At 59.1% G+C, this 57671-nt stretch carries 54 protein-coding genes and 2 tRNA genes (2 of these 56 only partly in view); 33 read left to right on the top strand and 23 right to left on the bottom strand.

Annotation, left to right across the window (positions count from 1 at the left end):
- The 4 genes from QEH54_RS11920 to QEH54_RS11905 form a co-directional block, all read right to left on the bottom strand.
- Window positions 1–215 carry the 5' portion of an Hpt domain-containing protein gene (locus QEH54_RS11920; RefSeq protein ID WP_309018903.1) on the bottom strand. The gene continues 166 nt to the left of window position 1, outside the view, so 215 of the gene's 381 nt are visible here — the first part of the coding sequence; it begins with the start codon at window positions 213–215; its stop codon lies off the left edge, out of view.
- A gap of 32 nt (window positions 216–247) precedes the next feature.
- Window positions 248–841, bottom strand: coding sequence for a recombination mediator RecR (gene recR / locus QEH54_RS11915; RefSeq protein WP_309018902.1), 594 nt, complete (start codon window positions 839–841; stop codon window positions 248–250).
- 19 nt (window positions 842–860) lie between these two features.
- A complete protein-coding gene (locus tag QEH54_RS11910) occupies window positions 861–1169 on the bottom strand; it encodes a YbaB/EbfC family nucleoid-associated protein (RefSeq protein ID WP_309018901.1) in 309 nt (102 codons plus the stop codon).
- A 78-nt stretch (window positions 1170–1247) separates the two neighbouring features.
- Window positions 1248–2252, bottom strand: a complete 1005-nt coding sequence (locus tag QEH54_RS11905; protein WP_309018900.1) for an NAD-dependent epimerase/dehydratase family protein — start codon at window positions 2250–2252, stop codon at window positions 1248–1250.
- An 82-nt stretch (window positions 2253–2334) separates the two neighbouring features.
- Here QEH54_RS11905 and QEH54_RS11900 point away from each other — a divergent pair, with 82 nt between their 5' ends.
- From QEH54_RS11900 to QEH54_RS11885, 4 genes are all read left to right on the top strand, one after another.
- Window positions 2335–2889, top strand: a complete 555-nt coding sequence (locus tag QEH54_RS11900; protein WP_309018899.1) for a DJ-1 family glyoxalase III — start codon at window positions 2335–2337, stop codon at window positions 2887–2889.
- A gap of 34 nt (window positions 2890–2923) precedes the next feature.
- A complete protein-coding gene (locus QEH54_RS11895; RefSeq protein WP_309018898.1) occupies window positions 2924–4303 on the top strand; it encodes a dihydrolipoyl dehydrogenase in 1380 nt (459 codons plus the stop codon).
- A 66-nt stretch (window positions 4304–4369) separates the two neighbouring features.
- A complete protein-coding gene (locus QEH54_RS11890) occupies window positions 4370–5107 on the top strand; it encodes an SDR family NAD(P)-dependent oxidoreductase (protein WP_309018897.1) in 738 nt (245 codons plus the stop codon).
- Between the two features lie 21 nt (window positions 5108–5128).
- The gene (locus tag QEH54_RS11885; protein ID WP_309018896.1) at window positions 5129–6214 is read left to right on the top strand and encodes a M20/M25/M40 family metallo-hydrolase; all 1086 of its coding nucleotides are present in this window, start codon (window positions 5129–5131) and stop codon (window positions 6212–6214) included.
- A 42-nt stretch (window positions 6215–6256) separates the two neighbouring features.
- Here QEH54_RS11885 and QEH54_RS11880 read toward each other — a convergent pair whose 3' ends face one another.
- The 3 genes from QEH54_RS11880 to acs all read right to left on the bottom strand — a co-directional run bounded on the left by QEH54_RS11880 (window position 6257) and on the right by acs (window position 10006).
- Window positions 6257–6661: a DUF1801 domain-containing protein gene (locus QEH54_RS11880; protein ID WP_309018895.1), complete on the bottom strand. Its 405-nt coding sequence runs from the start codon at window positions 6659–6661 to the stop codon at window positions 6257–6259.
- 26 nt (window positions 6662–6687) lie between these two features.
- On the bottom strand, window positions 6688–7899 hold the full coding sequence (locus QEH54_RS11875) for a ribose-phosphate pyrophosphokinase-like domain-containing protein (RefSeq protein ID WP_309018894.1): 1212 nt from the start codon (window positions 7897–7899) through the stop codon (window positions 6688–6690).
- A 160-nt stretch (window positions 7900–8059) separates the two neighbouring features.
- Entirely contained in the window at window positions 8060–10006 is a 1947-nt protein-coding gene (gene acs, locus QEH54_RS11870; RefSeq protein ID WP_309018893.1) for an acetate--CoA ligase, read from the bottom strand.
- A 206-nt stretch (window positions 10007–10212) separates the two neighbouring features.
- On the opposite strand from acs, the gene rho reads away from it, so the two are divergent.
- The 14 genes from rho (at window position 10213) to QEH54_RS11800 (ending at window position 25895) form a co-directional block, all read left to right on the top strand.
- On the top strand, window positions 10213–11343 hold the full coding sequence (gene rho, locus QEH54_RS11865) for a transcription termination factor Rho (RefSeq protein ID WP_309018892.1): 1131 nt from the start codon (window positions 10213–10215) through the stop codon (window positions 11341–11343).
- Between the two features lie 142 nt (window positions 11344–11485).
- The gene (locus QEH54_RS11860) at window positions 11486–13252 is read left to right on the top strand and encodes a hypothetical protein (protein WP_309018891.1); all 1767 of its coding nucleotides are present in this window, start codon (window positions 11486–11488) and stop codon (window positions 13250–13252) included.
- Window positions 13253–13396: 144 nt separating this feature from the next.
- Window positions 13397–17194 carry an ATP-binding protein gene (locus QEH54_RS11855; protein ID WP_309018890.1) on the top strand — a complete coding sequence of 1266 codons (3798 nt, stop codon included), beginning with the start codon at window positions 13397–13399 and terminating at the stop codon, window positions 17192–17194.
- Window positions 17195–17291: 97 nt separating this feature from the next.
- Window positions 17292–18047, top strand: a complete 756-nt coding sequence (hisF, locus tag QEH54_RS11850) for an imidazole glycerol phosphate synthase subunit HisF (RefSeq protein WP_309018889.1) — start codon at window positions 17292–17294, stop codon at window positions 18045–18047.
- Between the two features lie 30 nt (window positions 18048–18077).
- Entirely contained in the window at window positions 18078–18533 is a 456-nt protein-coding gene (locus QEH54_RS11845; protein WP_309018888.1) for an Rrf2 family transcriptional regulator, read from the top strand.
- Window positions 18534–18849: 316 nt separating this feature from the next.
- Entirely contained in the window at window positions 18850–19446 is a 597-nt protein-coding gene (locus tag QEH54_RS11840; RefSeq protein ID WP_309018887.1) for a DUF3365 domain-containing protein, read from the top strand.
- A gap of 25 nt (window positions 19447–19471) precedes the next feature.
- Window positions 19472–19855, top strand: coding sequence for a group 1 truncated hemoglobin (locus tag QEH54_RS11835; RefSeq protein ID WP_309018886.1), 384 nt, complete (start codon window positions 19472–19474; stop codon window positions 19853–19855).
- Between the two features lie 22 nt (window positions 19856–19877).
- The gene (locus QEH54_RS11830; RefSeq protein ID WP_309018885.1) at window positions 19878–20288 is read left to right on the top strand and encodes a c-type cytochrome; all 411 of its coding nucleotides are present in this window, start codon (window positions 19878–19880) and stop codon (window positions 20286–20288) included.
- Window positions 20289–20307: 19 nt separating this feature from the next.
- Window positions 20308–20730, top strand: coding sequence for a hypothetical protein (locus QEH54_RS11825; RefSeq protein WP_309018884.1), 423 nt, complete (start codon window positions 20308–20310; stop codon window positions 20728–20730).
- A gap of 76 nt (window positions 20731–20806) precedes the next feature.
- Window positions 20807–22729: an FAD-dependent oxidoreductase gene (locus tag QEH54_RS11820; protein ID WP_309018883.1), complete on the top strand. Its 1923-nt coding sequence runs from the start codon at window positions 20807–20809 to the stop codon at window positions 22727–22729.
- Window positions 22730–22738: 9 nt separating this feature from the next.
- The gene (locus QEH54_RS11815; RefSeq protein ID WP_309018882.1) at window positions 22739–24076 is read left to right on the top strand and encodes a cytochrome c3 family protein; all 1338 of its coding nucleotides are present in this window, start codon (window positions 22739–22741) and stop codon (window positions 24074–24076) included.
- Window positions 24077–24192: 116 nt separating this feature from the next.
- Window positions 24193–24687, top strand: a complete 495-nt coding sequence (locus QEH54_RS11810; RefSeq protein ID WP_309018881.1) for a hypothetical protein — start codon at window positions 24193–24195, stop codon at window positions 24685–24687.
- A gap of 143 nt (window positions 24688–24830) precedes the next feature.
- Window positions 24831–25208, top strand: a complete 378-nt coding sequence (locus QEH54_RS11805; protein ID WP_309018880.1) for a VOC family protein — start codon at window positions 24831–24833, stop codon at window positions 25206–25208.
- Window positions 25209–25586: 378 nt separating this feature from the next.
- Entirely contained in the window at window positions 25587–25895 is a 309-nt protein-coding gene (locus tag QEH54_RS11800) for a hypothetical protein (RefSeq protein WP_309018879.1), read from the top strand.
- Between the two features lie 818 nt (window positions 25896–26713).
- Here the strand turns inward: QEH54_RS11800 and mtaB are convergent.
- Entirely contained in the window at window positions 26714–28090 is a 1377-nt protein-coding gene (gene mtaB, locus QEH54_RS11795; protein ID WP_309018878.1) for a tRNA (N(6)-L-threonylcarbamoyladenosine(37)-C(2))-methylthiotransferase MtaB, read from the bottom strand.
- 83 nt (window positions 28091–28173) lie between these two features.
- Here mtaB and QEH54_RS11790 point away from each other — a divergent pair, with 83 nt between their 5' ends.
- The 3 genes from QEH54_RS11790 to tsaE are packed head-to-tail and all read left to right on the top strand — an operon-like array spanning window position 28174 to window position 30369.
- Window positions 28174–28971, top strand: a complete 798-nt coding sequence (locus tag QEH54_RS11790; protein ID WP_309018877.1) for a type II CAAX endopeptidase family protein — start codon at window positions 28174–28176, stop codon at window positions 28969–28971.
- Window positions 28968–29951, top strand: coding sequence for a thiamine-phosphate kinase (locus QEH54_RS11785; RefSeq protein ID WP_309018876.1), 984 nt, complete (start codon window positions 28968–28970; stop codon window positions 29949–29951). Before QEH54_RS11790 ends, QEH54_RS11785 begins: the two co-directional genes overlap by 4 nt.
- Window positions 29935–30369 carry a tRNA (adenosine(37)-N6)-threonylcarbamoyltransferase complex ATPase subunit type 1 TsaE gene (tsaE, locus tag QEH54_RS11780; protein WP_309018875.1) on the top strand — a complete coding sequence of 145 codons (435 nt, stop codon included), beginning with the start codon at window positions 29935–29937 and terminating at the stop codon, window positions 30367–30369. The genes QEH54_RS11785 and tsaE overlap by 17 nt, the downstream gene beginning before the upstream one ends.
- An 86-nt stretch (window positions 30370–30455) precedes the next feature.
- Here tsaE and QEH54_RS11775 read toward each other — a convergent pair whose 3' ends face one another.
- Together QEH54_RS11775 and QEH54_RS11770 are read right to left on the bottom strand one after the other, a co-directional pair.
- A complete protein-coding gene (locus QEH54_RS11775) occupies window positions 30456–31469 on the bottom strand; it encodes an aldose epimerase family protein (protein WP_309018874.1) in 1014 nt (337 codons plus the stop codon).
- A gap of 191 nt (window positions 31470–31660) precedes the next feature.
- Window positions 31661–32653 (bottom strand): twitching motility protein PilT, encoded by a 993-nt coding sequence (locus QEH54_RS11770; RefSeq protein ID WP_309018873.1) that lies wholly within the window; start codon window positions 32651–32653, stop codon window positions 31661–31663.
- 348 nt (window positions 32654–33001) lie between these two features.
- Between QEH54_RS11770 and QEH54_RS11765 the strand changes: the two genes are divergently transcribed.
- The 8 genes from QEH54_RS11765 (at window position 33002) to QEH54_RS11730 (ending at window position 39329) form a co-directional block, all read left to right on the top strand.
- On the top strand, window positions 33002–33844 hold the full coding sequence (locus QEH54_RS11765; RefSeq protein WP_309018872.1) for a prephenate dehydrogenase/arogenate dehydrogenase family protein: 843 nt from the start codon (window positions 33002–33004) through the stop codon (window positions 33842–33844).
- Window positions 33845–33867: 23 nt separating this feature from the next.
- Window positions 33868–35196, top strand: a complete 1329-nt coding sequence (gene aroA, locus QEH54_RS11760; RefSeq protein WP_309018871.1) for a 3-phosphoshikimate 1-carboxyvinyltransferase — start codon at window positions 33868–33870, stop codon at window positions 35194–35196.
- Between the two features lie 61 nt (window positions 35197–35257).
- Window positions 35258–35926, top strand: coding sequence for a (d)CMP kinase (gene cmk / locus QEH54_RS11755; protein ID WP_309018870.1), 669 nt, complete (start codon window positions 35258–35260; stop codon window positions 35924–35926).
- A complete protein-coding gene (locus tag QEH54_RS11750) occupies window positions 35926–36585 on the top strand; it encodes a lysophospholipid acyltransferase family protein (protein WP_309018869.1) in 660 nt (219 codons plus the stop codon). Before cmk ends, QEH54_RS11750 begins: the two co-directional genes overlap by 1 nt.
- Window positions 36586–36725: 140 nt before the next feature.
- Window positions 36726–37478 carry a hypothetical protein gene (locus tag QEH54_RS11745; RefSeq protein ID WP_309018868.1) on the top strand — a complete coding sequence of 251 codons (753 nt, stop codon included), beginning with the start codon at window positions 36726–36728 and terminating at the stop codon, window positions 37476–37478.
- A gap of 10 nt (window positions 37479–37488) precedes the next feature.
- Window positions 37489–37638: a hypothetical protein gene (locus QEH54_RS11740; RefSeq protein ID WP_309018867.1), complete on the top strand. Its 150-nt coding sequence runs from the start codon at window positions 37489–37491 to the stop codon at window positions 37636–37638.
- A gap of 43 nt (window positions 37639–37681) precedes the next feature.
- Window positions 37682–38398 carry a 16S rRNA (cytidine(1402)-2'-O)-methyltransferase gene (gene rsmI / locus QEH54_RS11735; RefSeq protein WP_309018866.1) on the top strand — a complete coding sequence of 239 codons (717 nt, stop codon included), beginning with the start codon at window positions 37682–37684 and terminating at the stop codon, window positions 38396–38398.
- On the top strand, window positions 38388–39329 hold the full coding sequence (locus QEH54_RS11730; protein WP_309018865.1) for a hypothetical protein: 942 nt from the start codon (window positions 38388–38390) through the stop codon (window positions 39327–39329). Before rsmI ends, QEH54_RS11730 begins: the two co-directional genes overlap by 11 nt.
- A 14-nt stretch (window positions 39330–39343) precedes the next feature.
- Here QEH54_RS11730 and menD read toward each other — a convergent pair whose 3' ends face one another.
- From menD to metG, 3 genes are read right to left on the bottom strand one after another with little or no spacing between them, the layout of a single operon-like run.
- The gene (menD, locus tag QEH54_RS11725) at window positions 39344–41068 is read right to left on the bottom strand and encodes a 2-succinyl-5-enolpyruvyl-6-hydroxy-3-cyclohexene-1-carboxylic-acid synthase (RefSeq protein ID WP_309018864.1); all 1725 of its coding nucleotides are present in this window, start codon (window positions 41066–41068) and stop codon (window positions 39344–39346) included.
- A 1-nt stretch (window position 41069) separates the two neighbouring features.
- Window positions 41070–42494, bottom strand: a complete 1425-nt coding sequence (locus QEH54_RS11720) for an isochorismate synthase (RefSeq protein WP_309018863.1) — start codon at window positions 42492–42494, stop codon at window positions 41070–41072.
- An 18-nt stretch (window positions 42495–42512) separates the two neighbouring features.
- Window positions 42513–44048, bottom strand: coding sequence for a methionine--tRNA ligase (metG, locus tag QEH54_RS11715; protein WP_309018862.1), 1536 nt, complete (start codon window positions 44046–44048; stop codon window positions 42513–42515).
- A 264-nt stretch (window positions 44049–44312) separates the two neighbouring features.
- Between metG and QEH54_RS11710 the strand changes: the two genes are divergently transcribed.
- The 4 genes from QEH54_RS11710 to QEH54_RS11695 all read left to right on the top strand — a co-directional run bounded on the left by QEH54_RS11710 (window position 44313) and on the right by QEH54_RS11695 (window position 48066).
- Complete coding sequence (locus QEH54_RS11710) at window positions 44313–44882, top strand: prepilin-type N-terminal cleavage/methylation domain-containing protein (RefSeq protein WP_309018861.1); 570 nt, start codon at window positions 44313–44315, stop codon at window positions 44880–44882.
- 7 nt (window positions 44883–44889) lie between these two features.
- Window positions 44890–45507 (top strand): prepilin-type N-terminal cleavage/methylation domain-containing protein, encoded by a 618-nt coding sequence (locus QEH54_RS11705; protein ID WP_309018860.1) that lies wholly within the window; start codon window positions 44890–44892, stop codon window positions 45505–45507.
- A 4-nt stretch (window positions 45508–45511) separates the two neighbouring features.
- The gene (locus QEH54_RS11700) at window positions 45512–47572 is read left to right on the top strand and encodes a hypothetical protein (protein ID WP_309018859.1); all 2061 of its coding nucleotides are present in this window, start codon (window positions 45512–45514) and stop codon (window positions 47570–47572) included.
- Between the two features lie 248 nt (window positions 47573–47820).
- Window positions 47821–48066: a hypothetical protein gene (locus tag QEH54_RS11695; protein WP_309018858.1), complete on the top strand. Its 246-nt coding sequence runs from the start codon at window positions 47821–47823 to the stop codon at window positions 48064–48066.
- A gap of 141 nt (window positions 48067–48207) precedes the next feature.
- Here QEH54_RS11695 and gatB read toward each other — a convergent pair whose 3' ends face one another.
- The 10 genes from gatB to QEH54_RS11645 form a co-directional block, all read right to left on the bottom strand.
- A complete protein-coding gene (gene gatB, locus QEH54_RS11690) occupies window positions 48208–49656 on the bottom strand; it encodes an Asp-tRNA(Asn)/Glu-tRNA(Gln) amidotransferase subunit GatB (RefSeq protein ID WP_309018857.1) in 1449 nt (482 codons plus the stop codon).
- Window positions 49657–49774: 118 nt separating this feature from the next.
- Entirely contained in the window at window positions 49775–51244 is a 1470-nt protein-coding gene (gene gatA, locus QEH54_RS11685; protein WP_309018856.1) for an Asp-tRNA(Asn)/Glu-tRNA(Gln) amidotransferase subunit GatA, read from the bottom strand.
- Between the two features lie 110 nt (window positions 51245–51354).
- The gene (gene gatC, locus QEH54_RS11680; protein ID WP_309018855.1) at window positions 51355–51645 is read right to left on the bottom strand and encodes an Asp-tRNA(Asn)/Glu-tRNA(Gln) amidotransferase subunit GatC; all 291 of its coding nucleotides are present in this window, start codon (window positions 51643–51645) and stop codon (window positions 51355–51357) included.
- Between the two features lie 30 nt (window positions 51646–51675).
- Window positions 51676–54114, bottom strand: a complete 2439-nt coding sequence (gene pheT, locus QEH54_RS11675; RefSeq protein WP_309018854.1) for a phenylalanine--tRNA ligase subunit beta — start codon at window positions 54112–54114, stop codon at window positions 51676–51678.
- Between the two features lie 37 nt (window positions 54115–54151).
- Entirely contained in the window at window positions 54152–55192 is a 1041-nt protein-coding gene (gene pheS / locus QEH54_RS11670; protein ID WP_309018853.1) for a phenylalanine--tRNA ligase subunit alpha, read from the bottom strand.
- Between the two features lie 205 nt (window positions 55193–55397).
- A complete protein-coding gene (rplT, locus tag QEH54_RS11665; RefSeq protein ID WP_309018852.1) occupies window positions 55398–55769 on the bottom strand; it encodes a 50S ribosomal protein L20 in 372 nt (123 codons plus the stop codon).
- 86 nt (window positions 55770–55855) lie between these two features.
- Entirely contained in the window at window positions 55856–56050 is a 195-nt protein-coding gene (rpmI, locus tag QEH54_RS11660) for a 50S ribosomal protein L35 (RefSeq protein ID WP_309018851.1), read from the bottom strand.
- A 195-nt stretch (window positions 56051–56245) separates the two neighbouring features.
- Window positions 56246–56321, bottom strand: a tRNA-Thr gene (locus QEH54_RS11655).
- Window positions 56322–56367: 46 nt separating this feature from the next.
- Window positions 56368–56443: transfer RNA gene (locus QEH54_RS11650), tRNA-Lys, on the bottom strand.
- Between the two features lie 148 nt (window positions 56444–56591).
- Window positions 56592–57671 carry the 3' portion of a folylpolyglutamate synthase/dihydrofolate synthase family protein gene (locus QEH54_RS11645; protein WP_309018850.1) on the bottom strand. 225 nt of this gene lie beyond the right edge of the window, so only the last 1080 of its 1305 coding nucleotides appear in the window; its start codon lies off the right edge, out of view; it ends in the stop codon at window positions 56592–56594.

The following is a 57671-nucleotide window of genomic DNA, read 5'->3' as shown; positions in this document are numbered from 1 at the left end:
GCAGCCGAACCCTTCATCTGATGAATGACATCGTAGCACGCCTCGGAGTCTCTCGCCATCAGCGACGCTTCCAGCTCCTCCAGCAAACGCGGCGTCTCCTGCAGGTAGATTTCGAACAGGCGACGCAGCAGCGGCCGACCGTCCTTTTCTCTTAGCAACAGTTCGTCTATCGTCCTCTGCCGATAAACGTCTTCGTTTGATACATCTGGAAGCATGGGAAACGGGGTCTAGATCGAAGAAAGGATTCTTAAAAAGCCTTACGCGCTTCGAGGGCGCTTTTCAAGGTAACGGTGTCGGCGTACAGAACGGACGCCCCGCTCGGAAGTCCAAATCCGATGCGCGACACCTTGACCGAGCCTTCTCCTACCAGATCGGTCAGGTAATGGCTCGTAGCCTCCCCTTCCACATCGTTCGGCAGGGCCAGGATGAGCTCCTCGATCGATTCCCTCTTCAACCGGTCGGTAAACCCCGACAAATTCAGCCGCTCCGGACCAATTCCGTTTATGGGCGAAAGCTTGCCATGCAGCACGTGGTACCGTCCGCGATAGGCTCCCGATTTCTCTAAGGCCATCAGGTCGCTGACATGCTCCACCACACAGAGCAGACCGCTGTCGGAACGACGCTCGTCCTGACAGATGGAACACGCTTCCTCCTCGCAGACGTTGCCACACACCGAGCAGCTACGCACGCGCTCGGAGGCGCTACGGATGGCGTCGGCTAGTGAAGCCGCCGCTTCAGGGCGCTCCAGCAGGAGGTAGATCGCCATGCGCTCAGCGGAGCGAAAGCCCACGCCAGGCAATCGCTTCAGCTCTTTCTGCAAGGCTTCGAAGGCGGGTGTCATCGTCGGGCTACGCTCGAAGCTACATCAGACCGGGCATGTTGAAGCCCTGCGTGGCCTTGGACATCTCTTCCTCGTTGTACGCCTTGGATTTGGCCGCGGCTTCCTTGACCGCCTCGAGCAAGGTCTCCTCCACCAAGCTCGCCTCCTCCTTGAGCAGTTCCGGATCGATCTTCAGCGACAGAAACTCGCCCTGGCCATTGATCTTGATCGCGACCGCGCCGCCGCCGCTGGTGACATCAAGCTCCGCCTTGGCCAGCTCCTCCTGCATGCTCTCGATCTTCTTCTGCATTTTCTGAGCCTGCTTGAGCAATTTTCCTACACCTGCCATGGTTTCGTTCCTCGAATAGATTGGGTTGAAATGAGACGAAAAAAACGGCCGTCACGCTGCCGCCAGCCCGGGGGTGCGTCAAACACTATCTAGTGGCCTGTCTATCAGTTCGCCAAAGCCTTTCCGGTAGTCCGAATAGCGAGGCCGCCAACCGGAGCTGGCCTTCAGGGACGCGTTGGAAATGCGACGATCCGCCGGCCTGCCTCCCTCGCCCAATCGCCGCGAACTGGCCCGTCCGCCCCCTGGCTTGCCCGTGAAACGCGGTTTGGCGATCTTCAATCGGTCCGCGATCCACGCCACCATCTCCTCCTTGAGGCTCGGCCTGTCGTCGATCACGTTGTAGACGCCCGGCTTAAGTTCGCTCTCATTCAGGACGCTCCACACCGCAGATTCCACGTCCTCGATCCTCACCAAGTTCAAATGGTAGTCCCCCCATCCAGGGATTTCCTCCGGGCCCTCTCGCAACGTATTCAGCATCAGATGACGCCCCGGACCATAGAGTCCCGCCAAACGCAGAACATAGCCGCTGCCTCTCGCCACTCCATCGAGAAAAACCTGCTCCGACTCGCGCACGATCTTTCCTCTTTCGTTGCTCGGCTCACTGGAGCAGCGTTCGTCCACCCACCCGCCTCCAGCATCTGGATACACGCTGACACTGCTGGTATAGATCGCCTTTCCGCCAAACCCAGCAGAGCGGGCCCACGCCGCCAGGGAGCGATTGCCCTCGACGTAGGAGCGGCGATATCCCTCCAAACCACCTCCAGCCGAGCTGACGCAGTTGACCACCCAATCGACTCCTTCGCCCGCGAAAGCATGCCAAGTCGCTCCGTCCACCCAAGCCTGGCAGGTCTCGGCCCCCAGTCGCGCGACCTCCTCCAAACTCGCTTCGTTCTTGGAAACGGCCTTCACGCGCAGCCCCTGCTCCAATGCAGTCGCCACGATTCGCCTTCCGAGATAGCCGCAACCCAATACCAACAAGGTCCTGCTCGATTCATTCGACATTTCCCCAGCATCGCAGGCGCGCTCGCCCTTTCGCAAGCCTGCAGCTCTCAGCTCGCCAGCCGAGCGAGCATCGGAATCCATCGTCAGCCTATCCGCCCTAAGCAGTGGCGCCGCGCCAATATATGTTTGCCTGCAGCGCCCCCTTTTTCAGACAACGTTCGTCATGAGCCAGCCAACTCCCACCGCCCTCGTCATCGTGTTCGATGGCATCGAGGAAATCGAAGCCCTCACTCCCGTAGACATCCTTCGACGGGCCGAGATCGACGTGACAGTGGCGTCGGTCGACGGCAACAGCCAGGTCAAGGGCCGCAACGACATCACCTTCGCCGCCGACACCTCCCTCTCCCTAGTGGCAGAGAACGAATTCGACCTAGTGCTGCTTCCCGGCGGTCCTGGAGTCCTGAAGCAACTGGATAATTCCGAACTCGCCGCGGCGCTCAAGGCGCAGGACAAGCGCGGCGGTCTGCTGGCCGCTATCTGCGCCGCCCCGAAGCTGCTGGCGAACTGCGGACTGCTCAACAACCGCAGCGCCACCTCGCACGCCTCCGTCCGCGACGATCTTCCCATCGCCTCGGAAGAACCCGTTGTGCAAGACGGTCACATAATCACCTCCCAAGGCGTCGGAACCGCAGTCGAATTTTCACTCGCGCTCGTTGGTAGGATGAAATCGAAGGAGCTCGCCGACAAAATCGCCGCCTCCATCCACTACCAATCTTGACCTCCCCCACTAGCGCTCGCTTCAGCCTAACCTAATGAAAGAATACGACTTCATCGCCATCGGCGGCGGCAGCGGCGGCTTCAACGCCGCTCGCGTCGCCCGCGGATTCTCCGACAACGTCGCCGTCATCGACGGCGCCCGCCAGCTCGGCGGCCTATGCATCCTGCGCGGCTGCATGCCCTCGAAAACGCTGATCTACTCGGCGGAAGTCCTGCACCTCGCCCAGAACGCTCGAGCGTTCGGCCTGAACATTCCAAGCGCCAAGGTCGACATGCCCGCGCTGCATCAGCGAAAACTGGAAATCATCAAGGAATTCACCGACTACCGCGTGGAGTCCATGACCAGCGGAAAGTACGACCTCTACCGCAACCAGGCCCGCTTCATCGGCCCGAACACCATCGAGCTCGACGACGGCGTCCAGCTGCGCGGCAAAAAGTTCATACTGGCCACCGGCTCCAAGATTGCGAAGCCGCCCATCCCAGGACTCGACGACGACGGCATCTGGACCAGCGACGACGTGCTGGAGCTGGATTTTCTGCCCGAGTCCGTCATCGTGCTCGGCGGCGGCGTAGTGGCCTGCGAGCTCGCCCAGTTCCTGAATCGCGTGGGAAGCCAGGTCACCCAAATCCAGCGTAGCCCGCACATTCTCAAGGACCAAGCCCCAGACGTCTCTGAAGTCGTGGAAACCGCGTTCCGCGACGAAGGCGTTTCCCTCTTCACCGATACGCAACTCGAGCGTATCGAAAAAACGGACACCGGCTACTCCGTCACCTTCAAGCTCCAAGGGGAATCAAAAACCGTTTTCGCTCAGCATCTCGTCAACGCGCTGGGGCGCTATCCGGCCACTCGAGGGCTGGGCTTGGATGCGGCAGGAGTCGATTTGAAGCCAAACGGCCAGATCGCCACCAACGAGCACCAGCAGACCAGCAATCCCGACATCTATGCCGCAGGCGATTGCGCCGGGCCGTACGAGATCGTGCACACCGCCGTACTGCAGGGCGAATACGCCGCTCGACACGCGTTTGGCAAGCCCGGCCCCGGACCGCTCAACTACGACCACATGCTGGATGTGGTCTTCACCGACCCTCAAGTGGCGCGCGTCGGGCTGACCGAAAAAGCGCTCAAGGAACGCGACATCGACTTCATCGCTGCCGACTACCCTTTCGACGACCATGGAAAATCCATCCTCATGGAAGCGAAATACGGCTTCGTGCGGGTGTTCGCCGAGAAACCCTCCGGCCGCATTCTGGGAGCCGAGATCGTCTCCAAGGACGGAGGCGAACTTATCCACGCCCTTGCGGTCGCTGTATCCAACAATTTAACCGCCGCTGATCTATTGAAAACTCATTGGTATCATCCTACCTTAGCGGAAATCATCAGCTACCCGCTTGAAGACATCGTCGACGAGCTCTAGAGGCAGGATGGCCTCTGGACTCGGAACCGTCTCAGTGATCAACCTGCCATAGGACTTCAAATCATCATGCGAACCATATTCATAACCGGCGTATCCAGAGGACTTGGACAAGCGCTCTCGAAAGCGTTGAACGATTCCGATACGCGACTCATCGGCTTCGGTCGCACCCAGGGAGACTTCAAGGGCGAGTTTCACTCATGCGACTTTTCCAAGGCTCAGCTTGCCTCGAGCATCTTCGCGTCCGCTTTGAAGGAAGCCGACCTTTCGCGAGCGAGCTCCATCGTCTTCATCAGCAACGCCGGCACGCTCGGCCCGATCGGCAAGGCCCAGCAACTCGACACCTTCGACATCGAGCAGACCATCACCGCGAACCTTTGCGGATCCACCATCGCCGCCACCCAGTTCCTTCGCGCCACGGAGTTTCTAGACGTACCCAAGCTTTTCATACAGATATCGTCCGGAGCCGCCCTGCCAGACCGAGCCAAGGGCAGCTGGTCGCTCTACTGCGCCTGCAAGGCGGGCCAGGAACAGCTGGTGCGAGCCATCGCTATCGAACAGGATGCCGCGGACTATCCCAGCCGTTTTATCAATATCAATCCCGGCGTGATGGAAACCGCCATGCAAGTGGCCATCCGCAAACTATCGCCTGACGATTTTCCCGAAGTGCAGGAGTTCATCAAGATGAAGGAAGAAGGACGCGTGCCCTCGCCCGATACGATCGCCGAACGCATAAAAGACCTCATATCCGACATATCCTCCCTGGAAAACGGCAAGACCTATACCCTCGCGAACTACAAGAAATAGCGCCACCAGAGTTTAGTAAAATTGAAAGCATCACCTATGTCCTCCGACTATCAAGCGCCTGAATTCCTCCTCGAACTGCTCGAAGCCAAGAGCCCATCCGGAGCCGAAACCCAAGCGCAGGCTGTATTCGATAAGTACGTACAACCGTCGGCGGACGTCTACCTGAAGGACACCATCGGCAACCGCATCGCCATCCTCAATCCGGAATCGGAAACTTCCGCCCTATTCGCTGGCCACCTCGACGAGCTCGGACTGCAGATCAACTACATCGACGAAAACGGATTCCTCTACTTCAAGACGCTGGGCGGACATGATCGCGTCGTCATCTCCGGCCGTCGCGTGCTCATCCAAACCAGAAACGGCATCATAAAAGGCGTCACCGGCAAACGCGCCGTGCATCTAATGGATAGCAAGGAACGCGAGAAGGTGCCGCAAATCCACGAGATGTGGATCGATATCGCGGCCAAGGACCGGGCCGACGCCCAGTCCCGCGTGCAAGTGGGAGACGTCGCCACCTACGATCACGAGTTCGCGTTTCTAAACGGCAGCGTGGCCACAGCGCGCGCCTTCGACAACAAGGGCGGTTCCTACATCGTAGGCGAAACCCTGCGACGCCTGTCCAAGGAGAAGGATCAGCTTCAGGCGAAGATCATCTCCGTAGGCAACGCTCAGGAGGAAGTCGGCGTTCGCGGAGCGACCATCTCCAGCTACAACGCCAAGCCGACCTTCGCTGTGGCCGTCGACGTCGGCCACGCCACGGATCACCCCGACTGCGACAAGCGCAAGTTTGGCGAGTTCAAGCTGGGCAAGGGCCCTATCATAACCCGCGGTCCCAATATCAATCCGATCGTATTCAAAAAACTGATCGAGGCCGCGGAAGCGAACGGCATTCCCTACCAGCTCGAAGGCGATCCTCGCCCCACCGGCACCGACGCTCGGGCCATCCAAGTCGCCGGAGCGGGCGTGGCGACCGGACTGATCAGTCTTCCGCTGCGCTACATGCACACGCCAAGCGAGGTGGTCGACCTCCAGGACGTCGAGCACTGCATCCAACTTCTGGTCGCGTTTTCGAAGAGCCTGAAAGCCGGCGAAAACGGAAACTGGTAGCGGACCTCTGATCACGGGCGCCGCCAGAAGACTCCGCGAAGCTCATACTTCGGATTGGATGGCGCCCCGGGCTGACTTGTAGACGAGCTCCTTCAAAACGGACTCGTCCAAATCCGACAAGCGACGGAAGGTCATGCAGCATTTTCCCATCTTGCGCTTTCCGATGCGTTGCATCAGCTGCTCTTCGCCTTCGAAGTCCGACATCAGGTAAAGGCTCAATCCGCGAGCCCGCGGGGCGAAACCGATGCGAAACCACTCGCCTTCACGACCGCTGGCGTAGCGATACCGATAGCTTCCGTAGCCAATCATGCTGTCGCTCCATACCGACGGCTTTAGGCCAGTGAGCTCCTTCATCAAGGCATGCAGAGCCTTGGCGTCGCGACGCAGCTCCGGATCCTCGACCTCGGCCAGCAGCGCCGCTACGGTTTTTCCCTTCGGATTCGCCACCGTTTCCCTTCCTTGCTGTGGCGTCGCTATCCTTCGGACTTGAGCGACTGCAGTTGCTCGCTCAGCCAGATCTTTCGTTTCCAGCGCAGATTCTTCGAGGACATGTCGATCTGATAGAAGCTCTTGCCTTGATCGGGCGACTGGACGCCGAGGATCTTGCATAGCTCCTGGGCGATCCACTTCTCGATCTTGAGAACCACCAGCTTCTTGCGCAGGCGACCCTGCACGTCGCGATTGAGAATGGTTGGAATGGTGTTGAGGGTAAGAATCTCGTTGATGGCGGTGTTCGCCATCTTCACGCGGCCCTCGCCGCTGGCGTAGAAGTGCGTCAGAGCGAAAACCGTGCGGCCCGGATTGCCTTGGCGAAGGAACTGACAGGCTTTGACCACGGTTGAGCCCGTGCGCACCATGTCGTCGAACAGCACCACGTCATGGCCGGAAATGCTTTCAAAGGTGTCTTCGCTCTCCGCGTGCAGCTTGATCTCCACCTCCCGCTCTCCCGTGCGCTCCTTGTCGAGCAGTATGGATTTGGCCTTGGGCAGCCCCAAGCGGCGGTGGATCTCCCTCACGAAATCGCGGGCGCCCTTGTCCGGAGCGCAGAGGGCCAGGCCCTCGCCTTCCGGACCGTAGCTCACGATGTTCGAGTTCAGCAGGTAGTCGACGTAGATGTCGTAGGGGATGAGGTTGTAGAACTGCCCTTCGAACACCCGCGTGAACATGGTTTGCACCGAGGTGGAGTGGTTGTGCACCGTGACCACCCGGTCGACGCCGGCCAGCTTCAGCATCTCCGCGTAGAGCTTCGCGGTGAAAGGCTGGCCATCGAACTTCTTCAGGTCGTCGGTGTCGCGCTCGAAGCCGGTTTCCCCCAAATCGGGGCGGGCTCCGCGGTCCTGGGCGCTGTAGTAGAGATCCGGCTCCACCAGCGTGACCTTCGACGCCCCGTTTTCCTTGGCCGCTCGAGCGATCATGAGCGTGCGCATGGCGAGGCTTTGCCTGCTCATGTTCGGATTGCTGGTGCTGACGATGATGATGCTCTTGCCCTGCAGCTTGTTGCCGATATTCGAGCGGTCGTTTTCGTCGGAAATGAAGCGGGGGCAGAATTCCGAGTTGGCGAACAGCTTCATGCTGATCATGTCGGACACGTCCTCCAGTTGCCCCATGGCGAACGCCACGTCGATGGCGAAAGGGTCATCCGAAGAGTTACCAACGACGATGTGTTTCGGTTCGTTCTCTTTCACAGCTCTCAAATCTAAACAATAGACGCGTTCCTAGAAAAGTCACCCCGCGCCGCATATTTCGGACTGCATCGTCGGGGCTGAATTTGTCGATACGAAAAAGCGGGCCCGCGGGCCCGCTCGGAAAAAATCCGTCGCCTTGGCGAAAAACGCGTGGCGGCGGCTAGTCCTGGGCCTGCAATTGCTTGACCACGCTCAGGTCCTCCAAGGTGGTGGTGTCCTGCTTGATCTCCTTGCCGACCGCGATGTCCTTGAGCAGGCGCCGCATGATCTTGCCGCTGCGCGTTTTCGGCAAGGCCGCGGCGAAGCGAATCTCATCCGGCTTGGAATGCGCTCCGATTTCGTGCCCCACGTGGTCGCGCAGCTCGCGACGCAATTCGTCGGTGCCTTCGAGTCCTTGCTTAAGGGTCACGAAACACACGATGGCGTTGCCCTTGATGTCGTGCGGACGGCCGACGACGGCAGCCTCCGCGACCGAGGGATGACTCACCAAAGCGCTTTCCACTTCGGCGGTGCCGATGCGGTGTCCTGAAACGTTCAATACGTCGTCGATGCGACCGATGATCCAGAAGTAGCCGTCCTTGTCCTGCTTGCAGCCGTCGCCACAGAAATAGACGCCCTTGTATTCGCTCCAGTAGACTTTCTTGTAGCGCTTGTTGTCGCCGTAAAGCGTGCGCAGCATGGAAGGCCACGGCGTGGTGAGCACCAGCTTGCCGTTTTCCCCCTTCTTCACCTCGTTTCCCGCGTCATCGAAAACCTTGGGCACCACGCCAAAGAAAGGAAGTCCTGCCGAGCCGGGCTTCGAAGGGGCCGCTCCTGGGAGCGTAGTGATCATGATACCGCCCGTTTCGGTCTGCCACCATGTATCCACAATTGGACAACGCTCGCCGCCAATGGTTTTATAGTACCAGCGCCAAGCCTCCGGGTTGATGGGCTCGCCCACGGTGCCGAGAAGGCGCAGGGAGCTGAGATCATGTTTCTTGATCGGCTCGTCGCCCCACTTCATGAAAGCGCGAATCGCAGTCGGGGCGGTGTAGAAGATGGTCACGCGGTGGCGTTCCACGATATCCCAAAATCGGTCGACCTCCGGGTAGTTGGGAGCTCCTTCGTAGATCACGTTGGTCGCTCCGTTGCTGAGGATGCCGTAGGTCACGTAGCTGTGGCCGGTGATCCAGCCGATATCCGCAGTGCACCAGTAGGTATCGGTTTCCTTAAGATCGAAAACGTACTTCGACGTCATGGTGGTTCCCAGCAGGTAGCCGCCGCTGGTGTGCAGCACGCCCTTCGGCTTCCCCGTGCTCCCGCTGGTATAAAGGACGAACAACGGCGTCTCCGAATCGAACGCCTTGGCGGCGTGCTTGTGGCTGGCGTCGTTCATCAGGGTGTGATACCAAACATCGCGTCCTACTTTCATGGATACGCGGTGTCCGATATGCTTGACCACGACTACGTTGGTGATGCTCGGGCAACCCTTGACCGCGTCGTCGACGTTCTTCTTGAGCTCCACCACGGAGCCGCGGCGCCAGCCGCCATCCGCGGTCACGATGACCTTCGCTTGGCAATCGTTGACGCGATCCTTGATGGACTCGGAGCTGAATCCGCCGAAAATCACCGTGTGCACAGCGCCGATGCGAGCGCTGGCCAGCATGGCCACCACCGCTTCGCAATTCATCGGCATGTAGATGGCGATACGGTCGCCTTTCTTCACTCCGAGGCCCGTCAACACGTTGGCGAACTTGCAAACCTCCACATGGAGCTGCTTGTAGGTCAAGGTCTTCTGGTCGCCGGTCTCGCCTTCGAAAATCAGGGCGGCCTTGTTCTCCCGAGGGGTGCCGAGATGTCGGTCTACGCAGTTCTCGCAAACATTTAGCTTGCCTCCTACGAACCATTTGGCATGGGGTTCTTTCCACTCGAGCGTTTTACGCCATGGCTTGCGCCATTTCAGCAATTCTTTCGCTTGGGTATTCCAGAACTTTTCCGGAGCGTTTACAGACTCCGAGTAAAGCCGTTTATATTCGGCCAAACTCGAAATGGTAGCCTGCTTCTTAAATTCGGACGAAGGTGCAATTCTTTCACCATCCTTCGACGTAGAAGTGATCTTTTCTGCCACTAGGTCAATCCTCGCTGGTTAGGGTTATTGGGGTTAAGCACAAGCCCCTACATTGCCGCCCTTTCCCCCTCCCGGTCAAGCCTCGGAAAGCACTGACGCACTATACTTTATACACGGATTGGATACGAACCACGACTCTCAACCCTCATCGGTCGCGTATTCGGTTTTCGATACACTCCTAATCAGCCTCCCAACAACGCTTCTCAATGGATAGCGAAAACGAGCAAACAGACAATACCATCACCGTCGAGGGCGTCCTCGAAGTCACTAAGAAGAAGACCGGCCAGCTGCTCGACATGAGCAAAAACGGCCGCCAGCGCCCCACCGATCCATTCGTACCCAAGGAGTTGATCCGCCGCTTCAAGCTCCGTTCCGGAAACTACATCGTCGCTCAAGCCACCGCGGATCCCCGCTTCCAGAACCCTAAGGTTCGCTACGTGGAAAGCGTGGACGGCATGCCGGTGGACGAGCGCCGAAAGGTGATGCCCTTCACCCAGCTCACCACCATCACGCCGGAGGAGCAGATTCGTCTGGAAACCGATGGCAAGCGCATGACCACTCGCGCCATGGACCTCTTCTGCCCCATCGGCAAAGGCACCCGCGGTCTTATCGTGGCCCCGCCACGAACAGGCAAGACCACCTTGCTCACTCACATCGCCCAAGGCATCAACGCCAACCACCCGGAGATCCACCTGATGATCCTGCTGGTCGACGAGCGCCCGGAGGAAGTGACCGATTTCCGCAGAAACATCGAGGCGGAAGTCTGGGCCTCCTCCAATGACGAGGATCTGCAAAGCCACCTGCGCGTAGCCGACCTCTGCATCGAGCGGGCCAAGTGCCTGGTGGAATGCGGCAAGGACGTGGTCATCCTGATGGACTCCATCACTCGACTGGCTCGCGCTCACAATTCCGCCAAGAAGTCCGGACGCACCATGTCAGGCGGTCTGGACATCCGGGCCTTGGAAAAGCCGCGTCAGATCTTCGCGGCGGCTCGCAACACCGAAGAAGCCGGCAGCCTGACCATCGTAGCTTCCGCCCTGATCGAAACCGGCAGCCGCATGGACGAACTCATCTTCCAGGAATTCAAGGGCACCGGCAACATGGAGATGGTGCTCAACCGCAAGATCGCCGACATGCGCATCTACCCAGCCATGGACATCGCCACCTCCGGCACCCGCCGCGAGGAGCTGCTCATCCCGGAAGAAAAGCTCGAAGGCATCCACTTCTTCCGCCGCGCCCTGGTTCAGCAAAAGCCCGAAGAGGCCGCCGAAACCATGCTCACTCGACTCTCCAAGACTGAATCCAATCAAGACCTCCTCGATCTGATCAGTCGTTAAAACGGCGCCAAGAGCGCCATCTCTACATAATAAACCCCTTGCGAAGCGCTTAACGCTTGATCTGCCACAAGGACTCGCAAGAAAAAGAACGTTTCCTCTGTCGTCCGCCCCTAAGCGGACACCATCACAGTTCTCTCTCTCTATGGATAGTTTCTCCGAACAGTGCCTCGACATGGCTCGCTCCATGCTCAGCCACAATTTGGATTCCATCAATCCCGATGGAACCATCACACCTGTCGAAGGTGAAGATTCGCGTCTGGATGAATCAGGTCACGCTGCTCTAGCCATCGGAGAGTTCTATCGGGCAACCGGAGAAACCGAGCTGGACGGCAAGGACCTGATCGATCTCGCGGCTCGTTGCATCACCGCCCAGGCCTTCCGCGATCCCCCGCAGGAAAACGGCTTGGCCTACGCCGCCCTCGGCCTGCTCTCCTTCGGTCCATCCAAGGAGCGCAACCCGGTCTGGGAGCGCCTGGTGGACGAGACCCGCGAGCACCTCGATCGTCTGCTGCTCAACCGCAGCGACTACAACAACCACTGGCAGGCCTTCAACATCGCCAAGGCCGTATGCCGCTTCTCCCTCGGTCTTTCCAAGAAGGACGAGACCGGCCGCCTCATCGAGCGCTTCCTTTCCCGCATCCAAGAGACCAGCTCCAACGGCTACTTCGACGACGTGGACGAAGAAGGCATCGGCGGCTCCTTCTCCCTCTACGGCGTGATGTCCTTCGTTTTCATCCGCCAGGCCCTGCAGCTGCATAGCAACCCCGGCCTGCGCGACCGCAAGCTCCCTTCGCTGCGCACCTTCGCCGAAAAGTACATCAAGCTGCTTCCCGATCTGGTGCGCGAAGACGGTCTGGGCTGGTCCTTCTCCAACAACGGCGGCGCCTACGGCCAGATGCACCTCATCAGCCTGCTCATGCAAGGCTTCCGCGACGGCTGGGTTCCCGAAGACAAGAAGAGCAAGTACTTCGACCTGCTGCGTCGCCTGTTCTATAACTTCTACGTGACCTTCCTCGACCAGGAGCACGGCTACCTGGTGGTTCGCGACGAGGAGCGCACCGCCTACCCGAAGCACACCACCCGTTTGGCCAACTTCGACGGAGCTCGCTACCTCAGCCAATGGTCGCGTCTCTCCAAGCAGATCGACGCTCCGCCCGCCGCGGCCCCAGAGCCGTTCAAGTCCGGCTGCCGCTTCGTCATCTTCGACAAGTCCAACAAGAAGGAACAAGGCCTCCTGCTCTACCGCAACGTGGACTCCGGGCTGCAGCTGCAGATGCCGCTGATCTCTTCCAATGGGACTCCCACCGCGGACTGCCTTCCCTTCCCGCACTCGCCGGGCGTCTTCGACTGGCCGAACAACAGCTACCTGCCTATCATGGTGCCGGAGCTGACCGTTGGCGAAAACGTGTTCGTGCCTGCCTACTACGGCAAGAAGTGCACCACTGGCCTCGGCTTCAAGCGCTCCTTCTACTTCCGCTACGAGCAGCCGGAGTTCATCAACACCGAAGAGAAGATCGTTCCGGGTCTGGGCACCGTGAAGGTCAACTGGACCTTCGCTGGCAACCAGATCTCCTGCGAGTTCATCTACACGGTGAAGAACCAGATCACCCTCGATCGCTTCCGCTACGTGCTGGCCATCGGATCTCCGCACTCCCGCTACCGCGTGGACTCCTGCCCGATGCTTGGCGCGGAAGGCCTGCGCTGCACCGTGCAGAAGGACGACTTCCAGGGCACCTGGAAGGAGACCGAAGTGGTGACCAACGACCGCAACTACCGGACCAACTACGGAAACCTGCACTACCTGCAGATCCTCGAGCGCGACCATCCGCTCATCATGCGTCCCGGTCAGACCTACCGCTTCGCCGCCTCCTTCGATCCCGACATCATCGCCGTCGGCGAAACCGAATAGGCGCTTCGCCGCCCGTCGCCTCCCTTTGCAAACGCCGCGTCTTCGGATGCGGCGTTTTCGTTTGGGGTCTTCTGCCAACGAGGCATCCGTAGTGTTACGAAACATTTGCAGTTGCGCTGCAGAGCGAATACGCTGCCCAGTCGCATGCCCCCTTCTCTCCTCCGCTTCCTTGGACTAGCAGCGATTGTCGCTGGTCTGCTCCTTCGTTCCCTCTATGGCGAGCAGCCCTACTCGCCTGCCCGAACCGATCCGAACCTGGAGAGTTGGCGCTGGACGGAGTTTCCCTTTCTCGACGGTCGCGGAGTGTCTTACATGACCGAATCTCCGGCAAACACCTTCTGGTTTGGCGGAGCCGGATCCATCTACCGCTACGACGGCTACGAAGTGCGCGAATTCGGTCCGGCAACCGGCTTCCTCGGGACCGCGACCCTCAGTCTCGAAACCTCGCCCTCCGGCGACCTCTACGCTGGAAGCGATCAAGGGCTCTTCCGATTCGAAGGGGAGCGGTGGATACCCGTGCTCGCAAGCCACACGCCGGGACGCGTGCAGATCCGAGAAATCAGCTTTCTGCCCGACGGCGCCGTGCTGGTAGGCATCGGCGAGAGAGAAGAGAACGAAGACACGCCTCGAAACTGGCATGGCCTAGGCCTCATTCGAGGCGACCAGATGAAACTCTACTCCGCCGCCACCCCTGCCAGAGACGACTTCTACGGCACGGTCCAGAACCTGACAGCGGTTTCTCCACCCGAGGAAATCGGTATCATGATGTCGGATACGAAAGAGCTAAACGTCACCTCGAGTCTCGTGGCCAGCGATGGATCCGTCTACGCGGTGATCTCGAAAAACAATGGCGACAACAACCACATCGCGCGTTTCGCCTACGCGCCAGACTCCTTCGAGCTCACGCTGCAAGACGCCTTCTTCCGGGCCGATGGGATCAGCATCGATAGCCTATCGAACCTCATCGAGAGCGAAGACGGCGAGATTTGGGCAACCAGCAACAGCGCTGTGAGCGGGATCAGCCGCTGGAACGGCTCCACTTGGTCGCATCTCCGGATCACGGACCATTTTCCCGGCTCCGAGCTGTTCTACCACTCCCTCCGGTCGAGCGACGGGGCCATTTGGGTAGACGGCTTCGGCCAGTACTTCGTGTTCCGCTCGGGAAGCTGGACCAAGTACGCGGCGCCAGAAGTCCCGCTCACCTCGAACAATCGCATCAACTTCTTCGAAGCGGCCGACGGGGCCATGTGGCTGATCGCTAGCAACTCCAAGGTCTTTCGACTGGACTACGCCAGCCGCAGCTGGAAAACCCTGAAGGGCCTCGCCTTTCAACTGGAAACGCCGGCTGGAGAGAGCTACTACTTGACCGAGGAGGGGCGCGTAGCGCGAGAGTCGGACGACGTCTGGACCAGCTACGGCACGGAGGACGGTCTCATCGACGCTCCCGTCAGGTTGTTTCTGACATCCTATGGCGAGCTGTGGGCCATCGGCAGCCACCGAAAAGACGCCGCCCTCTCCTATCGCGATTCGAAAGGAAACTGGAACATCCTTTCCTTTCCTAGCCTTTCCTGGGGGCTCGATCATCGGGCGGCGTTCGAAGACCGATCAGGCCGACTTTATTTCGCCGCGGCCGTCGACACCAGCCCCGAACAAGAGCCAGGCATCATCCGCTTCAATCGCCCCGTGGGAAGCAAGGAGGACTGGACGCTGCTGCGCAGCGATCCTCGAAACATCACCAAAGGCAGCTTCTATGGCTTAGGCCAGGACCCACAGGGCCGGATCTGGGTCGGCGGGCGTCCTCCCGTGATCGTTGAGAGCGACGCGCTGAAACGGACCAAGCAGTTCCCTCACCTCTCCACCTACGTCGACTACGTCTTCAACCAGCCCGACGGAGACTTGTGGCTGCTCACCCGCGATCAAGGCATTCTGCAAATAACCGACCACGGAGAGGTCTGGCATACCATCGACACCGACCTGCCCTCCCATTCGCTGATCTCCGGATTCGCCAGGAGCGGAGAGGATGTCTGGGTGGCCCTGTCCGACCAGATCGCCCACTTCGACGGTATCTCCTGGAGCAGCTTCATGCAGCTGCCTGAAGCGAACTACACGCGGGCAGGCGTGTTCATAAAAGACGGTCCCAGCGATGGCATACACATCGTGCAGGTCAGCAATCAATGGACGCGCCGAGCGCTCTACGATTCGCAGCCCGCAGAGATCGCGATCCCCTTCCAAACGCTCACCGCCTTCAAGGACAAGTCGGCGCCGCGCATCGAAATCACCCATTTCGAGCCCCAAGTCAGCGAACGCGGCAATACCTCCATAACCTGGCAGGCGGTGGACTACCTCGAAGCGACGCCCCGGGATAAAATCGAATACTCCTACAAGCTGAACGATCGCCAATGGACTCCCTTCGCCAGGCAGAACCACCAGATGTTTCTCGGCTTGCCTCACGGCTCGCACACCCTGCAGGTCAAGGCTAGGGATCACGGGTTCAACGTTTCCCCTGAGATCGCCGCCGTGACTTTCTCCGTGACAGCTCCCATCTGGAGGCAAACCTGGTTCCAAGCCACCATCGCCGTCCTCGTCGGACTTGTCATTTTCCTATGGATACTCACCCAAAGCCGGAACAACCGACTTCAGCTGCTGAACGCAAATCTATCCAAGGCCAACGAAAAACTGCAGCTCCAACGCGCGACCATCGAGTCCCAGAATAGGATCCTCCGCCAAGGCAAGTCCGACCTGGAGAAACGCGTGAGGGAGCGAACCAAGGACCTCGAGCAAGCGAAACGGAAAGCCGAAGAATCCGACCACCTCAAGTCGGCCTTTCTCGCCAACGTTTCGCACGAGATTCGCACCCCCATGAACGCCATCATCGGCTTCTCCGACCTGCTCATGGCCAGCACCCAGACCCAAGGCGAGCAGCGCGACTTCATTCGCACCATCCAAAACAGCGGAAAGGACCTTCTCAATCTCATAGACGACATCATCGAGATCTCCAAAATCGAGTCGGAAAAGATCGAAATTGAAACGCAGGACATATCCGTAGATTGGATACTTAGCCAGACCCACGATACCTTTCGCGGCGTCTTGACCAGCTTTGGCCGCGACAACCTGCAGTTTCTCGTCGCCAAGGAGGAGCTCCCGGAAGGCTGCATCCTGAATACGGACCCCGATCGGCTCAAGCAAGTGCTCAAGAACCTGATCAGCAACGCGATCAAATTCACCCCGGATGGCTACATCCAGCTGGGCTGCAGACCGACCGCTCAAGGAGACGCCTTGGAGTTCTCGGTGGAGGACTCGGGATTCGGCATCAAGAAGGAACAGCTTTCGCTCATCTTCGAACGCTTCCAAAAGGGCGACACCAATCTCGGCCACACCTACCGAGGAAGCGGGCTGGGGCTGGCGATCAGCCAAAACCTCGTCTCCAAGCTGGGCGGCGCCTTGCGAGTCGAGTCGGAGTATCAGAAAGGAAGTCGCTTCTATTTCTCTCTACCCTGGGATGGTAGAATTCGGCGCGACTTCGACGTTCCGCAGGCCGAAGCCCCGGAAATCCCCCCTCCCTCCATTCCCCACAGGCCGCAGGAGCCGGTGCTTCTGGTGGAGGACGAGGAGACAAACTCCACCCTGATGGCGAAGATGCTGCAACAGCTTGGCGTGCCGTTCGTGCACGCCTCCTCCGGCGAGCGAGCGGTGGCCCTCTGCAAGCGAAGAACCTTTTCCGCTGTCCTCATGGATATCAAACTGCCCGAAATGCAAGGCGACGAAGCCGCCAGACGTATCCGAGAGATCGCCCCGGACCTGCCGATCATTTCCCAAACCGCCTACGCCATGGCAGGCGAGCGCGAGCGCTACAGCCACGATCCGTTCTCGGGCTACCTCTCCAAGCCGCTCTCCATATCCAGCCTCGCCCAAGCCCTCAACGCTACCGGACGCGTGCGCTAGGCGAGGCCGCGCCAGGTTTGCCCCCCCTCTAAAAATGCGTTGCCAGCGCATGCCTCCCTCCTAGCGTCATGGCTCTTCCGGTTCCACTTTTCGAGAAATGTTAGCCAAACGCATCATCCCTTGCCTCGACGTTCACGCCGGCCGCGTGGTCAAAGGCGTTAAGTTCAAAGAGCTCCGCGACGCGGGAGATCCCGTCGCCTGCGCCAAGGCCTACGACGAGCAGGGCGCCGACGAGCTGGTCTTTCTCGATATCACCGCATCCTCCGACGAGCGCCAGATCATGCGCGATGTGGTCGAGCAAACCGCCTCCGAGTGCTTCATGCCCCTGACCGTCGGCGGCGGTCTGCGAACGGTGGAGGACATCACCAAGATGCTGCACTCCGGGGCCGACAAGGTCTCGCTCAATACCGCAGCCATCAACAATCCCGACCTCATCTTCCAGTCGGCCCGCAAGTTCGGAAACCAATGCATCGTGCTGGCCATCGACGCCAAGCGCGACGGCGACTCCTGGCGCGTCTTCACTCACGGCGGACGAAACCCCACCCCGCTCGACGCCATCGAATGGGCCAAGAAGGGCGTCTCGCTAGGAGCGGGAGAAATCCTGCTCACCAGCATGGACGCCGATGGCACCCTCGCCGGCTACGACTGCGAGCTTACCCGACGCATCTCCGAAGCGGTGGAGGTACCAGTCATCGCGTCCGGCGGAGCCGGAAACCTGGACCACCTGGTCGACGTTCTCCAAAAGGGCAAAGCCGACGCGGTACTTGCCGCTTCCATTTTCCACTTCGGCACCTACACTATCGGCCAAGCGAAAGAGCGCCTCGCAAACGCCGGATTGCCCGCCCGTCTCTAGCCCCCTTACACGTCACTACCCTCTCGCCCCATGGAGCTCACCAAATTTTCAGACTACAGCCTTCGTCTCCTCATCTACCTCGCCCTGAACGACGATCGCCTGGTCTCGCTCCAGGAAGTCGCCGACGCCTACCAGATCTCCCGAAACCATCTGGTCAAAATCGCTGGAAACCTGAATCAGCTCGGCTACGTGCAGGCCACTCGAGGAAAAGGAGGCGGTCTGCGCCTCGCCAAAGCCCCACGGGACATCAACGCAGGACAGCTCGTCCGTCTCACCGAAGGAGACGCGCCGCTCATCGAATGCTTCGACCCAGTGAAAAACTCCTGCTGCTTGTCACCCGCTTGCGTGCTCAAAGGGGCCCTGAAACAAGCCGAAAACGCCTTCTATTCCGAGCTGGAACGATTCACTTTGGCCGACCTCGTCAAGCGTCCCGAAAACTTGCGAAGACAGTTCCCCAGCCTTAGCGAAAGTCGCGTTTCCGAATAGCTTCGACCTGACCTCGTATCTGCATTTCCGGTACAGATACCAAAACCCGCCGCCTCCCCAGCGCTCGATCTCGATCAGGGGAATTTTGAGCGCCTCGATTTCGATCTCGTTTTCGGACTGAAATCGATAGGTCGGATAAACGAAATTCATAGGTCCAGCGATCGCAGACTTCACGTGATGCGAAATCCAATACCAACGCCCCTGAAAGAGCGCTTTTTCCAAGGCAATCCATAAGTTGCATTATAAATACCTCTTTCTGGCATATCGGATGCTAAGCTTGGTGAGGAAATCAAACCTGATCCTCGCCTAATCCGATATGAACAAGAAAACGAACTCCTTGGCTGTCGCTGCGACCGTAGCGACCCTCACCCTCTCCTCGATCCTCTTTTCGGGCTGCGACGACAGCTCGGAAGCTGCTAGCGGCATCAGTCCGCAGAAGATGGCGGACGCTCTGCACCTCGTGATGAGCTCCGACCGTACCGTCTACACCCGCAACGTGGTCAACCGACTCACCAAACAGGACAAGGTCATCACCGCTAGCGAACATTGGGTGGATGACAAGGCCCTGCCGCTACCTGCTCAAATGTTCCGCATGGGGGCAGAGATGGTAGCCGAAAAAAGCAATGGTGAATTCAGTTATTCACTACAGTCGCTCTGGCCGATCAACAAGCAGAACGCTCCGAAAACCGATGCCGAAAAAGAGGGCTTGCAGTTCATCGCCGACAATCCCGGTCAAAACTACTACGCAGAGGAGACGCTGGGCGGCACCAAGTACTTCACCGGCATCTACGCCGACACAGGCGTAGCCGCAGCCTGCATCGACTGCCACAACGAGCACAAGGACTCGCCTCGCACCGACTTCAAGATGGGCGAAGTCATGGGCGGCGTCGTCATCAGAATTCCTCTCGACTAAATCATAAATCCATAATCTGAATACAATGAGCGAAACGCAAACACCCTCTCTCTACGACCGCATCGGCGGCGAAGCCGCCGTGGACGCCGCAGTCGACCTTTTCTACAAGAAGGTTCTCGCCGACGATCGCATCAAACACTTCTTCGAAGGCGTCGACATGAGCAAGCAGATCGGCCACCAGAAGAAGTTTCTCACCTACGCCTTCGGTGGAGCTCCCCAGTACACCGGTCGCAGCATGCGCGCAGCCCACAAGCGCCTGGTGGAGGAGATGGGCCTCAACGAAAGCCATTTCCACGCCGTGATGGAAAACCTCGGCGCCACCCTGCAGGAGCTTGGCGTGCCGATGGATATGATCGGCGAAGCTGCGGCGATCGCCGAGTCCACCAAGGGCGACGTGCTCAACAAGTAGCAACACCTCATCCCTCCCTGGCATGTCCCATCGCCATTGCAGCTGCCTCCATCCGATCGCCACGGCTAGCGCCCTATCGCTTGCCGTCGCGCTCGCGGGCTGCGGAAAGGAACCGGAAAAGAAGACGATCGCCCAGCCTTTCGATCCGGCCGCCGTCACGCTCGACGATCCCGACTTGATTGCGGGTCAACAAACCTGGCTCGGCACCTGCAAGACCTGCCATATGACCGGGCTCACGGGCGCTCCCATTATCGGAAACACCGAGGCATGGGCGCCACGCATCGCCAAAGGACTGGATACGCTGTACGACCACGCTCTAAACGGCTTCATCGGACCGAAATACACCGAGATGCCGCCTAAAGGAGGATTCACCGAACTCAGCGATGAAGAAGTGAAACAAGCCGTGCGTTTCATGACCCATGTCAGCAAATAGCGCTCTACCTATCTGGACCATGAACCGTTCCCTCAACCACGATGAACTGAAATCGGCCTGGAAGCGCTGCCTGCCCGTTTCCGACGCGTTCGCAGAGATCCTTTTCTATCGACTCGCCGAACGCCTTCCGGAAACAAGGTCCCTCAGAGCTTTGGCCCTCGGCAGGTGCCACACTCAGTTCGTACACCTGGTCGGTACTTTGGTCTTTCGTAGTCAATCCGTCGATACATTCCCAAATACCACCGACGAACGCGATCAGCGGAGCATTCTGATTTTCGAGCAGCCGGTGGATCTCGACTGCTTCGAAGACGCTCTCGTCTACGCTTTCCAGCAAACCTTAGGACACACCTTCAAAGCCGAAACAGGAGCGTCGATACGCGAAATGATCCTGCAGCTGAAGGGACCGTCCTCGACATCCAAATCAAGCGGAGCGGCGGCCTGAGACTTCGCAACCGAGATCCGCTTCTCGACGTCGCTAACGCCGCGCCTTGCGTATGAGCAGACCGAAACCAGCGAAAATGAGAATCCTCGTGGTGGGCAACGGCATGGTCTCCCAACGCTTCGCAGAGCGCCTCGCCGAGAAGCGACTGCCCGTCCAGCTCACTATCCTTGGAGAGGAGCCTCATCATGCCTACGATCGGGTCCACCTGAGCGCCTACTTTCGCCACCGGGATCACAAGTCGCTTCTGCTCGCGAAGGATTCCTGGTACGCGAAGAACGGAGTTCAGCTGCTGAAAGGCTGCCGAGCTGTCGCCATCGATCGAGCGCGCAAGGAGGTCGTCACCCATACCGGCGAACGCCTGCCCTATGACAAGCTGGTGCTCGCTACCGGCTCCACGCCTTTCGTACCCCCCATCGAAGGTATAGATACGGAGGGTGTCTTCACCTACCGTACTATCGAGGACGCGTCCAAGATAATCGAATACGCACGAGGCAAGAAGCGAGGTATCGCCCTCGGTGGCGGTCTTCTCGGTCTCGAGGCGGCCAACGCCCTTCGCGAACTTGGCCTCGCGACCTACGTGGTGGAATTCGCCAACGGACTCATGCCACGCCAGCTGAATCAGGACGCCTCGATGGTCTTGGAGAAAAACGTTCGCGAACTCGGCGTCACCCCTCTTCTAGGAAAAGGAGCCAGAACTGTGCAGCGGAGAAACGGGGGGCTCTCCATCACCTTTTCCGACGATACCATTCTCGAAACGGACCTCCTCGTAGTTGCCGCTGGGATACGCCCGAGGGATGACCTCGCCCAAGCGTCCGGTTTATCCTTGGGAGCGCGCGGCGGCATACTGGTGAACGACAGCCTTCAAACCAGCGATTCCGACATCTACGCCATCGGCGAATGCGCCTTGCATAGAGGGCAGATCTACGGACTGGTCGCTCCCGGCTACCACATGGCGGACATCCTCGCCGATCGGATAGAAGGGTTTGAACGCTGCTTCGAAGGCGCGGACACTTCCTGCCGACTCAAACTGCTAGGTGTCGAGGTGTGCGCCTTTGGCGACAATCTTGGCGAAGGCAAGACTCTCGTCTATCGCGATGCCCAATGCTATCGCATGCTAGTCCTTAAACGCGACTGCATCGCGGGAGCGACTGTAGTTGGAGACTGGGGACAAATTCACCAAATACAAATCGCGGTGAAGGACCAGCGATTCATGTCGCCCTCCGAGCAAGCGAAGTTCGAGAAGACCGGCCTCATCGACGCAGGCGAAAGCGCCTTGGATTGGACAGCCAATACCATGATCTGCAACTGCGTTCAGATCAGCAAGGGCCAAATCTCAGCCTGCGTCTCGAACGGTTGCTCTTCAGTCTCCCAACTTTCCAAAGAAACAGGAGCGGGCACCGTCTGCGGATCCTGCCGACCTCTGCTCGGGCAGCTGGTGGGAGCCACCGACGAGGAAGCCGTCTTCGCCCCCAAGGGCAGGAGAGCGCTTTTGGCTGCCTCCTGGATTGCGGCCAGCATAGTTCTGGCGCTCTTTCTTGTCGGCCCTCTGCCCATACCCACGACGGTGCAGGACGCCTACTATCAGTTTTGCAAGCTCTGGACCGAGGAACTCTATAAACAGATTTCTGGATACACCATGGCCGGAGCATCCCTCCTGGCTCTGGGACTCTCCGCCCGCAAACGAGTCACCTTCGCTCGCTTCGGAAACTTCGGCTGGTGGCGGGCGACCCATGCCATTCTTGGCAGCATCTGCCTACTGGCGCTGCTGGCCCATACTGGATTGAGCTTCGGAAACAACCTCAACCTTTGGCTGATGAGCGTCTTCGTCTCCCTAAATCTAGTCGGAGCCCTAGCGGGTCTCACCGTCGCTATGGAGGATCGCTTCACCTCGCCCCTTGCGCGTCGTATCCGTTCCTTTGTGACAAGGATGCACATCGTCTTTTTCTGGCCCTATCCGGCATTGCTGGGCTTTCACATCTACAAGGTCTACGCCTACTAAATCGAAACGATGTCCAGCAACAAGCTCCAGTGGATCCTCGCAGCGATCGTACCAGTCATCTGCCTGGTCCAGTTCAGTCCTGAAGCCGGCGTGACCCAGGAATCGGCCTTTCTCCCCGGCGCCACCTCGCACGGCCATCACCAGATCGAGCTGCAGTGCTCGGCCTGTCACTCGGACGATATGGGCCTCAGGCCGAACGCCTGCACGGACTGTCACCAGGCGGAGCTGAAACGGGCCAACGACTCCCACCCCAAAGCCAAGTTTCTCGATCCGCGCAATGCCGACCGGGTGGAGATCCTCGACGCTCGAAACTGCGTCACCTGCCACCGCGAGCACAGTCCCGAAACCACGCTCGAAATGGGCCTCACGCTTCCAGCCGACTACTGCTTTTTCTGCCATCAGGACATCGAAGAGGATCGACCGACGCATAAAGGGCTGCCTTTCGATAGCTGCTCCACCGCAGGCTGCCACAACTACCACGACAACACCGCACTCTACGAAGACTTTCTGGAGCAGCACCTGAACGACAAGCCCTTTGCGGAGGATCCGCGCAAGCTACCGAAAAACCACTACCATGGATGGTCCGAGGAAAACCGGCGCCAGCCGCTAGGAGCCAGCGATCGCGACAGTCCGGACGACGTGGCTTTCACTCAAAGCGTGGTGTACGACTGGTCTCTCAGCGCCCACGCCAAAGCTGGCGTCAACTGCTCCGATTGCCACGAGCCGGAGGGGGCAGCCTTTGTCGAAAAACCCGGTTTCGCCGCCTGCCAGAGCTGTCACGACTACGAGACCGAGACCTTTCTCGAGAGCATGCATGGTATGAGGCTGGCCGCTGGATTGAGTCCCATGACGCCCGCCCTAGCCGAAATCCCCATGCACCAATCGGCAGCGCACAAGGAGCTCAGCTGCGTCGCTTGCCATGACGCCCACAGCTCGGACGTGCAGTTCGCTTCAAGGCAAGCCTGCATCAGCTGTCACGATAGCGAACATGTGAACAACTATCGCGGATCGCTGCACGCCGAGCTTTGGACCAAGGAACTCGCGGGCGAAGGGCCGCCCGATAGCGGCGTTTCCTGCGCCACCTGCCATTTCCCACGCGTCGAGCGCAACGAGTTCGGAGAGGTTTCCAACCGCGTCCTGCACAACCAGAACGAAACGCTGCGCCCCAACGAAAAGATGATACGCCCGGTCTGCTTGCAATGCCATGGACTCGGTTTCGCCATCGACGCTCTGGCCGATCAAGACCTGATTCGAAGCAACTTCCAAGGTCGGCCGCAAGTCCATGTGGAGAGTCTGGAAATGGTGGAGGAAAAGCTCCGCAGGCTGCAGTCCGAACGCTCACCGTAGACTCCGGTAAGCGCCTTCCCTAGCTCCCTCGTCCTGCCCGCAAGCAGGCGGGATTTATTCCGTCAAAATCGTCCAAAAGCGCTTTCTTATTCGACGAAATTCGCTAGTCTTTTTTCATGATTCTCGGGCAGCTGATTCAGACCGGACGTCGCTTCTGCGAATGTCGCTCTCGCGACTTCATCCCGGAGAGCGAAGATACGATCGTTGTCATTGCTTATTCGATACACGACCGCTTTCTCGCTCACTCCTTCGACATTTCTCTGCCGAATCTGAACTCCGCTATCAACGCGTGGCTGGAGCAATGCGAAGCCATCGCCTACATCCTAATTCATCGCGAGCCAAAGAACTATCAGGAGGAGCTTCCCTCTCCCATCGGCAGGCCGCGCATGGATCGCATCAGCCTCACTGCGGCCACCACCGACAGCTTCAAGCTCTGCTCGTTCTATCTTCAGGAAAGTTCGGAGCCAGACGCCTATCGACTCATCGAGACCAATTGCCGACTGGTGCCGGTGGACTTCGCCACCACCAACCTTTTCAGCGCGGCCGAGCGAGAGGAGGAGCCGTCCTTCTCCCGAAGAGAGGCAGAGCTCACCGACTCGATAAGCGCCTAAGGCCGCGCCTCCCGAAAGTCGAAGAGCTCTGCCTCTGCAAACACCCCTCCATCAGCGCTCTTTCGTGACGATTCGCCGTTCTTACAAACGCATCGCGGATCCATGCTTGTCGCAGACGAGCAGCTCCGGTTAAACAGAGTCCTATGATCAAGTTCCTACACACTCGCATACGTGTCGCCGACCTGCAGAAGTCCATGGACTTCTACTGCAAGCATTGCGGATTCGAAGTCTTCAAAGGCCCCAACACCAGCCCGCAGGGCAACCAGATCGTGCACCTGCAACTTCCGGGCAACGAGCACATGCTGGAGCTCACCTACTCGCCGGACTTCAAGGTCGAGTTCCCCGAAGACCTGATGCACACCTGCATCGGCGTGGACGACATCAAGGCCTTCTGCCAAAAGCTCGAAGACGACGGCGTGGAAGTCTGGCCGGGCAACTGGAAGGAAAAGGAGGGCTTCGACATGGCCTTCATCACCGACCCCGACGGCTACGAAGTCGAGATCCTGCCAAACAATCGCTAACGAGCCACACTCGCCAATCACCAAACCGCGCCGAAACCGAGCGCGGTTTTTCATTGCCGGCCATTGGCGACCTCGCGATCTCTTCCACCCGTGCACTGCGACATTCTTGACAGCTTCTACCTCAAGCCAAATGGAGAGGTCCCGTGCGAAGACGATGTGGGCGAGCACCTTACCCTAGGGATCATCGAGAATTCGGATTCGCCATGGTCGCCTACGGACTTTTTTCGGAACGAAAACTTCATAAAAATCCGAACGGCTGCCGAGAACGGCCAACTTCCTTGGGGCGAAACCTGCCGAGCCTGCGCACACCTGCAACCACGTCAGTGGCATTCGAATCTGCTACGCAAAAAAATCCGCAAACTTCAAATCGAGCCTACCATGCATTGTTCGCTCCTCTGTCCGGCCTGCGGAAATCGTGAACAACTTGGCAGACGAAAGGGAGATCGGACCATGCCGCTATCTCTGTTGGAGCGGGTTTTGAGCGGCTTTCGGCGCGAAGGATACTCGATCGACTACGTGGAATGGGCAGGCCAAGGCGATCCGTTGCTCCACTCCGACTTTTCTAAATTGTCGGGGCTAGTTCGCCACTATTATCCAAAAACACGTCAACGGGTCATCACCAACGCCAACTACGACTTTCAACGAACCATCGGCGTCTCTTTCGTGGAGGACATCGTGGTTTCTTGAGACGGAGCGATTCAGGCGAACTACCAACGCTATCGTATCAACGGCAAACTCGAGAAGGTATTCCGATTCATTGAGGAGGCGAAGCGGAGATCGCCCGCTACCAAGGTCATCTGGAAATACATCCTATTCGAATTCAACGACACCGATGCGGAGATTCTACTCGCCCAACGAAAAGCCCTCGAGTTAGGCGTGGACGAAATGAGATTTGTCGTCACCGCAACCAACTATCGCTCCCAGCGTTTCCATATCGGAAACGGGCATGAGCTACCCGTAGCCCATCCGCGACTGTCGGTACGCCTCAATCCGCTCGTCTCACGTATCGATCAATTGGGGACGGCTATTCCCTCATCGAAGCTCCGTTCAATCGGCCACAAGATCCACCGATGCCTCCGAGGGCTTCCGAAACGCTTGATCATCGCATCCGGATTCAGCCGCGTTTTTACCACTCGAAACCATGAGGACCGAATACTTGTCACCGAAGCGTGGATACTAATGATCGGACGAAAGCCGAACTCTGCCACTAATCTGCTACTCGACGATTCCCTTCGCAGCTCCCAAGCAAGCCCGCTCCCACCCCAATCCCCTATCGAGGGCTTCCTCGCAAAGCTAGGAATACACCTGTGCCGATTCCGCCTCTCATGCCACCAAAACGACCACCTCGACCAAGCGCGTCTGGAACTGAGGATACAAGATAAGCCCTACCTCTCGCAAAAGTTTTCCTTCGGCGCGACTTTAGACCGGGCCTCAGATGAGTCACAACCCCAAAAAGACAAGAGCTTGCTACGTAGCGGAAGTCGCGAGACTTCCGCCCCAACATTTCAATCCAGCATCTCCAGCAGCTCGCCCTCGACGTAGTCGGCGGCGAGCGTTCTCAGACGCACCCGCCCGCAACGGTTGGCCAAGTCCAGGCCCTTATCCACTGCCCGTTCGCCCTCGCGCGGGACCACCACGCGAATGTAGTTGTCAGTATAGCTCGGCCAGCTATCCGGCTTCGGGTTTTCGAAGAGCACCCGCATCTCCTTGCCGAGATGGGACTCGTAGAAGTCGTAGCGCTTCTTCGCTGACAAGCGCCTCAAGTAGGCGCTGCGCCGGGCGCGCTCGGGAATCGGCACCTGATCCTCGCGCCGGGCTGCCACCGTGCCCTGTCGCTCGGAGTAGGAAAACACGTGACAGAAATCGAAGGGATTCTCCAAAAACACCTGACAGGTTTCCTGGAACTCCTCGTCCGTTTCGCCGGAAAACCCCACCATGATATCGGTGCCAATGTAGCAGCCGGGCACGCTGTCGTGAGCGAGGTGAAGAAACTCCAGGTATTCAGAAATCGTATACTTGCGACGCATTTCCCGCAGAACCTTGTCGCAACCGCTCTGCAGCGGTATGTGAAAAAACGGCAGCAAAGCGTGCTGCGGATCGTTCATCAACGCGAACAGCTCCGTCGGGATGGTGGTCGGCTCGATGCTGCTGATGCGGATGCGATCGATGCCGGGAATCGCGTTGAGCTTTTCCAAAACGGCGAGCAGCCCGCCACGCTTCGTCTCGTAGGTGCCGATGTTGACGCCGGTGATCACGATCTCGCGAATCCCCTGCGACGCCTTGAGGCGCGCCTCTTCCAGCAGATTTTCCATGTCCCGAGCCCGGGCCGCGCCGCGAGCGAAGGGGATGATGCAGAAACTGCACACGAAACTGCAGCCGTCCTGGATCTTCAGGTTGGCCCGCTGGTTGAAAGGCACATCGCCAAAGTTCCGAATGGAGAAATCCTCCTTGCTGATGCGTTCGCGGATGATGACCGGCTTCTCGTTCTTCTCCTGGCCGACGTAGTCGATCACGCTCATCTTCTCCTGGTTGCCGATGATCAAGTCGACACCGCCAATTTCGGCGATCTCCTTGGCTCCCATTTGCGAGTAGCAGCCGATCACCGCCGTGTAGGCTTCGGGGTTCCTTCGAACGAACTGCCGGATGGTCTGCCGGCATTTCGAGTCGGCCAGGTTGGTCACGGTGCAGGTGTTGATGATGCCGAGATCCGCGGGCTCGCCGAAGGGCACGATCTCGTAGCCACGCTGCTCCAGTCCCTGCTGAATCAGCAGCGTTTCCGACTGGTTCAAGCGGCAGCCGAGGGTGTGCAGGCAAGCGCGTTTCTTGGCGACGTCATTCATGGCGAAACCGACCTTCCATAGAGCAAGAACGCGGATTGTCATGCAAAAAGCTCCCTTCGCCCGCCGAATCCGAGGTCGGTTAACACGTTTTTGAACTCGCCCCGCGCTCGCATCTGCATTCCTTCATGGACGTCTTTTCCATGATCGCCGATTCCACCGAACAGAAACTCACGGACGCCGCCGCCAACGCCCTTCCCAGATGGAACATCGGCGCCGCCGACTTTGGCATCTTCATCGCCCTGCTCTTTTCCAGCATGGTGGTCGTCTCGGCTTTGGCGGCGAAAATAGCCCATTGGGCCGTGGGACCGACCGAAGAAGGAAGCGACCCGCCGCTGATCGTCTTCCTCGCCGGAAATCTCGGCACCCAGCTGGGCATGGTGGCGGCCTTCGCCGCGTTCATCCTGATCACCCGCCATCAGCACCAGGAAAGCGCCTCCCGCCCGTCACAAGTGAAGTCGGTCCGCCGCTCCGCCCTCATCGGACTCAAGTGGCTGGCCATCTCCTATCCGGTTATGATTGGAGTGAACCTGATCTGGAAAGTGGTCCTGCAGGGGTTGGGCTTCGAGCAGGTGACCCAAGACCCGATCCGTCTGGTGCAAGAGGGAGGCTCTTTGGCCGAGAGAACCATGATCTACACCATGATCGTGCTGGTCGCCCCGGTGTGCGAGGAGCTGGTGTTTCGGGGGGCGATCTTCCGATTTCTCCACCACAGATTCCCCCTGACCGCCGCCACGGCCATTTCCGCCGCCCTCTTCGCTCTGATCCACTTCAACCTCTACAGTTTCGCTCCCCTTTTCGTGATCGGCGTCACCCTGGCGCTCGCCTATCGAGAGTCCGGCTCCTTGCTCTCCGCTGTGGTGCTGCACGCCGTTTTCAATACCATCAACCTGTTTATCATCCTGCTCTTTCCCGACGTCACGTGAGCCCCTTCACCTCAGATACCCACCAATCCATCGCCACGCTCGGCGAAGTCGAACTCATCAAGCGGATCCGCGACTGGCTGGGCGACGCGAATCCCGCCCCACCCGAGGGCATCGGCGACGACTGCGCCCGCTTCCAACCAAGTCGAAACGACGTGCGGCAGCTCGTCACCACCGACCCGGTCATCTATGGCTACCACTTCGATGACCAGCTCTCGCCCGAGCAGACCGCGGGCAAACTCGCCAAACGAAACCTCAGCGACGTGGCCGCCATGGGAGGAACGCCGCGCATCGCCACCGTCAGCCTAGCCCTTCCGCAAAACGTCTCGATCGCGTGGATACAGCGTTTCTACGAAACGCTCTCCAAGCTCGGAAGACGCTATCGGTTTCAAATCGTAGGCGGCGACATTTCCGGATCCGACGGGTTCCTCGGAGCATTCCTCACCTTGATCGGCGAAACCGAGCCCGGGCACCCCGGTTTGCTCCGCCACCGAGCGCAGCCAGGGAGTCCACTCTACGTATCCGGGGCCATCGGAGGAACGCGACTCTGCAAGCACTACGACTTCGAACCGAGACTGGAGGAAGGTCGATGGCTAGCCCGAAGCGGCGCCTGTCTCTCCTGCACGGACCTGAGCGACGGACTTGGAAAAGACCTCAAGAACATCCTGTCTCCAACTACTGGATGCAGCATCGACTGCGCTTTGCTTCCGATTTCCGACGACGCGATTCGAACGTCGAAGGATTCCGGACACACGAAATTCCACCATGCGTTCAACGATGGCGAGGACTACGAGCTTCTCTTCGCCCTGGACCCAAAGGCGGATCTTCGGGAATTCGAAGCCGCTTGGAGTGGGAATTTCGATACGCCACTTACCCGCATCGGCACCTTCGACGCCTTGGGAAGCGGTTCCGAGGAAAGCCCTCTCAAACTCATCAACGCCCCAGACTCGCTTCACGTTTCAGGCTATGAACATCTTAGATAAGCTGGCTCGGGGCATCGTCACATCCCAAGCGGAAGAAACGATCGAAATCGCCCGCAATCTGGCGACCGTTCTCCCCGAGGAGGCAGTGCTGGCATTGGAAGGCGATCTGGGAGCCGGAAAAACCACTTTCGTGAAAGGCCTAGCAGAGCGCTGGCGTATCCAAGAGCCCATCACGAGCCCGACCTTCAATATCTACAATCTATACCAAGGCGATCGGCAGCTGGCCCACATGGACGCCTATCGCCTGGAGAAGTCGCCCGAGATCTGGGAGGAACTGATGCTGGAAGAGCTGATCGCGCCTCCGTTCTGCCTCGCCATCGAATGGCCCAGCAAGCTGGCGTTCATTCCTTGGACCATTACCCATACCCTTCGCTTCGATGCCCGGGGCGACGAGCGAAAAATCACCCTCATCTCGTAGGATGCCTCGGTCGGAGAAAAAAGGGACGCGCCTCCAGCGAGGCGCGTCGTGTATCAAAAATCCTGCTACTTCCGAAACCGTTTCGCCTAGCGAACGCCGAACGCGTATACCGTCTTCGACTTAAAAACCTCTCCCGGGCGCAAGGTCGTCGTCGGGAAATGGCCGATGTTGGGCGAATTCGGAAAGTGCTGCGTCTCCAGACAGAAGCCGCTGCGCTTTTGGTAGACCGTTCCACCTTTTCCCTTCAGCGAGCCATCGAGAAAGTTGCCCGAATAGAACTGAACACCTGGCTCAGTGGTGTAGACCTTCATCTCGCGTCCTGACTTCGGATCCCAAGCGGTAGCGGCCAGAGCGAACTCGTCGGGCCTCTTGTCGATGACCCAGTTGTGATCGAAGCCGCCGCGGGACGATACCACCCCTGCTTCGTCCACATCCTGACCGATCGCCTTGGCTTGGCGAAAATCCATGCCACAGCCCGCTACCGGTACGATCGCTCCCGTAGGAATGCCGCCGTCATCGGTCGCGGTGTAGAACTCCGAATTGATCTGCAGCTCGTGATCCAGCGGCGAGGGGCCAGCATGACCGGCGAGGTTGAAATAGGCGTGATTGGTCGGATTGTAGACCGTGGTCTTGTCTGCAGTGGCTTCGTATTCGATCACCCACTCGTTAGCATCGGTGAGCTTGTAGATCACAGTGGCCTGCAGATTGCCCGGATAGCCTTCCTCTCCATCCTTGCTCAGGTAGCTCAGCTTCACGCCCGTGAACCCGTCACCCGAGATCTCCTCCGCATCCCAAACCACCTTGTCGAAACCACGCTTGCCGCCGTGCAAGTGGTTTTTCCCGTCGTTGGCGTGCAATCCGGAAACATACGTTCCGTCCAGGCAAAATGAGCAGTCCCCGATTCGGTTTCCAAAACGTCCGATGATCGCTCCGAAATACGCGTCGTTGTGGTCCTGATACTCCTCGACGGTTTCGAAGCCAAGCGTCACATCCGCCAGTGTTCCGTCACGGTCCGGTACGTGAATTTCGGATACGATGCCACCGAAATTGGTGAGCTTCAGCTTCATGCCGTTTTTGTTTTCGAGCGTAAAGAACTCCATAGGTCAGAGAATTGCGTTTTGTTTGAGAGAGAAGACCGACGCCGCTTTCCAGCAGCCACCCCGATTCTAGCCAAGTCATTAGCGATGCAAGCCTCATTTCCCCGCTTTTATAAGCGGAGCGAATATTGGATGCGAAACCCGCCAACCGCTCTGCTCCTGCCCGATCGCCAGCGAGCGAGCGTTCGAAACGCCTAATTCGCTTCGCCGAGCATCTTGCCGAACACCATGCGGCCGCCGCTGGTGGGTATGATGCTGTCGACCTCGATCAAAACGGTGCTTCCGACCAGATCGGCTCCGTTGTTGACCACGACCATGGAGCCGTCCTCCAGATACCCCACCCCCTGGCTGTCCTCCTTGCCGATCTTGACCAGCTTCACGGAAAGAGTTTCGCCCACTTCCACTTCGCGCGAAAGGGCCTTGGACAGGCCAAGCATGTCCACGAAAGGGATTCCCTCCTGACGCGCTCGCCTGATCAGTCCCTCGCTAGTGGTCAGCAAGCGCCCCTTGAGGCTGCTCACCACGAACATCAGCTTCTCCTCGCGGCTCTGCTTGCGGTCGACGTCGCTGTCCACCACCCGCACCTCCACATGATCGAAGTCGCGAAGCTCCGACAGCGTCTTGAGGCCGCGTTTTCCGCGATTGCGCTCCTCCTCGACGGCCGAATTGTTCAGCTCGTTCAGCTCGTCCAGAATGAACTTCGGCAAAAACAGCACGTCGCCCAGCATGCGGGCCTGACAGAGCTTTGAGACGCGGCCATCCACCAGGCAGCTGTCGTCCAGCACCACCAGCGGCGCTTCCACGCGCTGCGGCTCGAAGCGGACGTACGGAATCACGAGGTTGAACTCGTCCTTTCCCCGCAGCGCGATGACCGCGGACAGATAGGTGATCACGATGAAAACTCCAATGCGCGAGATGTAGATGACCTGAGCGTCGCCTTCCTCGAAAAGCGGAGAGATGGAGATGAAATGCGAAGCCAGAATGCCCATCAGCAAGCCAAATGTCATCGCCGACAGCCCCCGCAGAGAGAAGCCCTTGAGCAGGATGTCGACCAGCACCAGCAAAGCGCCGATCAAAATCGCCACCGTGATGGTCAACGCCGGTCCGCCAACTTCCGGATAAGCGTAGGAAACGGCCAGACCCGCCAAGACGCAAAACGCCATGAGGATCAATCGGAGTACGAGCACGGTTTGGTTCATTAGAAAAGCGGGACGGGGACGCTGGATTCGGGGAGCTCAGAGGCGTTTCTACAAATAAGCCCCTTAATAGCAGTCACTTAATCTCGCCAAGGCGATGGGTTCAATCTGAAAACAGCTGATAGATGAAAAGCGCGACCGGCAAGCCGATGAAAACTCCCATCGCCCAATAAATTATTCGCTTGGCGCGATCTGCCTGTTCACTGTTTTCTGGCGGCTCTTCCACTGAATCTTTCCTCCTCACGAACCCTATGACGCTCCTCCACGCAGTAAAGTCCGAAAGCGAGCGCGATCTGGCTGCCTGGCCGATCCGCGCTCAGAAGCCCGTTGCCTAGCGCCGTGTTTGACACCCTGACCATCATCGCCCCAGGCCTGCTCGGCGCCTCGCTCGCCATGGCCGCCCACCAAAAGAAACTGGCCCGAAAGATCGCTATCTACGCTCGACGCCAGGAAGCGGTCGACGCCCTAAACGAACAGCCTTGGTGCGACTTCGCCTCCACCGATCTCACCGCCGCTTGCCAGGACTCCGACATGATCGTGCTCTGCGCCCCGGTCGAACGCATCATCACCTTGGCCGAGCAGATCGCTCCCGGCCTCTCCCGAAATCCCATCGTCACGGACGTGGGCAGCGTAAAAGCGGACATCGTGCAACGTTGCGAAACCGCCCTCGCCGGCAAGGCCCGCTTCGTGGGCTCCCACCCGATGGCCGGTTCGGAAAAGACCGGCATGGAAAACGCCTGCAGCGACCTCTTCGAGCAGCGCGTCTGCTTCGTCACTCCTTCACACGCCACCGACCCGCAGGCCCTCCAGACCACCGTCGCCTTCTGGAAAGCCGTCGGATCGACCGTGCTCGAGGAAACGCCCGACAATCACGATCGCATCGTGGCTCAGGTCAGCCATCTCCCTCACCTGCTCGCTTCCGCTCTGGCCTCATTCCTCCAGAGCAGCCAGCCGCGAGCGGGCGATCTCTGCGGAAACGGCTTGCGCGACACGACCCGCATCGCTTCCGGCCACCCCGAGCTTTGGGGGCAGATCGTTTCGCAAAACCGCAAGGAGATTCTGCGGGCCATCGCCGACTTTCAGAGCCATCTCAGCGCCGTGAGCGACGCCATCGCATCGGAAAACGACGCCCAAGTTCTCGACATGCTCAGCCGAGGAAAACAGTTTCGCGATAGCCTCTAGCCCCACCGTCGCTCACTCCTTCCATGCAAGATCCCTATCCTGTCCCACCCTTCACTTCGCCAGTCAACGGCAGCGTCACGGTACCCGGTTCCAAAAGCATCACCAACCGGGCCCTGATCATGGCGGCCCTGGCCGATGGCCAAACCACCCTGCACAACTGCCTTTTCAGCGAGGACACGGAAATCATGATCCGAGCCCTGCAGGATCTAGGCTTCGAGGTCCTGCCCGACCCCTCTGCCAAGTCTATACAGGTCACCGGTCTGAGCGGTCGCATCCCGAACCGTCGGGCAAATCTCTTCGTGGGAAACTCCGGCACCTCCGCTCGCTTCCTGACCGCATTCTGCTGCCTGTCTCAAGATGGCGAATACACCATCGACGGCGTGCCTCAAATGCGCAAGCGGCCGATCGCCGACCTGGCCGAAACGCTCAATCGACTTGGAGCAAACATCGAAACCACCCACGGTTTCGCCCCACTGACCATCAAGGCGAACGGTCTCCGTGGCGGGCAAGCCAGCATAGACGCCTCCAGCAGCAGCCAGTTCGTCTCCGCCCTCATCATGGCCGCTCCCTACTCGGAAAAAGGCATCGAAATCGCCATGGAGGACACCTCCGTGCGCCGTGGCTACATCGACATGACCCTGCAGATGCTGACCCAGTTCGGCATACCGGAGAGCGCCTTGTCCTCCAGCCTGGAAGGCTACCGCATCGAAGCGGGCGGCCCCTACGCGCTCCCAGCAGGCCAGTACCACATCGAGGGAGACGCCTCGGCCGCCAGCTATTTTTTCGCCCTGCCGCTAGTGGTCGGCGGACAAGTGGAAATCCACGGCGTCACCAGGAACTCCTTGCAAGGCGACATCGCCTTCGCTTCGCGTATGGAAAAAGCGGGTGCACTGATAGAATGGAAAGAGCGATGCGCAGTCTGTCGCTACGATCTGAATACAGGCAAAGCAGCTCCGCTCCTTGGCAGCTTCTATGCCTACTCCGACACCTTTCTCACCGGAGCGGCCTTGGCGCCTCTGCTCGACGGCCGCAGCTCCATCGAGGGGATCGCCCACACGCGTCATCAGGAATGCGATCGCATCGCAGCCATGGCGAATGGCTTGGAGCGCGTCGGACAGGAGGTCGCCGAGACCGAAGGCAGCCTTGCCGTGACACCGCGACCCTTGAAACCCGCCACAGTCGCCACCTACCATGACCATCGAGTCGCCATGAGCTTCGGCGTGCTCGGCAGCGTGGACGCCTTGGGCGACGGATCGCCCTGGCTGCGGATCGAGGACCCGACCTGCTGCAAGAAGACGTTTCCCGACTTCTTCGATGTATTGGAAAACTTGAGACAGCAATCCTCAAGGTAGGGCGGCATCGCCGAGGCCGCCGCGCCACCCGATACCTCCCCCCCCAAAAAAACCATCTTCCATGTCAAAATCATTCATCATCGTAGCCATCGACGGAGGCGCCGCAGCCGGCAAAAGCTCCACCTCTCGAGCCTTGAGCGAGCGTTTCAAGCTCATGCATGTCGATACAGGTTCCTTCTACCGAGCGACAACCGTCAAGCTGATGGAACTCGGCGTTCCTGCCAAAGCGGGTCCCGAGCTGGGAAAAGGCCTCAACTCGCTCGAACTCGATACCGCCCTCGAAGGCAACTCCGCATCCATCGTCATCAATGGCTGGATACCGGACCAGAGCATCCGAAGCCAGCAGGTCAACGAAAACGTCTCCCACTACGCGGCCATCCCCGAGCTGCGCAAGTTCCTCCTGGACTACCAGCGCGATCAGGCGAACGTGGCTCGAGCGAAAGGCTTTGCCGGTCTGGTGATGGAGGGCCGCGACATCGGCTCGGTCATCTTCCCGGACGCGGACCTGCGTCTCTTTCTCTTCGCGGACCCCGTCAAGCGCGCCGCCCGACGCGCCGCCGAGGGTCTGGCCGACAGCATCGAGACCCGCGACAAGCTCGACGCTTCCCGCAAAACCGCTCCGCTGGCCTGCCCGGAAGGAGCCACCTATCTCGATACCTCCGAGATGACGCTCGAGCAGGTCGTCGATCACGTTTCCACCTTGGTAACCGCCGCTTTCGAGGAAGCCTGATGTCTACGACGAATCCCTATTCGGAACGCGTTTTCTGGTTCAGCCACACCGTGGCTCGCACGGTGCTCGACCATCTCCTGATTGGCGAGGTCGAAGGCCTGAACAACGTGCCGCGCCACGGAGCATGCATCCTGGCGGTGAACCACGCCAGCCACTTCGATCCGCCATTGATCGGCTGCCTGGTGATGCGCGAGATCACCTTCTTCGCCCGCAAGACGCTTTGGATCAACAAGGCAGCCAGCTGGTGGCTCGATAGCGTGGGCACCATTCCGGTGGATCGCGACGGAGACTCCGACATCAAAGCCATGCGGGCGACCTTGGGCACGCTCAAAAACGGCGGCCTGCTCTCGCTCTTCCCCGAGGGCACGCGCAGCAAGGACGGCGCCCTGCAGTCCGCCAAGCCGGGCATCGGCCTGATCGCCGCCAAGTCGCAGGCCACCGTCATCCCCTGCCGCATTTTCAACTCCCACCGGGTCCTCTCCAAAGGCAAGGTCCTCCCGAACTTCAATCTGCGCGTGCACATGCGCTACGGGAAGCCCCTGAGCCCCGAGGACTACGATCCAGGCAAGGAAGCGGGCAAGCAGCGCTTTCAGGTCGTGGCGGATCGCATCATGGCAGAGATCGCCAAGCTTGATCGCCCCCGAGCCAAGGCGCTGTAGAGCCCGAAAACGAAACTGCGTAAGCCGTTTCAAAATATAGCCTCGAGAAAGCGAGAGGAGTCGCTCCCACAAAAAGCTTTAAGTCCCCAGCGGCTGGGGTACTTTCTCCTACATTCGGTGTCCCACACCAAGATACCACCATGAAGGCCTTCAATCGACTCCTGCAGCTGCTCGCCCTCGGCGGAGCCATCGCCTCCGGCGCCTTCTATTTCCTTGCTCAGGAAAACCGGATCTCGAGCGACGCTCAGCTCGAAACCCTGCAGGCCCAGCTCAGCTCCGAGCGCTCCAAGTCCGCCACCCTACGGGACGAGGTGTCCGATCTTCGAGCCGAACTGGATCGCTCCAGCGAGGAGGCGGAGCGGCTCGACTCGGAAAACCTGCTGGCCGAGACGCAGCTCGCCCAGCTCCAACGGGAGAACCAACGCCTTGTCGACGAACGAGATGTGCAAGCCATCGCCGAGCAGCGGCTGCAAAGCGAAAACGATCGCCTCACCCAGGAGCTGGCCACCCTGCGGGCGAGCAGCGTGCCCAGAGACCGAGTGGTGGACTACGAGCAGCAGATCGCAGCCTTGGAACGCCAGATTCTCGAACTGCAGCAAACCCGAGCCGACGCCGCTCCCCAATCGCCCCTGCTCTCGGTGCGGATACCGGAAAACCCGAGCCTCGCTGGCAAGGTGCTCACCGTGGGCAAGGAAGCCTCCTTCGTCGTTCTAGACATCGGCTACAACGAAGGCGTGCGCCTGCAAAGCGAGCTCTACGTGCAGCACGGCGACACCCCCATCGCTAAAATTCAAGTCACCGAAGTTAAGGAAAACTTGAGCATAGCTCGAGTTTTGCCAGAGTCCCTCCTCAAAACCCCACAATCCGGGGATTCGGTCGCCAGCCCAAACTAAGCTTTTGAAAATGAAAAAGTTCCTATCGCTCATACTAGCCATCGCGAGCCTCTCCACCTGCCTGTTCATCACAGGCTGCGCGGATCCGGACGAATCCACCATTCCATGGAGTCGACCCAAGGACTGGGAAGGCGGCGTTCCAGGCATGGGCAGCAGCTAAGCTGTCGCATCTCGCCCCGGCCACTCCACGTTCGCCCCTCCTCATGCCCGGCGAAAACGCCTCTTTGAGCCCAGAGCCAGGACACCTCTACGTCGTGGCGACCCCTATCGGCAACCTGGCCGATATCACCGAACGCGCCCGGTCTCTGCTCTCGCAGGTGGACGCCGTCGCTTGCGAGGATACCCGCACCACCGGAGCCATGCTCACCCGCATGGAAATCCGGCGTCCGCTCTTCTCCTACCACGACCACAACGAAGCCAAGGCTGCGGAAGCGATCGTGGAAAAACTGCAGGCAGGCCAATCGATCGCCTTGGTTTCCGACGCTGGCACGCCGGGCGTCTCCGACCCTGGATTTCGCGTCGCCAGAGCCTGCCGCAAACGTGGACTGCCCATCGTGCCCGTGCCCGGCCCAAGCGCTCTGATCACCTTGCTTAGCGTGAGCGGGCTGCCCACCGACGCCTTCTTCTTCGCCGGATTTCTGCCTCCAAAGTCCGCCGCCCGTAAGCGCTTCTTCGAGGAGTATCGAGAGTTCAAGCACACCATCGCTCTCTACGAATCCTGCCACCGTATCCAAAAGATGGTGAAGGAGCTGGAAGAAACCCTTGGCTCCGAACGCGTGGTCTGCATCGGCCGCGAATTGACCAAGAGGTTTGAAACCATTCGCAGCGGACCGATTGGCTCGATTCGCGAAGAGATGGAAACCGCGAGCAAAAAGGGCGAGTTCGTGGTGCTCATCGCCCCTAAAGGCTATGAAATCTAGGTCCGAAACCGTCGGCATAATCGACGTAGGCAGCAATACCATCAAGCTGCTCGTGGCCAAGGCGTCGCCGAAAACCACCGCCGAAACTGTCGAATTCCATGTCGAGGAAACGCGTATCGGCGAAGGCATGACAGGCAATCCGCCCATCATCGACGAAGACGCCATCGAACGCGGCGCCGCCGCCATCGCCCGTCTCGTCTCCATAGGCGAAGAATCCTGCGACACGCTCTGCATCGTGGCCACCAGCGCCGTGCGCGACGCCAGCAACAAGCAGGCTTTCGTCAACGCCGTCGAAAGCCGTTGCGGACACGAGCTTCGCATTCTCTCTGGCGATGAAGAGGCCTACCTGATCGGCAAGGGCGTCCAGTGCGATCCCCAGTTCGAGGACCTGCATACCTACACCTTGCTCGACCTTGGCGGGGGCAGTTTGGAGTGTATCCAGATTAAGGATCGCCAGCTATTGGGGGCGGAGAGCCTTCAGCTCGGTTCGGTCCGACTCGCATCTCTGCTTCTGAAGGATCGGGCCGCCGCGCTATCGGTCTCAGACTTTCAACGGATCTACGAATACACGCGCAGCGCCTGGAGCCGCTCCACTTTTCCTCCGCAGTCCTCGCCGTCCCCTCTTGCAATACTCACCGGCGGTTCCGCGAAACACTTCGCTACGCTGCTCTCGAAGAAACAGCTTTCCCAAGGGCTGTCCATGGAGGAGTTCAACGCCAAGGCTCAATCGATCTGCGAGGTCGACTCCGATCAGCGCGTGGTTCGATTTGGCATACCAGCATCCCGAGCGGACATCTTTCCTACCGCAGTCGCCACCCTCAAAACCTCGCTGGAATACCTCGGCTGCAAGGAAATATACTTTTCCGAATACAACCTTCGCTACGGCGTCGCATCCATTCTGCTGCAACACGGCGCCCTCAAGCTGTCCTGAGCGACGCAGGTATTTCACAAGGCCTCGGAAATCTCGCTGAACCAAAGCCGACGCGTCTCTACGTCTCGTTTTCGATTCGTCGTTATCTCCAAAATCCGGATACCCGGTTTCGTTTGCGGGACCAACTTCGCGAGTTCGCTCCAGCTATCGACGCGTCGATGCTCGAATCCATAAGTTCGAGCCCAATTCGCAAAATCGATCGCCTGATCGGTCGCGAAATGCTTCTCGAACACGTCATCGAAACGGGCCGCAGGCAAGGCTTCAAAGATCCCTCCACCCGCGTTGTTGAGCAGCAACAGGGTCAGACTGCCTCGAAAGACGTTTCGAATCAGCGCTCCGTTGCTATCGTGCAGCAATGCGAGGTCGCCGATCAGCAGATAGGCAGGCCCCTGCCGATGGGCCACTCCCAATGCGGTGGACAGTATTCCATCGATACCATTGGCTCCACGCGAACTGAAGACCCGAACCCGACGGTCGTTCTTGGGCAGGTAGAACTCCAGATCGCGCGGCGGCATGCTGTTGGAAACGCATAGGGTCGAGTTTTCGGGCAGGATCGATCCCAACATCCAAGCGAGCTTGCCCTCGAAGAAGGCGCTTTCAGCCTGCATGCGATCGCTGAGCAGACCCATCGTCCGGGCATCCGCAGCGAGCCAGGCCTCGAGAAACGCTCCGCTTTCGCGCGTGGGGGCCGAAACCGCTGTCTTGGCGAGATCGAGCGCCACGGTTTGCGATCGGGAGTGCGTCGCATCCAGATTCCGAGACCGCTCCGCAAGGATCAGCGTCGGCAGATCCAGTTTCGCCAGCCAGGAGCGCAGCAGCTTGCAGGTGGGATAGCTTCCCAACACAAGCACGCGCTTCGGCTTCAACTCGTCGCGCAATCGATCCGAGCGCAGAAGGAATTCGTATCCACTGACCAACGACGGAAAATCCTTCGCTCGGTAGCGGATGGGATTCATACCATCGGCTAGAAGCGGCCATTGCAAAGCGTCCGCCAAGGCTCCGACATTCGAAAGCCAGGACGCTTCGTCTACCGGAGCGTTCGGCCCAACCAAGATGATGCCCTCTCCGCACTGACTCCACTCATCGGGCAACGACCACTCGCCGGTCGGCGCGACTTGCTGCAGCGCCACCTGGGAACAGAACGAAGCCAGCTCCGATGGTTCGAGGCGCGGTTGAAATCCTTCTACTTCCGTCGGAGTTAGCGGGTCGCGAAAAGGCGCGTTGATCTGCACCGGCCCGGGATCGCCATGCAGCGCCTTGTCCACCTGGTGGGCCACTGTCTGCCTGAGATAGCGCAGCAGCTCCAAGTCGTTTTCCGGTACCGCCAGCTCGATCGAGCTTCTGACGTATCCACCAAAGAACTTCAGCTGATCTATGGTCTGGCCCGCAGCGCAGTGCCGCAGCTCCGGCGGACGATCCGTGGTCAGTACGATCATCGGGATACCGAGCTCGCTAGCTTCCACCACCGCTGGGAAGAAATTCGCCACGGCCGATCCAGACGTGCACACCAGCGCGACAGGCTTGCCGCTTCGCTTGGCAAGTCCCAGAGCGAAAAAGCCCGCCGACCGCTCATCGAGAATCGGGATGGCCTCGACCCCATGGCAACGGGCGAAGGCGAAAGTGAGCGGAGAACTTCGAGAGCCGGGGCAGGTGACCGCGTATTCAACCCCTTTGCGGCGCAGCGTTTCCACAAGCACGCTCGCCCATTGAGTCGTTTGATTTGGAAAACCGCCCGGCATGCTAGAGGAGATTCTCCTTCAGAGCCTGAAACTTCAAGTTCGTTTCCTGATACTCTCGCTCCGGCTCAGAACCGTCCACCACACCGACGCCAGCATAGAGACGAGCCTGCTTTCCCGAGACCTGAGCCGATCGGATCGCCACTAGAAACTCGCCTTCTCCCTGGGCGTTCACCCAGCCGATCGGCCCCGCGTACAGCCCTCGAGGAAAGGTCTCAAAATCGCGAATCGAGGCCACCGCGACTTCGCGTGGGGTGCCTCCCACCGCAGGCGTCGGATGCAAGGCTTCCACGATATCCAACATGTGAATACCTGAGCGCTTCTTCGCTTCGATATCCACATGCAGGTGCTGCACGTTCTGAAGCTTCTTGAGATAGGGCCGACAGCTTTCGGGCGCTGAAATGCCCAGTTGCTGCAGTCGCCGGCGGATCGACTCGAACACGATCGCGTGCTCGCGAAGATCCTTTTCGCTATGTAAAAGCTGATTCCCCAGTTGAGCGTCCTCGGACGCGGAACGACCGCGCGGGGCGGTACCCGCTAGCGCATCTACCTTGACCACGGCGTCCTCGACCGAAACAAGCCGTTCCGGACTGGCCCCGATAAAGCTCTCCCCTCTCCCATTGGCATAGGAAAAAGCGTAGCAATCTGGGTAGCGTTCCCGCAGCGTATTCAGAATCTCAAGCGGATGAAAGGCCTGGTTCGCAGTGAGGTCGAGCGCTCGGGCTAGCACGATCTTTCGAAAGTCGCCGCGCTTGATCGCCTCCACCGCCTTGGAAACGGACTGCTTGAAAATAGCGTCGCCGCCACATTCGGAGGTCTCGATGACATCGAGCCGCGGTCGGGCCCTGCGTTGCTCGGAGTCCGCATAGTCGAAGCTGCGAAACTTCGTATTCGCGTTCCATATACGCGTCGCCTCCGCTGCGACATCGCTCTCGGGTTCCACCAACGCGTTCGCGATGGCGACGCAGCGCCCTTTTTTGACCGCGACCTGCCACCGGGGAACGAATACGCTTGAGGAAGGAAACGGTTCCGATTGCTCCACATCAGCGAAGAACGAAAAGGCGCTAAAGAAGCAAGGTCCGAAAAACGGCAGGCTGTCGTCGCCCACCGCGATGGTGTGCTCCAGCGTATCCGCTATCCACTCCTTCACCTCGGCGAAGCGCCGCGGGCCCGTAGGAGCGAAACGGACAGCGTCTTCCGCCCCGGCGATCGCAAGATTCTCGCTGCGCCGTTCGGTGTAGAAATGCGGCTCGTTTTCCTCGTAGATCGACTCCAGCACCGCCAGAGGGTCGAGGGCGCCCGCTTCCGCAGCGATGCTCACCAGTTGCGGATGGGAACGCTCCGCCGCTCTCGCTTGGCAGCCCTGCAGAAAGCGAAACAAGGCCTCGTAGCTTCCCGCTTGGGACGGATCTAAAGGAATCGTATCCACGCAGTGGCGACTCGCTGACTACTTTTCGCGTTGCGGCTTAGGGAAAAGGATAACGCGTTCGCCCACCTTGCAGCCAGTCAACGCGTCCGACGCCTTGAGGCGCTCGCGCCAAACCGCATCGGTCTTGTAGCCAAGCAGCGAATACACACGCTTGGTCGTTTCAGGCATCACGGGCTCGATCAAGCCGACCGCTCGCCGCAGGGCCTCCGCCATCAGCGAAAGCGAAGTCGCCACGATCTGCTTGTCCTTTTCGTCATCCGACTTGGCCAGCTTCCAAGGCGAACGTTGCTCGGCATAGCGATTGATGGAGCGGATGAAATTGAAGGTCAGCTCGAGGGCTTTGTGAAACTGAAACTCCTCGTAGAGGGTCACGACCTGCTCCTCGGTTTCCGCCCAAACCGCTTCGAGCTCCTTCTCCGGAGCTTCCTCGATGGTTCGGGCGGGAAAGGTCTCGCCGCAATAGCGCGGCGTCATCGTCAGCACCCGATTGAGCAAGTTGCCCAGATCGTTGGCGAGGTCGCTGTTGTAGCGGCTCATGAACAGCTCGTCGGAGAACTCGCTGTCCTGCCCCACATTCATTTCGCGGGTGACGAAGTAGCGGAAGGCGTCCGCGCCGAACTCGTCCATGAGATCCAGCGGGTTGATCACCTTACCGGTGCTCTTGGACATCTTTTGACCGCCAGTCATCCACCAGCCATGCACCAGCAGCCCCTTGGGCAGCTCGATGCCGCACGCTTTCAGCATGATGGGCCAATAGACGGCGTGCGGGGGCAGAAGAATGTCCTTGCCGATGACGTGGTAGTCCACTGGCCAATACTTTTCGAAATCCGGCGTCCCATAGCCCACCGCGCTGATGTAGTTCACGAGGGCGTCGAACCAGACATAGGTCACGTACTGCTCGTCGAAGGGGAGCGGGATGCCCCATTCCAAGCGTTCCTTGGGCCGAGAGATGCACAGATCGTTGATCGGCTCCTTGAGAAACTCCAGCACCTGCTTGGCGCGGAAGCGCGGGAAGATGAAGTCCTCGTTGTTCTTGAGATGATCGACCAGCCAATCCTGGTATTTGCTGAGCTTGAAGAAATAGTTGCTTTCTGTGATCTCCGTGACCTCTCCGTAGATCTCCGGCCACGCGCCGTCCACCTTGTCCTTCTCCTGCAGGAATTGCTCGGCGCGGGAGCTGTAGTAGCCCTTGTACTCGGCCTGATAAATCTCACCGCGGTCGTAGAGATCCTGCAAGAGAGCTCGCACCACCTTCTTGTGACGCTCTTCCGTGGTGCGGATGAAATCGTCGTTGGAAATCTCCAAGCGCTTGCAAAGCCCTTGAAACTTCTCCGCCGCTTCGTCGCACAGCTCGATGGGCTCGATACCGCGCTGGCGAGCCGACTGCTGGACCTTTTGTCCATGCTCGTCGAGGCCAGTGAGAAAGCGCACGTCCTCCCCCTTGAGGCGTCGGAAGCGAGCGACGACGTCAGTCAACACTTTCTCGTAGGCATGGCCAAGGTGCGGCGAACCGTTTGCGTAATCGATAGCGGTGGTGATGTAGAAAGACTTCATGGTTCGTTAGAAAGCGAAACGGCATAAGGCCAGGGTCTGCTCGCCGCAATCTAAATGCGACGCCGGCCACTCTACGAGCGACGCCGTGTCGTTCGTCCGCCTCTCCATGCGGGAAGCGCTTCGATTCAGGGGAATTCAGGGATTTTCCAAACGGAAAAAAGGTCTCCTGCCCAAGTCGCCCTAGAGGAAGGAGCTCATTTCGCCCTGATGGATCTAAAATCGCCAAATTTAAGCGATATTGCTGACACCTTCGTTCCTCAGAAAATGAACCCTGCTCCGCCATTACCCAAAAAAAGCATCCATGCCTCCTTGTCGCGAAGCGACGGTTACTCGCTGATCGAGCTGATGATCGCCACCGTCATTCTGAGTCTTCTCGCTTTCGGGACCTTGAGCGGACTCCTGCAGGTGCGGCGTCTCACGGAGGGGTCCATCCAACTTGGCACCGCAACCGCCGTGGCTCAGGGCTACATCGAGCAAATGAAGAACATGGAGTACTCCCTGCTCGACCAGAGCTCCATCGAGGAACTGATCAACCAGGGAGCGGCCGATAGCCTAGCGGTTTCGCCGATGCCGGCCGACCCCGAAGCGGGAAACGAAAACTCGGACATCCTGAACACCCGCCTGATCGACATCAACAACACGCCCGACGACGAAGCGGACGATCTCGCCATCAACTACGTGGTCTACGTGGAAGACATCACCAACGAAGCGGCCGGCGTCAGCGACGCCCGACGCATCATCCTGCGCTGGTCCTACCAGAACCCCGGACCGGGAAGCGCCCAATCGGTCGGAAACACCCTCTACGCCATCCGATCCCGCGTCCCAACTTTTTAAGGAAAACATGAACACGCCCGCCCCCAAAACCAGCAACCGCGGCTACACCTTGGTCGAAGTGATGATCGCCCTAGGTATCTTCAGCCTAATCATGGCAGGAACCACCGCCTTCCTGATCAATACCTCCAATTTCGCTGCGTACACCGAAGGCAAGCTACTGGTCAACCGCGACATCAGAGCCTTCACCAGCGAGCTCTCCGACTTCGCCACCTACTCCAACTACTTCGTCATCTACAAGTCCTTCTCCGACCGCACCGTGGTCGACGAAGGCGGCTCAGGCGACTTCATGGTGCTGGCATTCGTGGACGATGACGATCCATCGCTCTATACCCAGCTCATCGGCTTCTATCGTTCCGCTACCGAGACCACCGAAGGTCCCGTGCAAAAGTTCTCTATCGCCTTCGATCCTCCCTCCGACCAGCCCCTGGCCGACCTGCTGCCAGCATCCAGCTCCGCGGGCAGCCACGAGGAGATCATCGAGCTCTCCCGCGGTCTGAGCGACGGGCGGCTCTTCTACAACTTCTTCAATCGCAGCATCACGGTGCAGGGCGAGATCCTGCACGAAGGCAATCTCGCCAAACGGGCGACCAACACCTACAATTTCACCGTCTCGCCGAGAGGATAACCCCATGAGAGCTTCCAACCTGATATCCGAAAAACGCGGCGGAGCCTTGCTGGCGGTCTTCGTGATCGCCACTTCGCTCGCAGTCATCATCGCTTCCCTCTTCAGCCATTCCATGTCGGAACGAAGAATCAACAAGCGCCACGAACTGCGGCTCATTTCGAAAAACGCCTCCGAAGCCATCGCCGAATACGGCTTCGCGCAGCTGCGCCACAAGTTCGAAAACCGCACCAACTTCTCCATGGACGCTCTCAAGCCCGGCTCCAGCGACGAGTTGACCATGCCAGCCTCAAGCCTGTTCGGCAGCGTGCTCGACTACGAAAAATCCGAGCTGGTGGGCGGCACCGTGCCCGACTACCCCACCGAGCTGACCTACATCGACCCCGTCGACCCAGCCAACGAATTCGATCCGCTGCGCGGCCAGAAGGTCTACGCCCGAAACATCGGCATCTACGCCAAGGCGGTGGTCAATGACCCCCTCGGCGGCTCCAGCATCACCAGCTACATTTCCCAGAAGCTCCAAGTCCGCGACGCCCCGCTCTTCGCCCACGCCATTTTCTACAACCTCGATCTGGAAGTCTCGCCCGGACCCAAAATGGACATCTTCGGCCCGGTCCACACCAACGGGGACTTGTACCTGCAAGGCATCGACGGGGTCGACTTTCACTACCCCGTATCCACTTCGAAAGACATGTTCTACGGCTGGGGCACCGGCAAACCCTCCGCCCAAGGATCCGGCAACGAGCGCCTGCAGACGGGCGACGTGCGCTTCAAGAACCGGGCTGGAGACCTGGTCTCCATGAAGGACGGCGGCAGCTTCATGGACTCCAATCGCAGCGACTGGCGCGAATACGCCTCCAATCGATGGAACGGCAACCTGCTCACCCAGGAGCATGGCGTGGAAACCTACCAGCCTGTGGCCTTTCCCGACTACAAGAAAGACGATCCCTCCACTCACGAATACGATCCGGTCAATTCCGGTCACGCCCTCATCGAGCCGCCGCTGCCTACCGCCAGTCCGGACTACAACGCCGAAATCGAGAAACAAAAGCTCTCCACCAAAGCCGGCCTCTACTTTTCCTGGGACGTCGAAACAGGGGAAGTGAAAGCCTTCGATGGCGATGGCTACGAGTACGACATCTCGAATCTGGAAGGCCCCGGCAGCGACTACCTCTACGAGATCAAGGAAAACGCCATGCAGGACAAACGACGCAACAAGCAGATCGACATGGTCGATTTCAACGTGGGAAAACTGAAGCAGTTGATCGAGAATCCCGACGTCTCCTCACCCAACGGCCACATCGGCGTCTACGATCCTGATATCCCTCACTCGGCCTACAACCCCGGCTCCGAGTGGAACGGCATCGTCTACTTCGAAACCAAGACCAGCTCCAGCAACGCCCAGAACCAGGAGCGCCTGCACCACTCGGGCATTCGCGTCTGGGGCGGCGAGACCGACCGCAGCGGACAGGGCATTCCCAGCTATGGAGAAGACCCAGGTTTGACCTTCGCCACCAACAACGCCCTCTACGTGAAAGGCCATTTCAATGCCGACGGCACCTTGCACGATACCTGGACCAGCGAAAACAGCGCCTTGGTGCCCGAAGTGGGCGAAGTGCCGGTGGCTCTCTACGGAGATAGCGTCACCATTCTCTCAAACAGCTGGGACGATTCCATCACCTCGAGCAAACCCGACGCCAGCAGCACTGAAGTGGCGGCCGCCATCGTCTCGGGCCTCATCCCCTCCGACGCACGCAGCAACGGGAAAAGCAGCGGCGGCGTGCACAACTTCCCCCGCTTCCTCGAGGACTGGGGCGGCAAGAGCCTCTACATCAGAGGATCGCTGGTCTGCCTCTACGAAAGCGAAGTGGACGACAGCCAATGGCAGATCAACTACTACAGCCCGCCCGCTCGCAAATGGGGGTTCAGCCAGCTCTTCCTCAACGGCACCTTCCCCCCAGGAACGCCCCTGCTGCGCACCTACCGACGGGTGGACTACACCGACCTTACCCAGACCGAATACGAGAACGCCCTGCGCGCTCTGCCCTGGGGCGGAGAGGAATCCTAGCGACCCGCTTCCCGACGCTAAACGAAGCGCTCCAAGCGCCTCAGCAGGAGCTGGTTTCCACCGGCCAAGACCCGAAAACGCGCCACTTCGGCGCCAGCCGAGGGATCGCCCCTTCCCCCCCATCAGGCAATCGCTGACGCGGACTTAGGCGTGCATCCGTTTCACGCCTCTGACGCTCTCTAGGCATTGCCCTCTACGGACGAATAGGGTGATATTAGCAACGTAGCCTGCCAAGATCCCTCTGTCCCATGAAACCTATAATCGCCGCAACCGCCTGCTTCATCACCGCTACGGTGGTATGCGCTCACATATCCGACGGTACGGAATCCAGCTCCACTGAAGCCAAACAACAACCTATCGTCTCGTATATCCAAAACGCTTACACCGATAGCACGTCAGGCAATATGGAACCCAGCGCCTACGGGCTGGTGGGTGCCGCTGCGCTGACGCTCGTCATCGCAGCAAGACGAATTGGCGCCCAGCTGCAAAGCTAGTCGGCCGCCAGTTTTTTACTCTACAAAAGCCAACCCCTCAACCGAGCGGTTGGCTTTTTGCGTCCCAGCGACCAGGCCCCGAACCGGCAGAGGCGAGCGCCTCGCAGTCCCGCCTTTTCACGCTTCGAAAACGGGAGCTCGCTATCCCAGCAGCTCGCGAATCAGCTTCTGCACGAGCTGCGGATTCGCCTTGCCGCGGCTTTTTTTCATCACCGGCCCCAGCAAGGCGTTGAGCGCCTTGTCGTTTCCGGAACGAAAATCCTCCACTGGGCGCGGATTCTCGTCGATGGCCTCCTGGCACCAGGCCCTGACCTGACCTTCGTCGAAGTCCGGCTTCAGTCCCTTTCGCTCGATGACCTGATCCGCCGTTTCGCCGGTCTTGAACATTTCGGGAAACACGTCCTTGTTGGCCACGTTCTTGGGCACGACGCCCTTTTCCACCGCTCGGACCAGCGTCAGCAGCGAGTCCGGAGTGATCTTGCACTCGTCGAGCGAGATCCCCGCCTCGCCCATCTCGCGCAACAGGTCGTTGGCCACCAGATTTCCTAAGGCCTGAGCGCTCTTGGGAGCCTGCTTGGCCGCGGACTCGAACCAATCGCTCAATTTGCGGTCCGGCACAAGCACGCAGGTGATGGTATAGGGCAGACCGTACTCTTTCATGAAGCGGCGCTGCTTATCCCACGGAAGCTCGGGAATCTCGTCGCGCAAGCGCTGCCGCCATTCATCATCGATCTCCACCGGCATCAGATCCGGATCGGGGAAATAGCGGTAGTCGTGAGCGTCCTCCTTCTCGCGCATCAGCTCCGTGCGACCGAGGTCCGCGTTCCAGCGCCAGGTGGCTTGGACCTGCTGCTTGCCACGCTTTAGCTCGCTGATCTGACGCTTGATCTCGTAGTCGATGCCGTTCTTCACGCCCGTAATGCTATTGAGGTTCTTGAGCTCGATCTTCGTTCCGAGCTCCTTCTGCCCCACCGGACGAACCGAAATGTTGGCATCCGCGCGCATCTGCCCCTTTTCCATGTCGCAGTCCGAAATCCCGCAATAGATCATAGTCTGCCGGATGGCGGTCAGAAAGGCGAACGCCTCCTCGCCGGAATGCATGTCCGGCTCGCTCACGATCTCCATCAAGGAAGACCCAGCGCGATTGTAGTCCACCAAGCTGTCCTCGGAAAAGTGGTTCAGCTTTCCTACGTCGTTCTCCAAATGGATGCGGGTGAGCTGGATCTTCTTATGCTCTCCCATCACGCCACGGTTTTCTCCGGGCAACTCGATCTCGACATAGCCGCCTTCGCAGATCGGCTTGTCGTACTGAGTGATCTGGTAGTTGTTCGGGCTATCTGGATAAAAGTAGTTCTTCCGGTCCCACTTGCAGTAGTCGGGAATGACGCAATTGAGAGCCAGACCCGCCTTGATGATGCCATCTAGCGACGCCTTGTTCATCACCGGCAACGCCCCTGGCAGGCCCATGATCACGGCGTCGACAAGCGTGTTTGGCTCGTATCCATAACCTTGGCGACAACGGGTGAAGATCTTCGACTCGGTCTTGATCTGAACATGGACTTCCAGTCCGATAACTGCTTCGTATTCCATTTTCCTAAATGCTTTTTTCAACCACAGATGGCTCAGACGAGCACAGAAAGCGCTCCATTCGCAAAACCATCCTTCATATCACCTGTGTCTATTCTTGAAATCAGTGGTTAAAATATAACTACAAGTTCGGGTGCTGGTTCTTAAAATCGTGAGCCGATTCGAACGCTTGCGCCACGGCCAGAATCTCTTCTTCCTTGAACGGTTTGCCGAGGACCTGCAGCCCCACTGGCAGTCCATCGCTGTATCCGCAAGGCAACGACAAACCTGCGATCCCAGCCAAATTCGCCGAGATCGTGTAGATATCGCTCAAATACATCGAAAGCGGGTCCGCCGTCTTCTCGCCCTTTTTGAAGGCGGTCGAAGGCGAGGTGGGAGCTAAGATCGCGTCGACTTCCTTGAACGCGTTTTCGAAATCGCGACGGATCAGCGTGCGCACCTTCTGTGCCTTTAGATAGTAGGCGTCATAATAGCCACTGCTCAGAACGTAGGTACCCAAAATCACACGACGCTTCACTTCCTCGCCAAATCCCTCCGCTCGGGATTGGCAATAGATGTCAACCGAGTCCTTGGCGTCAAACGCCTCGGCACGGTGAGTGTAGCGGATCCCATCGTAGCGGGCGAGATTCGAAGAGGCCTCCGCGGTGGCGATGATGTAGTAGGTCGCGACCGCATACTCGGTATGCGGCAAGCTGACTTCCTTGATCTCGCAACCTAGGCTTCGGTAGAACTCGATCGCGTCCTGCACCGGTTTCATCGCCGACTCGTCGGAGACGTTTTCGAAATACTCCTTGGGCAGGCCGAGGGTCCACTTCTTTCCTTTCAGAGACTCCATGGCCGCCAAATAGTCCGGCACGTCCGCCCGGTAGGATGTGGAATCTCGTTCGTCGTGACCTGCTATACCCTGCAGCAGCATCGCCGCGTCCTTCACGCTTCGGGCCATCGGCCCGACCTGATCGAGCGACGACGCGAAGGCCGCCAAACCGAAGCGCGACACCCGCCCATAAGTCGGTTTCAACCCCACCACTCCGCAGTACGAAGCTGGCTGTCGAATCGAGCCGCCCGTATCGCTGCCCAAGGTCAAAGGAGCTTCACCCGCCGCTAGGGCAGCAGCGCTTCCGCCGGAACTACCGCCAGGCACGCAATCGAGATTCCATGGGTTGGAGGTCTTCTTGAAAGCGGAATTTTCAGTGGAAGAGCCCATGGCGTATTCGTCCATATTGAGCCGTCCCCACAGCACAGCCCCGTTCGACCTCAGTTTTTGGATACAGGTCGCATCGTAGGGAGAGACGAAGTTCTCCAGCATCTTGCTCGAGCAAGTGAGCGGCTGGTCCTTCACCGCCAGCACGTCCTTGATTCCTACCGGAATGCCGTCAAGGGGACCTAAGGTCTTCCCTCCCGCTCGCCGGAGATCAGAGGCTTCAGCCTGCTTCAGAGCGTCGGCTTCGTCGTAGCTGTTGAAAGCGGCCACGCGATCCTCGACCGCTTTGGTGCGCTCGATAACCGTCTTGGTCAGCTCCACCGCAGACAGCTCCTTCTTGTCCAGCAGCTCCGAAAGCTCGCTCGCCGTTTTATAATAAAGTTCCTGCATCGTGAATAACTAACTACACATCCCACGAATTGCTCCAATCCGCACGAATGCGCTATGCTCCTCTAGTCGATCAATTCGTGTCAATTTGTGTTATTCGTGGGCGACTCCGTTCAATCCACCACCTTCGGCACCACGATCATGTTGTCGCGTTGGGCGGGAGCGTTCTTGAGCGCTTCCTGCACGGACAGCTCCGAGCTTACCTTGTCCTCCTGCCAAACGTTGCTCACCGGATGAGGATGGGCCGTGGGCTCGACATCGCTCGTATCGAGCTCCTCGAGCTTCTCCACGTATCCAATGATTGAATCCAGCTGCTCCGAGTACTTGGCCTTTTCCTCGTCGCTCAAAGCGATGCGAGCGAGCTTGGCGGTGTAGTCGATATCGATATGCGTCTTTTTCGACATGGTCTTCTGCGTTCTGGGAAAACGTTCGTTCTAGTCGCGAATCGTGTAGCTCGTCTTTTCCGGGACCTGCTTGCAGATCGCCTCGAAGACTTTGCTCACCTCCTTGTCCTTCAAAGTCCGGTCCATCGCTCGGAAGGCGATTGAAATAGCGACGCTTTTCTTTCCTTCCGCTAGGCCGGTCCCCTGATAAACATCGAAAATGGAAACGGCTTCGACCTCGAACCCCTTCGCTGCCTTGCTCGCGAGCTTAGACAGGGTGCGGGCCACCTCCTCCGCGCTCTCGTTCTGGTCAACTACCAGAGCCAAGTCCCGACTCGTCGCCGGGTACAGACTGAACGGCTTGAACTTGATGCGCTTGGGCTGACGCAGGCGCTCGGGCAGATAGCAGAAGATACCTCCCACGACCTCGCCTTGGATATCCATTTCCTTGATACGAGGCAAACTCATCAAGCCTATGCGGGCGAAGAAACCAGCCTTCGGCTCCTCGTAGGCAGCGCTGTGGCCTTCCTGCCAAGCAGTTCCGTTTTCACCCACTGGACGGATCTTGAACTTGCTCAGGTCGAGTCCGGCGAAGCTCGCGATGGTCTCCACCCGCTTTTTCACCGCGTAGAAATCGTCGAAACCGCGCTCCTTCCAGCTGCGTTCGACGCCCCCGTTGCATTCGATGAACGCCACCGCGATCATCTCCACGATCTTCCCGTTAAGCTCCGCGAAGATGCGACCGCTTTCGAAGAAACGGTTGGCCCCTGTCTTGCGGGCCTGATTGAGGCGCAGCGTTTCCAGCAAGCCAGGCAGCAGGCTGTGACGGAGCTGCGTCTGGTCCTCGCTGATCGGATTCAGCAAAGCCAGCTCTTCAGCGCACACATGGCCCGACCAGGTCTTTTGCTCCTCCTGCGAACGCAATGTGTAGTTCACCGCCTCGGCGAAATTCTGGCCAACGAGGAAGCTGGAGGACTTCCTCACGAACTCCGTGATAGGACTGTCGACAGCGGTAGTCGCAGTGGCCCGAACCTGTCCGCCGGGGATGCGATGCGTACCGTAGATTCGAAGAACCTCCTCCAACAGGTCGATGGGACGGTACAGGTCGCCTCGGTAGCTGGGGATGGATACCCGCCACTCGTCTTCAGACGCTTCGTTGACCGATAGGTCCAGCAACTCCCACGCTTCCTTGATATCGTCATCCGAAATGTCGAAGCCGGCTTTGCGACGCACCCAATTCGGGTCCATCTCGATCTCGGTCTCCCAGTTCGGCTCCTTGCCAGCCGTGTAGCTGTTCGAGCAAAGCTCGCCGCCCGCGGTCTGCAGGATGAGCGATATGGCTCGGTCAGTTGCGTAACGCAAGGAGAGCGGATCCACCCCGCGCTCGAAGCGATAGGAGCTGTCGGTAGAAAGTCCCAGCTTTTTGGATACCCAGCGAATGGTGGACGGCTTGAAGTATGCGACTTCCAAAACAACGTCCGTCGTGTCGCCCTTCACTTCCGAGTTCAAGCCTCCCATGACGCCGGCCACGGCCAACGGCTTTTCCTGATCAGCGATCACCACCATGCGGTCCGAAAGCTTTCTCTCCGTCTCATCGAGCGTAGTCATCGGCTCGCCATCGCTAGCATGGCGCACGCGAATCCGGCCGCCCGCGATATCCCGGGCATCGAAGGCATGCATGGGGTTGCCGCATTCGTGCATTACGAAGTTGGTCACATCCACCACGTTGTTGATGGGACGCAAGCCGATGGAAGCAAGCGCCTCCTGCAGCCATTTCGGGCTCGGCCCGATCTTCACGCCTTTGATCACGCTGGCTAGGTAGAGCGGACAATCCTCCGCTGCATCGACTTCGACTCCGCCGAAAATCGATTCGCCATTCGGACGATCTCCTTCAGGGGTGATGTCGTTGATTTCCGGATACTTCAGCTCTCGGCGATACCAGGCGGCAAGCTCACGGGCGATACCAAGATGGCAAAGGCAATCCGGTCGATTTGGCGTCACCTCGAGATTAAAAACAGTGTCGCTGTCGCTCAGGGCCTCGTTGATCGGCGTGCCGACTTCCGGGCGATCTTCCAGGATCAGCAGACCTGCATGATCCTGCCCGGCTCCGATTTCCTTGCCGGAGCACATCATGCCATCGGACTCCACGCCACGCAGCTTGGAACGCTTGATTTTGAAGCCGCCTGGCAGCTCCGCACCGGGAAGAGCGACCGGCACGCGATCGCCCACCTTGTAGTTGCTGGCTCCGCACACGATCGACTTTTCGCCAAACTCAGGACCGCAATCGACGCGACACACGCCCAGCTTGTCCGCATCGGGATGCGGATCGCGCTGAAGCACCTCGCCAACCACCACGTTTTCCAAGAGGGGCACGCCGGTGGTTTCCATGTCGTCGACTTCGAAGCCGAGCAGCGTCAGCGAGTCGGCAAGCTCCTGTGGAGTCTCGTCGAGATCTACATAGCGTTTAAGCCATTTCAGAGAAAGTTTCACTGTAGGAAAGTGTTAGGGATTTTGGATACACGTTCGCTTAGGCGAACTGCGACAGGAAGCGGGCGTCGTTTTGGTAGAAGTAGCGAATGTCGTCGATGCCGTAGAGAATCATGGCGATGCGCTCGATCCCCATGCCGAAGGCGAAACCGGAATACGTCTCCGGATCGTAGCCGACGGAGTCGAAAACCGCGGGTTCGACCATGCCGCAGCCGGCGATTTCCACCCACTCGCTGCCCAGCTTCGCAAGATGGCTCGAGGAGAAATCGACCTCGAAACTCGGCTCGGTGTACGGGAAGAAGTGCGGACGAAAGCGGGTCTTGGTTCCCTTGCCTAGCAGTTGCTCGAAGAAGTAGTCGAGCACCGCCTTGAGGTCGCGAACGGTCACGTTCTCGTCCACGTACAACCCTTCGATCTGATGGAAATTGGCGCTGTGCGTGGCGTCCACCGTGTCGCGGCGAAAGCAGCGGCCCGGAGAAATGACCCGCAGCGGCGGCCTCTCCTTGAGCATGGTGCGGATCTGGACCGAAGAGGTGTGCGTGCGCAGCAGGTAGCGCTCGTCTTCCTTTTTGGATACATTGCCGAACCGGGCGTCGTCAGGCAGATAGAACGTGTCCTGCAAATCTCTAGCCGGGTGATCGGCCGGCGTGTTCAAAGCGTCGAAGCAGTAGTACTCCGTTTCCACTTCCGTGCCTTCCACCACCGTGAAGCCGATCTGCTTGAAGATGCTGCAGATTTCCTCCCGAACCTTGGTAAGCGGATGAAGACTGCCCGGACCGGGCTCCACCGAAGGCAGCGATGGGTCGATCGCCGGACCGATGCGGGCGGCGAGCTCCGCGTTCTCGATGGCCTCGAGCGCCTGGTCGTAGAAGCCTTGAATCTGCTGCTTGGCCTGATTGATCATCTTGCCGAAGGCCGGACGATCCTCCTTGGGAACGGAGCCCATGCCCTTCATGACCTTGGTCAAGGCTCCGTTGGGGCCGGTGATCTCCGCCTTGATGCTTTCGAATCCAGCGCGGCTGCTCACGGCGCTGACTTTCTTCTTCGCGGTTTCTACGATGTTTTTGAGTTCTTCTTCCATGGTCTGGAAATCGGTGCGGGACGGATCGCTGATCCGCTTGGAATGGGACTGGACGACGGCGGATCTTGGATCCGCCCAACAAGTGGGTCGAAAATGAAAAAAAGGAGTTCGAGCAGATACCCGAACTCCTTTTGATGAAAGGCTAAATTTAGATGTCCGAGCTCTTTTTAGCGAGCTTCGGAATGTCGTGTGGAACGAGCCCGCTCTAGGCGGCTGCCTTCGCCTTCAGGGCGTCCTTGGCCTTTTCGACCAGTCCCTTGAACGCGACGGGATCGTTCACAGCGAGATCAGCGAGGATCTTGCGATCGAGCACGACTTCCGCAGCCTTGAGGCCCTCGGTAAATCGGCTGTAGCTGATGCCTTCCGCGCGGCAAGCGGCGTTGATGCGGACGATCCAGAGTTGGCGCCAGGTGCGTTTCTTGGCGCGGCGGTCGCGATAGGCGTACTGCAGGGCGTGGGCCACTGCTTCCTTCGCGTAGCGGTAGAGTCGCGACTTGTTGCCGAAGTAGCCCTTGGCTTGCTTCAGCATCTTCTTGCGACGCTTGTTGTATGCGGGTGCGTTTGTTGCTCTAGGCATGTTTGGTGATCTTTCTAGTGCTCGATTTCGTTAGGTCGCCTACTAAGTATTTACCCAATCGAAATAATTCTCGTCGTAACAGGGTCTTAGAGACCGTGGGGAAGACCGCGCATGAGGTCTGCCTGACGGCCGTCGGAGACGGACTTGTCCCTGTTGAGGTTACGCTTCTGCTTGGTGCTCTTCTGGTGCAGATGGTGACGCTGGCCAGGTGAGCGACGACGGAGCTTGCCGTTGCCGGTAAGCTTGAAGCGCTTTGCTATGGATTTCTTGGTCTTTTGCATGACTTTGAAGAAACCGAAGACAAAGATACAAAAGCCCCCCTGTGTAAAGGGGAAAGACGGGAATTTTCGGCAGGCGTCGGCGAGCTCGATGGCCGCCGCGATTCCGGTCAGGTTTCGCTCGGGCGAGCCGCCCTGTTCGTCGCGGCCAGCCGATACGAAAAAACCGCCTTCTCGCGGAAAGCGGTTTTTGGAAAATGGAGCCGGCGATGGGACTCGAACCCGCAACCTACTGATTACAAATCAGTTGCTCTACCAATTGAGCTACGCCGGCGTGGCTTTGTCTGATAACGGCGCGGGACCGTGCACCTTTAGGAAATTGGTACCCCCCCGGGGACTCGAACCCCGAACCAATTGATTAAGAGTCAACTGCTCTACCGATTGAGCTAGAGAGGCATGAATTGGAAAGGCCCCCGAAAATCCAAGTTCGGACCCGTCTGTCAATAGTGTTTTCAAAAATCGATCCGAAAAATCGCCATCGCAGAGGGAAGCCCCCGAAATCGGACAGGTGCGTTTCGCGCTCTCGCCTGTCTCCGCCGGGCCCTTAGAAATCCTGCAACGCGCCTTGCCCAAGCGGGCTCTCTTCCAGAAACCGATCCCAAATCTCGCCGATCAGGTAGATCGAACCCGTGACCACCAGAGGAGGGGCTCCGTGCTGATCGAGGGAGCAGACGCCTTTCGACGGAAAGATCCGAGCGATCTCGCCCCGCTCCACCGCCCCCTCGAAATCGTCGGGCACGAACGACGCTAGCTCCTCCAGCGAACAGGCTCGACTCTGCTGGGGCACCACGAAGGTGATGCTGCGGGCCCACTTCGCCGCCACCGGCACCAGGCTGCTGGCTCGATAGCCGCCCATCACGCCCATCACCACGTCAGGCTTAGCTCCGCCGCTGCGCTCGACCAAATCGGCCAAGTTGTCGTCCAGCCAACGCGCTCCTTCGGAATTGTGCGAGACATCGAAAACGATCTTCCGATGCCGCAGCTGCCGCTCTTCCCAGCGACCGGGCCAGGAAACGGAGGCCAAGCTGGCTTCGGCGGTCGCGCGGTCCAAGCCGAAACGCCCCGCCATCGCCTCCACCACCGTCATGGCAATGGCGGCGTTGATGCGCTGGTAGCGTCCGTACAGATTGGTCCGAGGAAAGCTTTCCAAATCCTCGCCGAAACGCTCCGCTACCGTGATGAGCTCGCAGCCGCGCTCGCGGCAAATGCTTCGCACTTCCGCCATGGCGTCCTCCGGCAGCAGCCCCGCCACCACGGGCACGCCAGGCTTGATGATGCCGCCCTTCTCCCGAGCGATCGCGGCGTGGGAGTCTCCTAGGATTTCGCAGTGGTCCAATCCGATGGAAGTGATCACGCTGCACTCCGGCACCAAAACGTTGGTCGCGTCCAGCCGCCCGCCGAGCCCCACCTCCACCAAGGCGATGTCCACCGCTTCACGCTGAAAACGCAGAAACGCCATGGCCGTCATGAACTCGAAGAAACTCGGGTGCAACTCCGCATCAGGCTGGGCAATCGCGCTCGCCAAGGGAGCCAGTTCGCGCACGAAATCCAGAATCGCCTCCTCGCTGAGGATGCGGCGGTTCACCTGAATGCGCTCGCCCTGCCGAACCAGGTGCGGCGACGT

This window comes from Pelagicoccus sp. SDUM812003, from assembly GCF_031127815.1.
Taxonomy (GTDB): Bacteria; Verrucomicrobiota; Verrucomicrobiia; order Opitutales; family Opitutaceae; genus Pelagicoccus.
Note: the sequence above shows the minus strand (reverse complement) of the source record. Positions and strands in the feature narration are given on the sequence as shown.

Coding starts and splice junctions, on each gene's coding strand:
- QEH54_RS11830 (WP_309018885.1), top strand. CDS start 19,878: ATGTCCCATCGCCATTGCAGCTGCCTCCATCCGATCGCCACGGCTAGC.
- rpmI (WP_309018851.1), bottom strand. CDS start 56,050: ATGCAAAAGACCAAGAAATCCATAGCAAAGCGCTTCAAGCTTACCGGC.
- QEH54_RS11825 (WP_309018884.1), top strand. CDS start 20,308: ATGAACCGTTCCCTCAACCACGATGAACTGAAATCGGCCTGGAAGCGC.
- QEH54_RS11750 (WP_309018869.1), top strand. CDS start 35,926: ATGTCTACGACGAATCCCTATTCGGAACGCGTTTTCTGGTTCAGCCAC.
- aroA (WP_309018871.1), top strand. CDS start 33,868: ATGCAAGATCCCTATCCTGTCCCACCCTTCACTTCGCCAGTCAACGGC.
- QEH54_RS11700 (WP_309018859.1), top strand. CDS start 45,512: ATGAGAGCTTCCAACCTGATATCCGAAAAACGCGGCGGAGCCTTGCTG.
- QEH54_RS11810 (WP_309018881.1), top strand. CDS start 24,193: ATGATTCTCGGGCAGCTGATTCAGACCGGACGTCGCTTCTGCGAATGT.
- metG (WP_309018862.1), bottom strand. CDS start 44,048: ATGAAGTCTTTCTACATCACCACCGCTATCGATTACGCAAACGGTTCG.
- QEH54_RS11905 (WP_309018900.1), bottom strand. CDS start 2,252: ATGGATTCCGATGCTCGCTCGGCTGGCGAGCTGAGAGCTGCAGGCTTG.
- rho (WP_309018892.1), top strand. CDS start 10,213: ATGGATAGCGAAAACGAGCAAACAGACAATACCATCACCGTCGAGGGC.
- QEH54_RS11910 (WP_309018901.1), bottom strand. CDS start 1,169: ATGGCAGGTGTAGGAAAATTGCTCAAGCAGGCTCAGAAAATGCAGAAG.
- QEH54_RS11900 (WP_309018899.1), top strand. CDS start 2,335: ATGAGCCAGCCAACTCCCACCGCCCTCGTCATCGTGTTCGATGGCATC.
- QEH54_RS11840 (WP_309018887.1), top strand. CDS start 18,850: ATGAACAAGAAAACGAACTCCTTGGCTGTCGCTGCGACCGTAGCGACC.
- QEH54_RS11815 (WP_309018882.1), top strand. CDS start 22,739: ATGTCCAGCAACAAGCTCCAGTGGATCCTCGCAGCGATCGTACCAGTC.
- gatB (WP_309018857.1), bottom strand. CDS start 49,656: ATGGAATACGAAGCAGTTATCGGACTGGAAGTCCATGTTCAGATCAAG.
- QEH54_RS11705 (WP_309018860.1), top strand. CDS start 44,890: ATGAACACGCCCGCCCCCAAAACCAGCAACCGCGGCTACACCTTGGTC.
- rplT (WP_309018852.1), bottom strand. CDS start 55,769: ATGCCTAGAGCAACAAACGCACCCGCATACAACAAGCGTCGCAAGAAG.
- QEH54_RS11890 (WP_309018897.1), top strand. CDS start 4,370: ATGCGAACCATATTCATAACCGGCGTATCCAGAGGACTTGGACAAGCG.
- hisF (WP_309018889.1), top strand. CDS start 17,292: ATGTTAGCCAAACGCATCATCCCTTGCCTCGACGTTCACGCCGGCCGC.
- QEH54_RS11800 (WP_309018879.1), top strand. CDS start 25,587: ATGCATTGTTCGCTCCTCTGTCCGGCCTGCGGAAATCGTGAACAACTT.
- tsaE (WP_309018875.1), top strand. CDS start 29,935: ATGAACATCTTAGATAAGCTGGCTCGGGGCATCGTCACATCCCAAGCG.
- QEH54_RS11895 (WP_309018898.1), top strand. CDS start 2,924: ATGAAAGAATACGACTTCATCGCCATCGGCGGCGGCAGCGGCGGCTTC.
- QEH54_RS11805 (WP_309018880.1), top strand. CDS start 24,831: ATGATCAAGTTCCTACACACTCGCATACGTGTCGCCGACCTGCAGAAG.
- QEH54_RS11855 (WP_309018890.1), top strand. CDS start 13,397: ATGCCCCCTTCTCTCCTCCGCTTCCTTGGACTAGCAGCGATTGTCGCT.
- recR (WP_309018902.1), bottom strand. CDS start 841: ATGACACCCGCCTTCGAAGCCTTGCAGAAAGAGCTGAAGCGATTGCCT.
- mtaB (WP_309018878.1), bottom strand. CDS start 28,090: ATGACAATCCGCGTTCTTGCTCTATGGAAGGTCGGTTTCGCCATGAAT.
- gatA (WP_309018856.1), bottom strand. CDS start 51,244: ATGCAGGAACTTTATTATAAAACGGCGAGCGAGCTTTCGGAGCTGCTG.
- rsmI (WP_309018866.1), top strand. CDS start 37,682: ATGCCCGGCGAAAACGCCTCTTTGAGCCCAGAGCCAGGACACCTCTAC.
- QEH54_RS11745 (WP_309018868.1), top strand. CDS start 36,726: ATGAAGGCCTTCAATCGACTCCTGCAGCTGCTCGCCCTCGGCGGAGCC.
- menD (WP_309018864.1), bottom strand. CDS start 41,068: ATGCCGGGCGGTTTTCCAAATCAAACGACTCAATGGGCGAGCGTGCTT.
- QEH54_RS11845 (WP_309018888.1), top strand. CDS start 18,078: ATGGAGCTCACCAAATTTTCAGACTACAGCCTTCGTCTCCTCATCTAC.
- cmk (WP_309018870.1), top strand. CDS start 35,258: ATGTCAAAATCATTCATCATCGTAGCCATCGACGGAGGCGCCGCAGCC.
- QEH54_RS11710 (WP_309018861.1), top strand. CDS start 44,313: ATGAACCCTGCTCCGCCATTACCCAAAAAAAGCATCCATGCCTCCTTG.
- QEH54_RS11820 (WP_309018883.1), top strand. CDS start 20,807: ATGAGAATCCTCGTGGTGGGCAACGGCATGGTCTCCCAACGCTTCGCA.
- QEH54_RS11695 (WP_309018858.1), top strand. CDS start 47,821: ATGAAACCTATAATCGCCGCAACCGCCTGCTTCATCACCGCTACGGTG.
- QEH54_RS11730 (WP_309018865.1), top strand. CDS start 38,388: ATGAAATCTAGGTCCGAAACCGTCGGCATAATCGACGTAGGCAGCAAT.
- gatC (WP_309018855.1), bottom strand. CDS start 51,645: ATGTCGAAAAAGACGCATATCGATATCGACTACACCGCCAAGCTCGCT.
- QEH54_RS11860 (WP_309018891.1), top strand. CDS start 11,486: ATGGATAGTTTCTCCGAACAGTGCCTCGACATGGCTCGCTCCATGCTC.
- QEH54_RS11740 (WP_309018867.1), top strand. CDS start 37,489: ATGAAAAAGTTCCTATCGCTCATACTAGCCATCGCGAGCCTCTCCACC.
- QEH54_RS11790 (WP_309018877.1), top strand. CDS start 28,174: ATGGACGTCTTTTCCATGATCGCCGATTCCACCGAACAGAAACTCACG.
- pheS (WP_309018853.1), bottom strand. CDS start 55,192: ATGGAAGAAGAACTCAAAAACATCGTAGAAACCGCGAAGAAGAAAGTC.
- QEH54_RS11775 (WP_309018874.1), bottom strand. CDS start 31,469: ATGGAGTTCTTTACGCTCGAAAACAAAAACGGCATGAAGCTGAAGCTC.
- QEH54_RS11835 (WP_309018886.1), top strand. CDS start 19,472: ATGAGCGAAACGCAAACACCCTCTCTCTACGACCGCATCGGCGGCGAA.